Genomic DNA, 57,671 nt, shown 5'->3' with positions numbered 1-57,671 from the left:
CTCGAGGTTGAGCTTGCGCTGACGGATGCCGCGCCAGCCGATGGCGTCGAGGAAAACGCGATCGACAGCGCGGCCGATCGGGCCGAGACCGCGTGCCTCGTTCTCGTAGACATAGTCCAGCGTCGAACCGGAATCGAAGCCGGTGCCGACGCCGACCTTCATGCCTCGCGAGAACCAGCTGCCGATCCGGATGGAGGCCCGGCTCAACGCCCAATAGAGGCCTTTGGGCGACAGCCGGCCGAGCGGCGAGGCCAGCAGATCCGCCTCGTCGCGCGTGTAGCCGGCAATGTCCGCCTGCTTAAGGTCGACGGTGTCGACGGGCTTCGCGAACTGCCCTTCGAGGAATGGGCGGACCAGGTCGAGCGCCTTGGCCCGGTCGCGCTCGCCGAGCGTATCGTGGAAGAAGCCCGGCAGCACGTGGCGCTCCTTGGCGCGGCTGCCGAGGTTGACGAAGAATTCGTGCTGCGGGGCGTGGCGCACCACCCAGTCGCTGCCCGACAACAGCAGCTGTGTCGGCACGGTGATGGCGCGGGCATCGGCAACGATGCGCGCCGCATGTTGATAGAGCTCGACGAGGATGTTGGAGGCGATCGGCCGCGTGATCAGCGGGTCGCTGTCGAAGGAGGCGATGCGAACCGGATCGTGCGTGAGGTACTTCGCCTTGACGTAGGAATTGACGAAGAACCGCCCCTTGATCTGCTGCCAGAGCGCGATGCCCTCCTTCGCGAACGGCACGTATAGCTTGACCGAAAAGGCAGGCGAGGCGAGCACCATGGCGCGCAGTTTCGGGGCATAATCGTGCACCCAGGCGGCGGCCAGCACGGCACCGAAGGACTGCGCGATGAGCGCTGTGTCCTGCGTGGCAAAGCCGTCCCTGGCCGCGATCTCGCGCATCAGGCAGTCGATGTCGCGTACCAGCGCTGCGAAGGACGGCGCATAGCCGCGCTCGCCTTGGGAGCGGCCGTTGCCGCGGGCATCCCAGGCGTAGAAGGCATAATCCGGCATTCGCAATTCGTCGACGAGGTGCGCCATGCGTCCGCCATGCTCATGGCCGCGATGGAAGAGCACGATCGCGCCCTTGGCCTGGGCCGATACGGCCGGCCAGTAGCGATAGAAAATCTCGGTGCCGTCATGGCTGTGGAAGACGCGCTCCTGCGGTTGCCGCGGAAGGGTTTCCGCAGCCCCGGCGGCGATTTGTTCGTGCAACATTGTCTTCCCCTCGGGCGGCATGGCCGGCTTCAATGCTCAGCCAATGCGGCCAATAAGGCCGGCTCGTATCCGGTTTATGGCGGTCAGCAGCGAAAGCGTTGCCATGGCTGGAAACACGAAGGGCGTGATCACTGCCGGCCAAAGTCCGGCGCCAAACAGCACCGCGACGATGCCCAGCGCCAGCGCCCTGTCGCTCTTGCCGAGCGGCCCGGCATAATTACGCCCGATCCCGGCGGCGATGCCGAGCACCCCGGCGAACTCCGTCAGCATGGCCGTGATGGCGAAGGCCACGACAGCGCCGGCGCCAAATTGCCCGAAGGCGGCGAACGGCAGGATGAGCGCCAGGTCCGACGCGACATCGCAGATTTCATTGAGATACATCCCAAGCGTCGAGGCCTGGCCATGCTCTCGCGCCAGCATGCCGTCGATGGCGTTGAGCGCCATCCGTACGAAAAGCACGATGGGGATCAGAAAAAGCAGCGCGCCCCAGCCCGGGAAGGCCGCAATAATTGCGCCAGCCGATATGGAGAGGAGCGCGGCCAGCAGCGTTATGCCGTTGGCTGTCACCCCCATGACAGCCAGCCTGTCCGTCAACGGCCGCAGCCTGTCCTGGAAAGCCGGCTTCAGCGCATAGAGCGTCGGCATTGCATAGATCCCCCGATCCTTGTCATCAGCTGTATCATGAACATGCCGACCGGCGCTAGCGTGCGGCGAAAAACAGGGTGAAGTTTCAGACAGTTGAGGCCCTGTCATGAATGCATCGCCTCAAGGTGCGGCACCGCGGACCGCCAGTCTTCACCGGTCGCTAACCACGATGGTGATACATCGCCATCATGCCCATTTTCCGGCTTTTGGAGCGGCGCATCCCTCTTGAATAGTAAGCACGCTTATTATATATGCCGCTCATGGTTTCCGAACGCATTGAAAGATTGGGATTTCTGATCCACGACGTACAGCGCCTCATGCGCAAGCGCTTCGAGGCGCGCGCCAGTGGGCTCGGCCTGTCGTCGGCACAATGGCGGCTCCTGGTGCGCGTCGCCAAGGAAGCGGGCGTCGCCCAGGCGCGCCTCGCAGAGCTTCTCGAAATCGAGCCGATCAGCGTCTCGCGTCTGGTCGACCGAATGGAGGAGGGTGGCTGGATCGAGCGCCGCCCCGACGCCACCGACCGTCGGGTGCGCATGATCTTCCCGACGGAGAAGGCAAACGCGGCCTATGCCGAGGTGAAGAGCCTCGCCGGCGAAGTCTATGAGGAATCGCTGGCCGGCGTGTCGCCGGAAGATCGCCGGATTCTGATCCGGGTCCTGGATGCGATCGTGCAGAATTTGACGGACGGCGAAGCGTCGTCGTTGGAAAAGATGAAGAACACGGAAGGGCGAGCAGCATGAACGCGGCAGCCAAGATGGACGAGAACGTGACCAAGCTTGAACTGGAAGCGCCGGCAAGACCGGCGGCGCCTGCCTCCGTGGCGCCCGCGCCGCAGCCGGCGCCCGTGGCGCCGCAGAAGAAACGCACCGGCCGCTTCCTGCTGATGATCGCGCTGCCGCTGGCGCTGCTTGCCGGCGGCGTCTATGTCTGGGTGACGGGCGGCCGCTACCAGGAAACCGAGAACGCCAATTTGGAGCAGGCCAGGATTTCCGTCGCCTCCGATACGGCGGGACGCATCGTTCAGGTCGGCATCAGCGACAACCAGACGGTCAAGCAGGGCGACCTTCTCTTCGTCATCGATCCCGAGCCCTATCGGATCGCGCTGGCCGAGGCCGATGCGGCGGTCGCCGCCGCGCGGCTCAATGTCGAGCAGCTGCGCGCCGCCTACAGCCAGGCGATGGCGCAGGAAAAATCGGCCAGCAGCGAGGTCGACTACGCGCAGTCGCAATATGACCGCGCTGCCGATCTCGCCCAGAAGGGCATCAACGCCAAGTCTTCGCTCGACGAGGCCCGCAACGACCTCGACAAGGCCAAGCAGCAGCTGGCCGTGGCCCAGCAGGGCATCGTCAGCGCCAAGGCGGCGCTCGGCGGCAATCCGGATATCGAGACCGACAGGCATCCGACCGTGATGTCGGCGCTGGCCGCGCGCGACAAGGCCGCCTATGACCTTGCGCAGACCACGGTGAAGGCGCCGGCCGACGGCGTGGTGTATCAGGCGTCGTCCTTCAAGGTCGGCCAGTATGTCGGCGTCGGCACGCCGCTGTTTGCGCTGGTCGAGACCGGCGACACCTGGATCGACGCCAATTTCAAGGAGACCCAGCTCACCAACATGAAGCCGGGCCAGAAGGCCGAGATCGTGGTCGACACCTATCCGGGCAAGACCTTCGAGGCGACCGTCAAGGCGATCGGCGCCGGCACCGGTGCCGAGTTCTCGCTGCTGCCCGCCCAGAACGCCACCGGCAACTGGGTCAAGGTCACCCAGCGCATTCCGGTGCGCCTCGAACTGACCGACCCCGACGCCAAGATGGCGCTGCGCACCGGCATGAGCGCGACGGTTACTGTCGACACGGGCGTGGCGCGCGGGCTGCCTTGGATTTTCGGTCACGCCACCGCCAGCGAGCACGACCAGTAAGGACGGCGAAGCGCGCGGTGAACAGGGATCTGATTGTTTGAGTGGGAAGGATCGGCATTTGAGCCGAGCCGCCAAGCGGCTCGATCGAAGCTGAAGCGCTTCCGACACGGAAATTTCGCATCATGAGCACGCCGGAACCTTTCAAGGAAGTGCCCCACCGCGGCCTGATCACGGTCGCGCTCATGCTGGCCACGATCATGCAGGCGCTCGACACCACGATCGCCAATGTCGCGCTGCCGACCATGACCGGTGATCTCGGCGCCTCGCCCGACAACATCAACTGGGTGCTGACCTCCTACATCGTCGCGGCCGCGATCATGACGCCGGTCACCGGCTGGCTTGCCGACCGCCTCGGCCGCAAGCAGCTGTTTCTCACCGCCGTCGTCGGCTTCACCATCTTTTCCATGCTCTGCGGCCTCGCCTGGAGCCTCGAGACCATGGTGCTGTTCCGGCTGCTGCAGGGCGTGTTCGGCGCCGCGATCGTGCCGCTGTCGCAGACTTTCCTGCTCGACATCAACCCGAAGGAGCGCCATGGCCAGGCGATGGCCATCTGGGGCGCCGGCATCATGCTGGGGCCGATCCTCGGACCCACGCTCGGCGGCTGGCTGACCGAGAATTTCAACTGGCGCTGGGTGTTCTTCATCAACCTGCCGGTCGGCATCCTCGCCTTCCTTGGCATGGCCGCCTATCTGCCCGCCGTTGCCCGGCGCTTGCGCGGCTTCGATTTCTTCGGCTTCGCCATGATCTCGCTCGGCGTCGGTGCGCTGCAGCTCCTGCTCGACCGCGGCGGCGAGGTCGATTGGTTCTCCTCGGCCGAGATCTGGATCGAGCTTGGCCTGTCGCTCACCGGCTTCTGGGTGTTCATCATTCACACGGTGACGGCCGAGCATCCCTTCATCGATCCCAAGATCTTCCTTGACCGCAATTTCGTGACCGGACTGGCCTTCATTTTCGTCATGGGAGTGTTGATCCTGGCCTCGATGTCGCTGCTGCCGCCGATGCTGGCGACCATCTTCGGCTATCCGACCATGACCATCGGCGTCGTGTTGGGCCCCCGCGGTGTCGGCACGATGATTTCGATGCTGCTGGTCGGCCGCATCATGCACAGGATCGACGCGCGCATCCTCGTCGTCATCGGCTTTCTGCTCACCGCGCAATCGCTCTACACGATGGCGAGCTTCACGCCGCAGATGGACAACTGGCTGATCATCACGTCGGGCATCGTCCAGGGCCTGGGCATGGGCATGGTGTTCGTGCCGCTGTCGACGGTTGCCTTCGCCACGCTCGACGAGCGCTACCGCACCGACGCCACCTCGCTGTTCAGCCTGGTGCGCAATCTCGGCTCCTCGATCGGCGTGTCGGTTGTCGCGGCGCTCATGGTGCGCAACACGCAGATCAATCACGGCGAGCTCGCGGCCTTCATCAATCCCTATAATCCGAACCTCTGGGCCGCTTCCCCGGCGGCGGCCAGCGGCGATCCGATGGCGCTTTCACAAGTGGACAGGGCGGTGAACCTGCAGGCGATGATGATCTCCTACGTCAACGATTTCAAAATCCTGATGGTGATGACGCTGCTGGCGATCCCGTTCGTGTTCCTGCTGCGCAAGCCCAAGGCGGCGCCGGCCGGTGCCGCGCCGGCGGCCCATATGGACTGAGTGTGGAAAGTAGCCTCAGCCAAAGCATCCATATTTTGCGCGACTGCATTAGCAATAGTTGATCCGCCCGGTTCCTAACAATGGGCCGCCAGCCCAAAGAATTCGAGCAAGTCTCGCGCCTGCGCGGCGCCTAGCAGAGCCGGTCGTCTGCAATCCGCTGGCCATCCATGCAGGCTTGTTATCTTGAGAACCCAGACCACAGCCGGTCACGTTGTGCAGCTTCCAGCTGTCTCCCGCGTGCGTTCACCTACCATTAGTATGTAATGGGCAAGATATCGCAGCCTTTAGCTGCCGCGGACCGCCTTGTTGTTTTCCCGGCATTGGGACGAAGGAACTCTGCTTGGCCACCAAACCATCAAGAGGGGCCAACGAAGCGCCAGAGAGGGCCGAACTGGCCGCACTGGCAAAGTTGGCAACAGCTTCCTACGAAACGCTCGAGCGGGAGCTTCGCGCCAGGATCACTGCGCTCGAAAGCCAGGCGCTGCGGTTCGAGACGGCCATCGACAACATCTCGCTCGGCATTTGCTTCTTCGGCGTCGACGAACGGATCATTCTGTGCAACCGCCGATATGCGGAGATCTACGGCATTGCGCCAGGCGCATTGCAGCCGGGCATGACGCTGCGCGAAATCATTGAACTGCGCGTGGCTGCCGGCACCTCGGTCATGCCGACCGACGCCTATCTCGAGGCGGCCCGGTCGGTGAACAAAGCGGGTGAGCCCAGAACATGGAACGCCAGACTAAGCGATGGCCGCACGATCGAGGTCCGCCACCAGCCGATGCCCGACGGCGGCTGGGTGGCCACGCATGAGGACATCACGGAACTCATCGCCAGCCGGCAGTTCGCCGACGAGCGGATCTCGCTGCAGGCGCTGATCGACTGGGTGCCGGATTATCTATGGATCAAGAGCGCCGATGGCCGCTTCGTGGTCGCCAACAAGGCGCTTGCCACCGACAGCGGGCGGGAAAAGACCAGCGACATGATCGGCCTGTCCGATTTCGATCTCCATGCCCCGGAGATGGCGCGCAGTTTTCACGATAGCGAACAGAGAATACTGCGCAGCGGAGAACCGATGATCGACGAGGAGGAATTCGTTGTCGATGCCTCCGGCGCCGGCAAATGGGTGTCCTCGACAAAGGTTCCCCTTCGCAATTCGGACGGCGAGACTCTCGGCCTGCTCGGCATCGCCCACGATATCACCGCCCGCAAGCGGGCCGACGTCCTCCGCGACGGGCAGGCTCACATTCTGGAAATGATCGCGACGGGCGCGCCGCTGGAGGACGTTCTTGATAAGCTGATGCTGCTGGTCGAATCCCAGCTCCACGCGATATTTGGATCGGTGCTCCTGCTCGACAAGAGCGGCCGCCTGCGGCACGGCTCGGCGCCCAGCCTGGCGAAAGACTATACGAGCGCCATCGACGGCAGCGCCATCGGTCCGAAGGCGGGATCGTGCGGAACCGCCGCCTACCGCCGGGAGCCGGTGTTCGTCACCGACATCACGCAGGATCCGCTTTGGGAAGGCTATCGCCATCTGGTCGCGCCCTATGGCTATCGTTCGTGCTGGTCGACGCCGATCCTTTCCCATCAGGGCGCGGTGCTTGGCGTCTTCGCCATGTACTCGATGACCGCACGCGAACCGACGGCCGCCGAAAGGAAGCTCATCGAATTCACCACGCACATCGCCGGGATCGCCATCGAGCGCAAGCTTTCCGTGGAGCAGATCCATTTCATGGCCAACCACGATGCGCTGACCGGGCTTCCCAACCGCGCGCTGCTGGAGGATCGTCTATCGCAGTCGATCCTCTACGCCCAGCGTTACGGCCGGTGGATAACGATCCTGTTCATCGATCTGGACAACTTCAAGCTGGTCAACGACACGCTCGGTCACAACGCCGGAGACGAGCTGCTGAAGACCGTCGCCAGCCGGATGGTCCAGTGCGTCACGCCGTCGGACACCGTCGTGCGGCTCGGCGGCGACGAATTCGTCGTCGTGTTGTCCGACCAGCCGACGAACCTCGATCACGCCTCCGAGATGGTGCGCAGGATCCAGGTTGCGATCGCGGCTCCAATTCAATTGGGAGGGCACCGGCTGAGGACCACCGCCAGCATCGGCGTGGCAAACTACCCGAAGGACGGAACCAGCCTGGACGCGCTGCTGGCCAATGCCGATGCGGCCATGTACAGCGCGAAGGAGTTCGGCCGCGACAATTTCCAGTTCTATGCTCCCGAGTTCAACATCAGGGCGCATGAGAAATTCGTGCTCCGGGAGGAGTTGCGAAACGCCTTGGCGCGTTCGGAATTCATGCTTCTCTATCAGCCGCAACTCGATCTCCGGACGGGGCGCATCTTCGCGGTCGAGGCGCTGGTCCGCTGGAAGCATCCGACACGAGGCATGGTGTCGCCCAGGACGTTCATTCCGACCGCCGAGGAATCGGGCCTGATCGTGCAGATCGGCGACTGGGTGCTGCAGGAGGCGTGCCGGCAGAACAAGGCCTGGCAGAATGCCGGACTGCCGCCGATCGCCGTCTGCGTGAATGTGTCCGCGCGGCAATTCCGCGAGAAGAACCTTGTCGCTCGTGTCGTCAAAGCCTTGGCGGACAGCGGCCTCGAGGCCCGCTATCTCGAGCTCGAGGTCACCGAAAGCCTGATCATGCAGGATGTCGATCTGGCGGTCTCCACGATGAACGAACTCCAGGCCCTGGGCGTGCAGATATCGATCGACGACTTCGGCACCGGCTATTCCAGCCTGAGCTCGCTGAAGACTTTTCCCGTCGCACGCTTGAAGATCGACAAGTCGTTCATCAACGATCTCGCCGCGGACGAGAACGACCAGGCTGTTGCCAGCGCCGTTATCTCACTGGGGCAGAAGCTCAACCTGAGGGTCATCGCGGAAGGCGTCGAAACCGACGACCAGGTGGCCTTCCTGCGCAAGAACAATTGCGACGAGATGCAGGGTTATCATTTCAGCAAGCCGATCGGCGCGCTCGAGATCGAGAAGATGCTCGGCGGCGGGCGCAAGGAATGACCGCGCCCGCGTGACGGCTCCTACCTGCCGAGCACCAGCGCCCAGTAGCGCAGATTGGGATCACGGCCGTCGCGCACATAAGCGAGTCCGAAGCGGCTGAAGTCAGGATCGAGCATGTTGCGGCGATGGCCGTCCGAATGCATCCACCTGTCGAACAGTTCCCGCTGGTCGAAAGTTCCCTCGGCGATGTTCTCTCCCGCGGCGCCCCGGACGCCGTTGTCCTTCATGCGCGAGGCGAAATCCTTGCCCCAGCCGGTGGTATGGCTCATGCGTGCGCCCGACGCCATGTAACCGGCCTGTTGGAGCGCCGCCTGCTCGAGCTGCGTATCCGGAACCAGCGCCGGCAGACCGGCAGACGAACGGATGCTGGCCAGCGTGGTTGTGGCGGAGGACGAAACGCCGGCGCCTTCGCCGGTCGGCAGCGAGGTGGTGCTGCAGGCGGCGACAGCGCCGAGTGCTGCCAGCCCGGCGGCCCCGAGCAGCATGCGACGATTGAGGAGGGAAGATTCGGTGGTGGAGATGGTCATATCGCCTCTGATACCGGCGATCATGGCTTTTGCCGGGCAGATGACAAAAATCGCCTGAAGCGGCGACTCTTGGTCCAGTATCGGTTATGGTCGCAGCGTTTAGAAGTGGCAGCCTTGGGCGGCCACCCCCCAGGAGGTGACCGCCCCGACATCAACGGAGGACGGTTATGGCCGGTTTTCATGTCATGGCGGACGCGCAAGGGATGCATGTGCAGCCCACGGTGCGCCACATCACCACGTCGGATCTTTGGGATGCGCTGCGGCTCGGCGCCGAGGACTTCTGGGCCAAGCCGTCCCACTACGTGTTCCTGTGCCTGATCTATCCGATCGTCGGCCTGATCCTGACGCGATGGACCTCCGGCTCCAACGCCATCCAGCTTGTCTATCCGCTGATGTCGGGCTTCGCGCTGATCGGCCCCTTCGCGGCGATCGGCCTCTATGAGATCAGCCGCCGGCGCGAGCTGGGCATGAGCAGCCGCTGGCACCATGCGCTCGACGTACGCCATTCACCAGCGCTGCCCTCGATCGCGGTGATCGGCATCCTGCTCTTCGCCCTCTTCCTTCTGTGGCTGTTCACTGCGCAGTCGATCTACACCAGCCTGTTCGGCGCCGAGCCGCCGGCTTCCGTGGGCACCTTCCTGCGCGAGGTGCTGACGACCGGCAAGGGCTGGACGCTGATCCTGCTCGGCAACGCCGCCGGCTTCGTCTTCGCCGTCATCGTGCTGGCGACGACGGTCGTGGCCTTCCCGCTGCTGCTCGATCGCGATGTCGGCGCCGTCTCGGCCATCGAGACGTCGGCGCGCGCAGTGATGGCCAACCCGCTGCAGATGGCGCTCTGGGGCCTGACTGTGGCCGTGCTGCTGGTGATCGGCTCGATCCCGCTGTTTGCCGGCCTTGCCGTCGTGGTGCCGGTCCTCGGTCATGCGACCTGGCATCTTTACCGCAGGGTTGTGGAGCCGGAGAAGAGCCGGCCGGTGCGCCGGCCGATGTAGAGCAAAACCTGGGCGCGCTGAGATTCAGCTCGGGCCGGGCCTGAATATCGCCGGCCCGGCTGGAGCGGCTCACCGTTTCAAACGGCAAGCCGCTCTATCTCTTTGTTTTGACGCAAATTCCGGACGGAAGGCTACGGCGAAGTCGCCGAGCCCAACCGTTTCATACTCTTGCTGGAATTGCTCTACCGTTGCGCCTCGGTCGCCATCCTCAGCGCCAGCGCGGCCAGCACAGTGCCCATCATCCAGCGCTGGATGACCAGCCAGAACGGCCGTCCGGCAAGGAAGGTGGCGATCGAGCCGGCGGTCACCGCGATGATGGCGTTGACGGTGAGGCTGATCGAGATCTGCGTCACGCCCAGCACCAGAAGCTGTGACAGAACATGGCCCTTCGCCGGGTTGATGAACTGCGGCAGCAGCGAAAGATAAAGCACCGCTACCTTCGGGTTGAGCAGGTTGGTCATCAGCCCCATGACGAACAGCTTGCGCGGCCTGTCCTTCGGCAACTCGCGGACCTGGAATGGCGAGCGGCCGCCGGGCCTGAGCGCCTGCCAGGCCAGCCACAGCAGATAGAGCGCGCCGGCGAAGCGCAACGCGTCATAGGCAAAAGGCACGGCGAACAGCAGCGCCGTGATGCCGAACGCAGCCGACAGCACATAGAACAGGAACCCCAGCGCCACGCCGCCGAGCGAGATCAGCCCGGCCTTCGGCCCCTGCGACAGCGCGCGCGAGATCAGGTAGATCATGTTCGGTCCCGGCGTCAGCACCATGCCGAGGCAGATCAGCGCGAAGGTGAAATGGTTGGCGGCGTCGGGCATCGGGGTCTCCAGCGATGCCGGAACATTCCCCAACTGTGCCGCATCCGCAAGAGCTTCAGACGAGGAGTGTTTGCGCCACCGCTGACAATTGGCGAAAGCGGCGTAGCTGCCAATCTCCCCCCTTGCGGGGGAGATGCCTGGCAAGGCAGAGGGGGTGCTGTCCCGCCAGCCTTTCGCCCTACCCATGCACGCTGGTTGTAAAAATAGACCACGCCTAGGTCTGTGTTCCCGCACACCCCTCTCTGTCCTGCCGGACATCTCCCCCGCAAGGGCCAGGGCTATCGCATATGAGTAAGCGCCTGGATGAGGTAGTCGTCATTCCAGGCGCATTTCTTGATGCGGTGGCTAATGGGGACTTTGTCGACATCGGCGCCCTGAAGGATGTTTCTGGCGATGCGGTTGAGGAGCGCGGTGTTGGCGGGAGCATTGTCCTTGCGGGCGCGGGATTGATCCTCGTCCAGATGGACGTCGAGCATCCAATGCAGCCCATTCTCGATCTGCCAATGGGCTCTTGTGAGTTCGAGCGCCTGTTGCGGTGATAGCAATGTGGAAGCCATGAACAGGCGCGTCAGCGGCTTGGTCTGGTCGCGCCGGCTGGTGATGCGGATGAAGGCTTTGTGACCGGGCATCAGCGGTTCGGCCGCCGCCACGACCTCGGCCTGCCGCCATTCGCTGCGGCCATGGCTGGTTTCAGTCCGCTCCGCGACAGCGGGGGGTGATCTCGGTCAGTTGTTGCTTGGCGTGAGCAACCCAGTGCCGGCGGTTTCCTTTAAGCGCGAGCAGGTAGTCGCCGCCGCGTTCGGTGATGGCCTTTGCCATGCGCGTGTGACAGTGGAGCGCATCGGCGGTGACCATTCTGCCAGTAAGATCAATGAGTTCGACGACCCTGAGGGCTGCCTCGACCTCGTTCTCTCCGGCGCCGGGCGATACCGCCGCCAGACACAGCCGCGTCTCGGCGGCGAAGGCTGACACCGTCAGCGGCGGACTGGCCGCAAGGCCCTTCTCATAGGCTCGCCGCAGCGCCTTGCCGTCGAGCGAGACCACCTCCTCGCAGGCACGCGCGAAGCCCGCGGCAAAGGCGGCGAAAGCACGGCCGAACGCCTCTGGATCCAGCAGCCGCAACAGCCGCGAGAAGGTGTCGTGGCTGGGCGCCACCTCATATTCGATCAACCGCGACAGCGCCTGCTTGCGCTCTTGCGCGAACAACGAGAACTCCGTCGCATTGCTCGCCCCGCACAGGCTCGCCGCGATCATCATCACGATCAAATCGCCAAGCCGATGCGTGGCATTGCCGGCGCGCGGATCGGGCAGCGCGCCAAAATAGCTCTCAAGGCTGGAAATGGCAGTCTCTCCTTCGTTCGACTGCCTGCCCAAAGAATCCCTTCTCAGGCCAACTTCAAGTCCCAAAAAGCCATATGCGATTCCCCTGCCCGCAAGGGGGGAGATTGGCGACTTCCGCGCCAGCGCTGCTCCTCGAAGGCTCACCCCACCACGCGCAAATTCGACAATTCGTTGGCGATCTCCTTGAAATTGTCGGACAGCGTCGCGCCGGTCGCGTTCCAGAACAGCTTGGCCGGCTTGCTGGGGTCGGTGGGATCCTTGCGGAAGCGCGAGTCGGACGAGCAGGTCTTCAGCGCATCCATCGCCTTCACGTCGCCGGAATCTGCCGACGACATGTCGAGCGCCACCGTCATCACCATGATGTTGGCCGCCTTGGCGTTGTTGCACAGCGTCGCCATCTGTTCGTTGAGCGCGGCGGTGTAGTTGCTGGAGGAATAGTTGAACTGGCCGATGGCGTCCGACGTGCCGCCGAACAGGCGCGTGATCGAGGTGCCGTTGTAGCCCAGACCGGTGTAGCCATAGGCGGCGTAGGTCGACTTGTTGCCCGCCGGGTCGTGCCCCACGGTCGAATAGGTGTTCTCGCCGTCGGTCAGCACGATGACGACCTTGTCGTTGCCGCGCTCGCTTTCCGGCCGCCCTTCGGTGAAGGGCTCGGCGCTCGACACGGTGCGCCAGCCCCAGGCCATGCCTTCGGGCACGTTGGTGTTGCCGTTGGGCGTCATCAGGTCGATCGCCGCCTTGATTGCCGCAAGCCCATCCGCGTTGGTGACGTCGGTCAGCGGCGTGATCGGCGTCGTGGTGCAGCTGTAGTTCGGGCCGGCGCCCTTGGACAGCACAGGCGCATCGATCGGCCGCGGCTGGAAATATTTGGCCATGTTCGACTGCCGGCTCTTGCCGGTGGTGCTCGACGGATCGTCGTTCCACCAGCTGTTCGCCGCGCCATAGGTCACCGGATCCGGCTCGTCCGGATCCTGCGTCAGCTTCCAATGGTTCCCAGGCTCGTCCGGGGCAAACATCGGCACGAACATGGTGGCGGGGTCGCCAATGCCGATGCCCGTGTTGGTGGGGCCGCCGGAGGCCGGTGTGTCGTCGACATTGTAGGGGTAGGGACGCACTTCCACGCAGCCCTGCCAGCTGGCGAACGGGCCGTAGGTGTCGACATAGTCGTATTCGTTGTGGCTGCGCCTGCAGGTATGGTTGGAGCGGTATTCGTCGCAGACGACGCGCTTGCTGCCCGCCACCCGTTCGTGGCTGGTCACCACCTTCATGTCGCGATAGAGCGAGAAGCGGGTCAGCATCTGGCCTTCCTCTTCGCCCCAGCCCGTTCCTCTCTTGTACCAGATGCCGTTGAGCCTCTCGGCCGATTTGCCGGCCGCGTTGAGTGTCGACCAGTCGAAATTCTCGTTGTGGACCGGCGACAGCCCATAGGTATCCATCCACGAGGCATTGTCGTTCTGCGGCCCGACATTGACCGAGGCCGCGAAGGGCACCAGGCTGAACTGCACCGGCTTGTCGATTTGCTTGATCTGCGCCGCTTGCTGGGCCAGCGTGTCGACGAGCTGCTTGGCGGCTTGCTTGAGCAGGTCGATGCGCTTCTGGCCAGCGCCGGTGCCGAGGTTGCTCATCGAGCCCGAATTGTCGAGCACCATGGCTACTTCCAGCGTGTTCTTCAGCCGCACCTGCGATCTGAGGGCGATGTCGATCTGCTTTTTCGCGTCTGCGTCCGACGCGCCAGCGAGCAGTGCCGCCGCCGGATAGAAATACGGACGGTACTTCAGCGTGGCGCTGAGCGTCAGCAGCCCGCCGCCGGATGTGTTGGTGGGCAGGGTGATGTCGAGCGTCACATCGGCGGGATCGACATTGTTGAGATTGGCATTGAAGAAGTCGACCGCATAGGCCTTGATCTGATCGTCCGTGGCGCCCTCCGACAGCCGCCGCGCCGCGGCGAAGTTGGCGGCGTCGAGCGCATTGAGCACCATCTGCTTTTCGCGATTGAGCTCGGTAAAATCGACACCGATTGCCACCGCGCCCATCAGCGGCGCCATGGCGAGCGCCGTCACGAGTGCATAGTTGCCGCCCCGGTCGCGGCAGAACCGACGCAGGATTTCGCGCATCCGTGGCATGCGGCTCCCAGGCTCTATCACTGTCATTTGTTCACAATGCCGATCAGCCGACGATGCGCAGGTTCGACAGTTCGTTGGCGATTTCCTTGAAATTGTCGGAGAGCGTCGCGCCGGTCGCATTCCAGTAGAGCTTGGCCGGCTTGCTCGGATCCGAAGGATCCTTGCGGAAACGCGAATCCGAGGCGCAGGCCTTGAGCGCCGTCATCGCCTTCTTCTCGGCTGCCTTGCTCTCGACCAGGTCGAGCGAAACCGTCATCACCATGATCCCGGCCGCCTTGGCGTTGGTGCAGAGCGTTTGCATCTGTTCGTCGAGCGCGGCGGTGTAGTTGCTGTCGGTGTAGGTGGTCTTCGGCACCGAACTGGTCGTGTTCATGAACAGGCGCGTCACGCTGCCCGACCCAGGATAGGTCAGGCCGGTGTAGCCATACGCGGCATAGGTGGAGCGGTTGTTGGCATAGCTGGCGTCGCTGATCGCGCTGTAGGTGTTGGCGCCGTCGGTCAGCACGATGACCACCTTGTCGTTGCCCTTTTCCGAATTCGGTCTGCCTTCAGTGAACGGCTCGTTGCTGGAAACCGTTCGCCAGCCCCAGGCAAGGCCCTCCGGCACGTTGGTGTTGCCGGTCGGCGCCATGGCGTCGATGGCATCGTCCAGTTGCTGTTTCTGGGCCGTCACCGTGACGTCCTTGAGCGGCGTGATCGGGTTGGTTGTGCAGGCCGAGTTCGGGCCGTCGCCGGCACTTGCCGAGGCCGAACCGTAGGGTTTCACCAGGAAGTATTTCCGCATGTCCGACTGCCGCTGGCTGGCTGTCGGGTTGGACGAGTTGGGCCAATCAGCCCACCAGTTGTTGCCGTAGCCGTAACTCGCGCTGGTGACGTCGTTGGTGCCGTCGTGGTTGAAGTCGCGCCATAGCGTGCCGGCTTCGTCCGGCGCGAACATCGGCACGAACAGTGTGGCCGGGTTGGCGGTATCCGGCGTGGTATCGTCATTGTTGTAGGGGTAGGGTCTGGCCTCGACGCAGCCCTGCCAACTCGCATAGCGGCTTGTCGTGTAGACGTATTGTGGGTCGCTCCAGTGGCCCTCGTCGCACTTGCTGCTGTTCCTCTTATACTTGTCGCAGATGTATTGCTTCGAATTGGGAACCTCTTCACGGCCCGATTCGACTGTCATGTCGGCATAGAGGCTGAAGCGGGTCAGCGGCTGGCCCACTGTGTCGCCCCAGTCGGCCCCGCGCTTGTACCAGACGCCGTTGGTCTTCTCGGCATACTTGTTCGGATTGTTGGTGGCGTTCATCGTCGTCCAGTCGAAATCCTCGTGCTGGATCGGCGAGATGCCAAGCTGGTCCATCCAGTCGTCGCCGTCATGGGTCGGACCGACATTGACCGAGGCCGAGAACGGCACCAGCGAGAACTGCACCGGCTTGGAGATCTGCTTCATCTGCTGCGCCTGCAGCGCCAGAGTGTCGACCAACTGCTTGGCTGCTTCCTTGAGCAGGTCGATGCGCTTCTCGCCGGTTCCCGAGCCGAGGGTGGACATCGAGCCCGAATTGTCGAGCACCAGCGCCACTTCCAGCGTGTTCTTGAGCCGGACCTCGGACGTGGCGACGATGTTGACGTCCGTCGAACCGACGGTACTGCCGAGCAGCATGGCTGCCGCTGGCCTGAAATAGGGATGGTAGGTCAGCGTCGCCTGCATCTTCAGCGTGCCGCCCCCCGTATTGCTGTTGGGCAAGGTCACCGTCAAAGTCGTGTTGGCCGGAAGGACGTGCCGGAGATTGGCCTCGAAGAAGTCCTTGGCATAAGCCTTCACCGCATCGTCGCTCGCGCCGGACACGATCTGCTGCGCCGTTGCGATGCCGGCGGCGTCGAGCGCGTTCAGCGTCTCCTGCTTCTGCCGCACCAGCTCGGAGTAATCGATCGCAAGCGCCACGGCGCCCATCAGCGGCACCATGGAGATGGCCGTAATCAGGGCATAGTTGCCCCGCCTGTCGCGTAGGAATCTGCGGATCATTGCGCTCAGCCCCTGCCAAAAGATCCATGGTGTATAGGACCATGGTCGTAACTGGCTGCAACTATGGTCACAGACGCATAAATTTCAGATTTCGCCAATGCATCAACAACGCATCGTTGTGTTGACGGCGCATTAACCCGGCCTGCGCGATCGCGCGCCTGCGTGCTGGCCCGGGCGAAAGCTGGTGACAGGATCGAGCGGTTCGGCTATGCGAGACCGGCCGCGGCGGCCTCGGATTGAAGGATGGCGGCGGCCACGGCTTTGCCAAAGATCACGAACAGGACAACGGCATGCCGGATTCGCCTGACATCATCGCTTCACTGGACGGCCTGACCGGCGGCTATGCGGCCATACTGTGCGACGTCTGGGGCGTGGTGCATAACGGCGAGTGGCATTTCCCGGCCTCCGCCGAGGCATTGGCGAACGCGCGCGCCGCAAATGTCCCGGTGGTGCTGATCACCAATTCGCCGCGCCGCAGCGCCGACGTCATCGCGCAGATGGACGCCATCGGCGTTCCCGCCACCGCCTATGACCGCGTCGTTACCTCCGGCGACGTCACTCGCGACCTGATCGCCGAAGGCCCGAGGAAGATCTTCCACATCGGCCCCGATCGCGACTTCAACCTGTATGACGGACTGGACGTCGAGCTGGTCGAGGAATTCGAGGCCTCCGGGATCGTCTGTACCGGGCCGTTCGACGACGAGGTGGACAAGCCCGAGGATTATGCCGAGCTGCTTCTGCGGCTGCGCGCCCGCAACCTGCCGTTCATCTGCGCCAATCCCGACATATTGGTGGAGCGTGGCGAGCGCATCATCTGGTGCGCCGGCGCCATCGCCCGCGATTATGCGCAGCTTGGCGGCCGTACGCTGATTGCCGGCAAGCCCTTCGCGCCGATCTACAATCTGGCCATGAAAGAGGTCGCCGGACTGCTCGGCCGTAGCGTGGAGCGCTCAAGTGTTCTGGCCATCGGCGACGGCATGATGACCGATGTCAAGGGCGCGGCCGACAACGGCTTCGACGTGCTCTATGTCTCGGGCGGCATCCATGCCCGCGACTATGGCGATGCGCTGCGGCCCGATCCGGCAAGGCTGGCGGGCTTTCTCGAAAAGCACGGCTACCGGCCGGTCGCCGTCATCCCGCGCCTGCAATAGGCCTCTCCATGACTGAATCGTTCGAACGCATTTCCGCCGTCTCGCCGCTGCCGTCTCATCTGCGCGGCGGCGTCGTGGCGATCGGCAATTTCGATGGCGTTCATCGCGGTCATCAATCGGTGCTGGAGCGCGCCCTGGCCGAGGCCCGCCGCCGCGGCGTGCCCGCCCTGGTGCTCACATTCGAGCCGCATCCGCGCAAGGTGTTCAGGCCCGACCTGCCGCTCTTCGTGCTGACGCCGCCGCCGATGAAGGCCCGGCTGCTGTCGCGCCTGGGCTTCGCTGCGCTGGTCGAACAGCCGTTCACGCGTGATTTCGCCGCGCTCTCGGCCGAAGCCTTCGTGACCGACGTGCTGGAGAAGAACCTCGGCATCAGCCACGCCGTCACCGGCTTCGACTTCCACTTCGGCAAGGACCGGCAGGGCGGTCCGGCGTTCCTGATGGCCGCCGGCGAGCGCCACGGCTTTGGCGTGACGCTGGTCGACGCTTTCCGCGACGAGGGCGCCGAGGTCGTGTCGTCGAGCCGCATCCGGGCCTTGCTCTGCGAAGGTGACGTGGCTGAGGCCGCCAGTCTGCTCGGCTACCGCTTCACGGTCGAGAGCGAGGTGATCGGCGGCCAGCAGCTCGGCCGTACGCTGGGCTTCCCGACCGCGAACATGAAGCTGTCGCGGGAGGCCGCGCTGAGGGAAGGGGTCTATGCCGTTCGCTTCCGTCGCGCCAATGGCGCGCTCCATGACGGTGTCGCCAGCTTCGGCCGCCGCCCCACCGTCGACGACAATGGCGCGCCGCTGCTCGAGACCTTCGTGTTCGACTTCTCCGGCGATCTCTACGGTGAGGTCTGCCAGGTGTCGTTCTTTGGCTATTTGCGTCCCGAGTTGAAGTTCGACGGGCTCGAGGCGCTGGTGGCCCAGATGAAGCGCGACGAAGCCGAGGCGAGGGCGTTGCTCGCAGGCGTGCGGCCGCTGTCGGAGCTCGACGCCGCGATCGCATTCTGACCGCCGGTCCGGCAGGACGCTACCTTTTCAGCGCCAGACCGATGGCGATGAAGCTCCAGCCCTGGAAGATCAGGTCGATGGCCAGGAACATGCCGAGCACCCACAGGCTGTTGACCGGCCAGCCCATGGCGATGACAAGGCCGGCAAGGGCTGTGATGGCGCCGGCCGCGACCAGCCACCCCCAGCCTTGCTCCGGCCGGTGGTGCAAGCCGACCCAGGCCCTGAGCAGTCCCGAGGCGATGAGGGCGATCGCCAGCAGCAGGGTCAGCACTGCCGACGCGAGCGCCGGATTGTCGAAGGCGAAGAAGCCGGCAATGGCATAGAGCAGGCCGCTGAGCAGCCAATAGAAGAACCGGCTCCAGGTCTTGACCCCGAACGCGTGAACGATCTCGATGGCGCCGGCCATCAGCATGAGCCAGCCGACAACATAGACCGAGGCGACGGTGGCGATGAACAGATTGCCGAAGGCGATGCCGCCGAAGATGAGCAGCAGCACGCCGAGAGCCACGAACCATCCCCATTTGTCGCGCGTCCGGCCGATCGCGTCTTCCAGGGCATTGCCTTGCAAAGTCATGGCACATCTCCCTTCCGATTTCGCCGCATCCTGCGGTTGAAAGAAGGTAAACCCGATGTGATTGTCCGTCCAGCGGAGCGGCTATTGCAAAGGCGCAGCGAAGCTGGTGTCATCAGCCTTTGCACCGGAGAGGTATGGCGATGAAGCGATCCTATGGACTCGCCCTGTTTTCCTCAACTCTCGCCCTGTGTGCTGCCGCTTCGCCTCCCGCGCCGGCGGCGCAGCCCGGCGATCCGCCGGAGGGGATGGCAAAGATCGAGACGGTGGTCGTCATCTTCGCCGAGAACCGCGCCTTCGACAATCTCTATGGCCGTTTTCCGGGTGCCGACGGCATCGACAAGGCGAGCAAGGAGAGCCTTCAGCAGCGTGACCGTGACGGTTCGGTTCTGTCCCAACTGCCGCCGGTCTGGGACGGGCTGACCGCCAAGGGCGTCACGCCGCCGGTGACGCAGGCGATGACCGAGCACCTTCCGAACGAGCCGTTCACCGTCAACGACCCGAAGGGTTTCAACGTTCCGCTCAGCGTCGCCACGCACGATCTCTGGCACCGCTACTACCAGAATCAGATGCAGATCAACGGCGGCAAGAACGACATGTTCGTCGCCTGGGCCGATTCAGGCGCCATGCCGATGAGCAACTGGGACGCCTCCAAGACCGACATGTGGGCGCTCGCCCAGAAGTACGTGCTGGCCGACCATTTCTTCATGGGCGGCTTCGGCGGCTCTTTCTTCAATCACCAATGGCTGATCTGCGCCTGCGCGCCTTACTACGCCAACGCCGACAAGAGCCCGGCCAAGCCGTCGATCGCGGTGACGGACGACAGCGGCACGGCGCTGAAGCTCGCCGACAATTCGCCGAAATCAGCGCTGGACGGCATCCCGAAATTCGTCTCCGACGGCAATCTGACGCCGGATTTCCACGCAGTAAATACGATGCAGCCGCCCTACCAGCCGAGCGGCAACGATCCGGCGCCGGGCGGCGATCCGCGCCTGGCCGATCCGGCCAAGGCCACGACGCTGCCGCCGCAGACCGAGCCGACCATCGGCGACATGCTCAGCCTCAAGCATATCAGCTGGGCATGGTATTCAGGCGCCTGGCAGTACACGCTCGACCATGGCAACCACGAGCCGATCCCGAATTTCCAGTACCACCACCAGCCGTTCAACTATTACGCCAACTACGCGCCGGGCACCGAAGCCAGGCGCGAGCATATACGCGACGCCGGGCTGGCCGGCGTGAGCTTCATCCAGGCGATCGACGACGGCGTCCTGCCGCAGGTCTCCTTCTACAAGCCGCAGGGCAATCTCAACGAGCATTCCGGCTATGCCGACATCCAGGCCGGCGACCGCCATATCGCCGATGTCGTCGCCCATCTGGAGAAAAGCCCACAATGGCCGCATATGCTGGTCGTCGTCACCTATGACGAGAACGGCGGCATCTGGGATCACGTCGCTCCGCCCAAGGGCGATCGCTGGGGACCGGGCTCGCGCGTCCCCGCGATCATCGTTTCGCCCTTCGCCAAACACGGCTATGTCGACCATACGCCCTATGACACGACCTCGATTCTGCGCTTCATCACCGAGCGCTTCGAACTGCCGGTCCTGCATGGCATCGTGGTTCGCGACAAGGCGGTGGCCGCGCATGGCGAGCCGCCGCTCGGCGATCTTACCGGCGGGCTCGACCTGAATTGAAGGCCCGTGTGCGGAGGACGAGGATGGACGTCGACAGGGCCATCGCCCTGATCACCGCTGCCGGCATCGAACTCACCGATCGCCGGCGCAACGCCGAGGGCAATGGCTGGTCCCTTAGCTTCTCAAACGGTGCCACCGTGGAGGTGGGGGACGACGGATCCGCCCGGGCTGCCGGCAAGGGTGCGAGGGCCGTGGCCAGGCTGCTGGACCTGCCGCCTGCGCGGCGCAGCACCTGATCCGTGCGGCTGCCTCGCCGCCTCTGTTACCGACCTTAAGCCAAATTTTACCGAACTGGCGCCATGGCTGAAGCCGAGCCGGGTGTTGCCGCCGGCCTGTTTCGCGTAAGGGGTGACGATGCGTATTGTCGGGACGATTCCGCTGTTTGTCGCCTCTGGCCTGATGGCCATGTCGGCCGCCCAGGCGGGCGAGGGGAGCTGGATTTCCGGCGACTGGTACCTGACGCTCGGCGCCACCGGCCTGGTCGCGCCGAATTTCGAGGGCGGCAAGCGCTATATGCTGAGCGCCCAGCCCATCATCTCTCTCGGCAAGGCCGGTCCCGAGGCCCGCTTCACCTCGCGCAACGACAACATCTCGCTGGCGCTGATCGATGACGGCAGCGTGCGCGCCGGCCTGACCGGCAAGCTCCTGTTCGCGCGCGACAGCAAGGATGAACTGGCAGGCCTCGACCCGGTGCGCTGGGGCGGCGAGGTCGGCGGCTTCTTCGAATTCTATCCGCTGGACTGGGTACGGGCGCGCGCCGAACTGCGCCATGGCATCCGCGCCCACGATGGCTTCGTCGCCGACATCGCGGCGGATGCCTTCTACGACATCACGCCGACGGTGCGCATCTCCGGCGGTCCGCGCATCTCCTTCGCTTCGGCTGATTATTTCGACGCCTATTACGGCGTCAACGCTGCGGAAGCGGCCGCCTCCGGCTTGAGCGAGTACGATCCCGGCGGCGGCTTGAAGTCGACCGGTCTCGGCGGCGCGATCACCTGGAAGGTGAGCGACCCGGTGACGGCGAGCCTGTTCGGCGAATATTCGCGCCTGATGGGACCGGCGGCCGATTCCAGCCTGGTCCAGGAGCGCGGCGACCGCAACCAGTTCACCGTCGGTGTCTCGACCAGCTATCGCTTCGATTTCTCTATGTAGGGCAACGCCCCCGCTTTGGGGCCTGAAAATCCCCGCTTTATTCCTGTCGCGGCATCCGCTAAAAGCCACGCCATGACGAGCTTTTCGCGCCTTTTTGCGATTGCGATACGAATTACAGGCCCGGTGTTCCGGGTGGCCTGAGCGCCGCCGGAGCCGCCGGGGGTTTCGTGCGCGCGCCTCGCGCTTTTTCAAGAACATCAACGCATATCGCCCAAAAGTGGGCTCCGGTTTTGGGAAAACGATATGCGTCAGCTAAGACTTCAACGCCCGGGCTTTTCCGCCGCCGGGCAACGCAGATGGCAGATCAATGACCGACACTGTTGAAACGATCGACTATTCCAAGACGCTCTATCTGCCGCAGACGGATTTCCCGATGCGCGCCGGGCTGCCGGAGAAGGAGCCGGTGCTGGTCAAGCGCTGGCAGGACATGGACCTTTACTGCAAGCTGCGCGAGGAGGCCGCCGGCCGCGAGAAATTCGTGCTGCATGACGGCCCGCCCTATGCCAACGGCAACATCCATATCGGCCATGCGCTGAACAAGATCCTCAAGGACGTCATCAACCGTTCCTTCCAGATGCGCGGCTACGACGCCAACTATGTGCCCGGCTGGGACTGCCACGGCCTGCCGATCGAATGGAAGATCGAGGAGCAATACCGCGCCAAGGGCAAGAACAAGGACGAGGTGCCGGTCAACGAGTTCCGCAAGGAATGCCGCGATTTCGCCGCCCACTGGATCAAGGTGCAGGGCGACGAGTTCCAGCGTCTTGGCGTGATCGGCGATTTCGACAATCCCTACACCACCATGGCCTTTCACGCAGAGGCGCGCATCGCCGGCGAGCTTCTGAAGTTCGCCATGTCGGGCCAGCTCTATCGCGGCTCCAAGCCGGTGATGTGGAGCGTGGTCGAGCGCACGGCGCTTGCCGAAGCCGAGGTCGAATACCAGGATTATGAGAGCGACACGATCTGGGTGAAGTTCCCCGTCGCCAGCCTCGCGCGCGCGGTTGCCGGCGCCGAGGATGCGGCGCTCTCCCAATCCTCGCTCGATCTGCTCGAGGCGCATGTCGTCATCTGGACGACGACGCCCTGGACGCTGCCCGGCAACCGCGCCGTCAGCTATTCGCCGCGCGTCGCCTATGGCCTCTACGAGGTGACGGCGGCCGAGAACGCCTTCGGCCCGCAGCCCGGCGAGAAGCTGATCTTCGCCGACGCGCTGGCCGAGGACGCCGCGGCCAAGGCCAAGGTCACGTTGGACCGGCTTCACAATGTTTCGGCCGAACAGCTTGCGAGCCTGACGCTTTCGCATCCGTTCAGGGGTCTGGCGGACGGCTATCAGTTTCCAGTGCCCATGATTGCCGGCGAGCATGTCACCGACGATGCCGGCACAGGCTTCGTGCATACGGCGCCGAGCCACGGCCGTGAGGACTTCGACGCCTGGACGGACGCGGTGGCCGAATTGCTCAAGCGCGGCGTCGATACCGCGATCCCGTTCCCCGTCGACGATGCCGGCTTCTTCACCAAGGACGCGCCAGGCTTCGGCCCGGACCGCGAAGGCGGTGCGGCGCGCGTCATCGACGACAACGGCAAGAAGGGCAACGCCAACCAGACGGTGATCGAGGAATTGATCAAGCGCAACGCGCTGTTCGCGCGCGGCCGGCTGAAGCACAGCTATCCGCATTCCTGGCGCTCGAAGAAGCCGGTCATTTTCCGCAACACGCCGCAATGGTTCGTCTATATGGACAAGGACCTCGACGACGGCACCACTTTGCGCAGCCGTGCGCTGAAGGCCATCGACGACACCCGCTTCGTGCCGGGAGCCGGCCAGAACCGCATCCGCGCCATGATCGAGGAGCGCCCCGACTGGGTGCTGTCGCGCCAGCGCGCCTGGGGCGTGCCGATCGCCGTCTTCGCCGACGAGGACGGCAATGTGCTGAAGGACGAGGCGGTCAACCGGCGCATCATGGACGCCTTCGAGAAGGAGGGCGCCGACGCCTGGTTCGCCGAAGACGCCAAGGAGCGCTTCCTCGGCAATCACGACGCCTCGAGATGGCATCAGGTGACGGACATTCTCGACGTCTGGTTCGATTCCGGCTCCACGCATGTCTTCACGCTGGAAGATCGTCCCGACCTCAAATGGCCGGCCGACGTCTATCTCGAGGGCTCCGACCAGCACCGCGGCTGGTTCCATTCCTCGCTGCTCGAAAGCTGCGGCACCAGGGGCAGGGCGCCTTACGATACGGTCATCACCCATGGTTTCACCATGGACGAGGAAGGCCGCAAGATGTCGAAGTCGCTCGGCAACACCGTCGTGCCGCAGGACGTCATCAAGCAGTCGGGCGCCGATATCCTGCGGCTCTGGGTGGTGACGACCGATTATTGGGAAGATCAGCGGCTCGGCAAGAACGTGCTGCAGACCAATATCGACGCCTACCGCAAGCTGAGAAACACCATCCGCTGGATGCTGGGCACGCTGGCCCATGACGACGGCGAGGACGTCCCGCTGGAAAAGATGCCCGAGCTGGAGCGGCTGATGCTGCACCGGCTCGCCGAACTCGACGAGGTGGTGCGCCAGGGCTACGACGCCTTCGAGTTCAAGCGCATCACGCGCGCGCTGCTCGACTTCATGGTGGTCGAGCTGTCGGCCTTCTATTTCGACATCCGCAAGGACGCGCTCTACTGCGACGCGCCGTCCAGCTTGCGGCGCAAGGCCGCCGTGCAGGTGGTGCGCCATCTCTTCGACTGCCTGGTCAAGTGGCTGGCCCCGATGCTGCCCTTCACCATGGAAGAAGCCTGGCTCGATCGCCATCCGGATGCCGTCTCGCTGCATCTCGACCAGTTCCCGGTCATCCCGGAAAACTGGCGGAACGAGGCGCTGGCGGAAAAGTGGCGCAAGGTCCGGCAGGTGCGGCGCGTCGTCACCGGCGCGCTGGAGATCGCGCGCGCCGAAAAGCTGATCGGCTCGTCGCTGGAAGCCGTGCCGGTCGTCACCATCGATGACGCCGCGCTCGAAGCCGCGATCGCCGATGTCGACATGGCCGAGATGGCGATCACCAGCGATCTCGTCATCGTGCATGGCCAGGCGCCGCAAGGCGCATTCACCCTCGACGACGTCAAAAGCGTCGCGGTGGTGGTCGAGAAGGCGCAAGACCGCGGCCTCGCTAAATGCGCGCGGTCGTGGCGCTACACCGCCGATGTCGGCCAGGATGCGGCTTTCCCCGACGTTTCGGCCCGCGACGCCGCCGTGCTGCACGAGTTGAAGGCTCTGGGGCGTTTCTAGTGCATGTCGCCCGGAAGCACACCCTCGAGCTTGACCCGAGGGTGTGCAGCGGTTCTGGGACGACGACATGCGCAACAAGGACTGAAGCGCGGCGCCTGAATCCCGTTTCAACGCGACGCGCTTTGGACGCGATTGTTCATAAGCCGGTGCAAAAGTGCCACGCCGGGAAGTGCAAACCCGCCCGTGCGTTGCCCTTGACGGGTGCTTGAGGTAAACACGCGACATTCCGGCAGACAAATTCTCGCCGGATTTCCATCGCAAGTGCGGGGATTGACGGGGACCGCGCCGATGGCCGGTAGCGATCAGAGGCAGCTAGAGTGGGACTTTATGGCATGACCGAAAAGACTTTTGCGCGCGCCGCGCTGCTGGCGCCGCTCGTGGTGTCGGCCATCGCTCTGTCCGGCTGTGTCGGCTCTCCGACCTACGGAACGGATAAGACCGCCGCCGAACAGCTCGCCGACGACGTTTCTGGCGCCATTGCGATCACGCCGAAACATCGCGATCCGATCGACTACAAACCGCGCCCCGATCTGGTGAAGCCCGCGCCGGGCCAGAAGGAAACCCTGCCGCCGCCGCAGGAAAGCATCCAGACGGCGAGCGCCGATTGGCCGGAATCGCCCGAGCAGCGCCGCGCCCGCATCCGCGCCGACGCCACCGCCCATCAGAACGATCCGAATTACCAGCCCGAGGCGGTCGAAGACGTGCAGACCGATCCGGCAGCGGTGAAGAAGGCGATGGCCGATTCGGCTTCCAGCCACCCGCCGCGCTGGTCGCCGGAAGATTCCAGCAAGTCCCGCGCCGCCGAGATCCAGCGTCGCCTTGCCGAGGGCAAGCAGGGCAGCCCCACCCAGCGCAAGTATCTGAGCGAGCCGCCTCTCGCCTATCGCCAGGCCGCCGACACCGCGCCGCAGAACGAGCTCGGCGAGGACGAGTACAAGAAGGAGCGCCGCCTCAAGGCCGAGGCGCAGGGCAAGAAGGGCGGCGGCTGGTTCGACTGGCTCGGCCTGTGAATAGTGAATAGTGAATAGTGAATAGATATCCACTACTCACAAGCTGGTTTTCATCTACTCACTGTTTGCTTCAATTATTCACCATTCACCATTCATCATTCACCTTCCCCGCCATTCCGTCTCTCATGAAAGAACTCCCTCAGGATGAGGGCGGCTTCGCTTTCGCTCAAGCCCGAATAGATATCGGGGGTGTGATGGCAGGTGGGTGAGGCGAAGAAGCGCACGCCGTTGATCACAGCGCCGCCTTTGACGTCGCCGGCACCGAAATAGAGCCGCCGCAGCCTTGCGAACGAGATGGCCCCGGCGCACATCGCGCAGGGCTCCAGCGTCACATAAAGGTCGTGGCCGGTGAGCCGCTCGCTGGCGAGTTTCCGGCAGGCTTCGCGGATCGCCAGCATCTCGGCATGTGCGGTCGGGTCGGCAAGCTCGCGCGTGCGGTTGCCGGCTTTTGCCACCACGATGTTGCCGCTGGCGATCACCGCGCCGACCGGCACTTCGCCGCGGCTGGCCGCCGCCTCGGCCTCCTCGAGCGCCAAAGCCATGAAATCCGGCCGCTTCACGCAGTTTCCATTCCGATTACTCCTCGCCACCCGACGGTGATCCTGTTATCTACCGCGTGACCCTGAAAACCGGAATCGGTTTTTACCGCGCTGATCGACGCGCGAAAATCAAGACGACACTGCCAGCGTTGAGCGTCCGGGAGGGCGCATGGCGCTGCAGCAGCTTACGAAGAGCCAAGAGAAATGGACGACGACGACAAGAAATCTTCGCGCGGCCCGCGGAAGGGCGGATCGAAACCGGCGGGCCCGCGCGGCCGCGACGGCGCCGTAGGCAAGAGCGGCAAGAGCGGCAAGCCGTCTTTCGGCGCCAAGAAGCCGTTCGCCAAGCGCGACCGGCCGATGGCAGCGGAGGGCGAGCGTCCGGCGCGCGATTTCAAGCGCAGCTACAAACCGCGCGAGATGAGTGAGGGTGCGCAGCGCGGCGACAAGGCGTTCCGCAAGGGGCCCGAAGGCAGGCCGTTCGAGGAGCGCAAGGGGCCGCGCATGTCTTTTGGGTCGCGCGGCGACAGGCCGGCGGCTGCCGGGGGCGAGCGACGCGATTTTAAGCACAGCTATAAGCCGCGCGAGATCGGTGAGAGCGGCGAACATGGCGAAAAGCCGTTCCGCAAAGGGCCGCGCCCTGAGGGCAAGCCCTTCGAGAAGCGCGAGGGGCCGCGCAAACCCTACACACCGCGCGGCGATCGGCCGATGGCCGCCGAAGGCGAGCGCGGCGAGCGACGCTTCGACCGTCCGAAGCGAGACTTCGTTGACCGTCCGAAGCGCGACTTCAGCGATCGTCGGTCGCGTGACGGCGCCGACCGAAAATCGGAAGGCGGCTTCAAGCCGCGCCCGCGTCCCTCCGGGGCGGCGCCGGAGGCCGGCGAACGCATCGCCAAGCGGCTGGCACGTGCCGGCATTGCCTCGCGCCGCGACGCCGAGGAGTTGATCGCCGCAGGCCGCGTCAAGGTCAACGGCAAGGTGCTGACCTCGCCGGCCTTCAACGTCATGGCCGACGATGTCATCCATCTCGACGGCACCGAGATCCCGCCGATCGAGCGCACCCGGCTCTTCCTGTTTAACAAGCCGGCTGGCGTGGTCACCACAAACCGCGACCCCGAAGGCCGCAAGACCGTGTTCGACGTACTGCCGGCCGATCTGCCGCGGCTGATGACCATCGGCCGGCTCGACATCAACACGGAAGGGTTGCTTCTGCTCACCAACGATGGGGGGCTGTCGCGGGTGCTCGAATTGCCGGCCACCGGCTGGCTGAGGCGCTATCGCGTGCGCGTCCACGGCAAGGTCGAGGAAAGCGCGCTCAAGGGCCTGCGCGACGGCATTGCCGTCGACGGCGTCTTCTACGGCGCGGTCGAGGCCTCGCTCGACCGCGAGCAGGGCACCAATGCCTGGCTGACGATCGGCTTGCGCGAGGGCAAGAACCGCGAGGTGAAGAACATCCTCGGCGCGTTGGGCCTGGAGGTGACGCGGCTGATCCGCATCTCCTACGGCCCGTTCCAGCTCAACGATCTGCCGGAAGGCCATGTGCTGGAGATCAAGGGCCGCATGCTGCGCGACCAGCTCGGCGAGCGTCTGATCGAGGAGTCCGGCGCCAATTTCGACGCCGAGATCGCCACACCCTTCTCCAACAAGCCGGTGCGGCGCAGCGAGCCGCGCCGCGAAGAGGCCGAGCGGCCGAAAGTCGCGCGCGAGGGCGATCGCCGGCCGATCGGCGAAGGCGGCCTGATCAAGGCCCGCAAGCGCCGCGAAGGCAGTCGTGACGAGGCGCTGAGCAAGCTCTCGACCAGGCCCGAACGGACATTCGGCGAGCGCGGACCCCAGTCTGGCTTCGGCAAATCCGAGCGCGGCTTCGGCGGCAAGCCCGGCGGCAGGAAATCCGAGCGCGAGCAGCAGCCGATCGAGCCGCCCGGCCAGCGCAAGGCCAATGTCTGGATGGCGCCGGGCGCGCGGCCGATCGGCAAGGGCAGGGCGGAGGCAGATGCCGCCAAGGCCGCCGAGGCCAAGGCCCGCAAGGCCTCGTTCAAGCCTGGGGGAAAGCCGCAGGGCAAGCCTTTCGGCAAGCCGCGCGGCGAGCGTCCCGAAGGCAGCGGGGATCGGCCGCGTGGCGGCCCCAAGGGTCCGAGGGGTGGCAATGCGGATCGTCGGCGGTGAGTTTCGCGGGCGTCCGCTGGCGACGCCCCGTTCGAATGCAATTCGCCCAACCACCGACCGCACGCGCGAGGCGGTGTTCAACGTGCTGGCGCATCGCTACGCCGAAAAGCTCCAAGGCGGCCGCGTGCTCGATCTCTTCGCCGGCACCGGCGCGCTCGGGCTCGAGGCGCTGTCGCGCGGCGCTTCCTACTGCGTCTTCATCGAGGAATCGGCGGAAGGGCGCGGCCTGATCCGCGACAATGTCGAGGCGTTTGGCCTTACCGGCCGCACCAAGATCTTCCGTCGCGACGCCACCCAACTGGGCGAGGCCGGCACGCTTTCGTCCTTCGGCCTGGTGTTTGCCGATCCGCCCTATGGCAAGGGGCTTGGCGAGCGCGCCTTGCGCTCGGCCGAGGCCGGAGGCTGGCTTTCTCCCGGCGCGCTCTGCGTCATCGAGGAGGCGGCCTCGGCGCCGTTCGAGCCGGGGCCAGGCTTTTCCGTGGTGGACGAGCGCGGCTATGGCGACACGGTCATCCGGTTTGTCGAGGTTAGGTGAGGCTTCCCCTTCTCCCACAAGGGCCCCACGAGGGGGAAGGTAAGGCCAGCGCCTCGAAAATGACGAACAATTCACTTTGTCTCCCATCCAACCTTTTCTATCGTCGCGCACCGAAATCGGAGCATTTGATGAAATCAGGCACCAGACGGCTGCGCGCGGCCCTTCTCACCGGCGCTCTGGCGCTCGCGACAGTTCCGGCGATCGCCGCCGGGAACGAGGCCGCGGTCAAGGATTTCCTGCTCGACAACGGCATGGAAGTGGTCGTCATTCCTGACCACCGCGCCCCGATCGTCACCCATATGGTCTGGTACAAGATCGGCAGCGCCGACGAGCCGCCCGGCAAATCCGGTATCGCGCATTTCTTCGAGCATCTGATGTTCAAGGCGACGAGCAATCACGCCGCTGGCGAGTTCGACCGCGCCGTGTCCGAGATCGGCGGCTCGAACAACGCCTTCACCTCTTATGACTACACCGCCTTCCACGAGACGGTGCCGCCTTCGGCGCTCGAGCAGATGATGGGGTTCGAGGCCGACCGCATGCGCAACCTCATCCTCACCGACGACGTCATCAAGACCGAGCGCGACGTCATCCTGGAGGAGCGCCGTTCGCGCATCGACAGCAATCCGCAGGCGGTGCTCGACGAGGAGGTCGACGCCACGCTGTGGCAGAACCAACCCTATCGCATCCCGGTGATCGGCTGGATGCATGAGATGGAACAGCTCAACCGCGAGGATGGCAAGGCATTTTACGACACCTACTACCGGCCGAACAATGCCGTGCTGGTGGTGGCCGGCGACGTCGATCCGGACGCGGTGAAGGCAATGGCCGAGCGGACCTATGGCAAGGTGGCGCGCGGTCCGGACCTGCGACCCCGCATCCGCCCGGTCGAGCCTGAGCAGAACACCAAGCGCACCGTGACGCTGACCGATGCGCGCGTCTCGGTGCCGAGCTTTTCCACCCAATGGGTGGTGCCGTCCTATCATACAGCCAAGCCCGGCGAGGCCGAGGCGCTCGACCTGCTGGCCGAGATCCTGGGCGGCGACAACCGCAGCCGCCTCTACCAGCAATTGGTGGTCAAGCAGGGCATCGCCGCCGAGGCCGGCGCCTTCTTTCAGGGCACCATGCTCGACGCCACCAACTTCACCGTCTATGGCGCGCCGCGCGGTGACGCCAGGCTCAGCGATATCGAGGCTGCCGTGGATACGGAGATCGGCCGCATCGTCAAGGACGGCGTCAGCGAGGACGAACTGGAGCGGGCCAAGACCCGCTATGTCCGCTCGATGATCTTTGCCCGCGACAAACAGGAGGACATGGCCAACATGTATGGCTCGACGCTCGCCACCGGCGGCAATGTCAAGGACGTCGAGGAGTGGCCCGAGCGCATCCGCAAGGTGACGGCCGATCAGGTGAAGGCGGCGGCCGCACGCTATCTGGTGCTCGACCATTCGACCACCGGTTATCTCTTGCCGCAGCAGCAGGCGGGGAATTGATGATGAGCACCGTCCTGATGCGCATGTGCGAAACGGAACAATTGCCCGAAGATTGGCGCCGCCCCTCACCCTTGCCCTCTCCCCGCAAGAACGGGGAGAGGGGGACGCCAGCGCCGGAGCTTGTCCCTTCTCCCCGTCCTTCACGGGGAGAAGGTGCCGGTAGGCGGATGAGGGGCAGCGCCACCGTCGGAAGTCGGTCTTCCTTTGATGCCATCGGGCGCATCTTTGCCACACTCTGCTTCGCCCTGTTCTTCCTGCTGCTGCCGGCGCTGGGCGCACACGCCGAGATGAACATCCAGGAGGTCAAGTCGAAGAAGGGCGTCACCGCCTGGCTGGTGGAAGATCATTCGATCCCCTTGATTGCCATCCGCTTCGTCTTTGACGGCGGCACCGCTGAGGATCCCGCCGGCAAGGAAGGGCTGGTCAATCTGATGAGCGGCCTGTTCGACGAAGGCGCCGGCGACCTCGACAGCGAGGCCTTCCAGCAGAAGCTCGACGACGCCGGCGCCGAGATGAGCTTCACGGCGGCGCGCGACGGCACCTATGGCTCGATGCGCATGCTGTCGGAGGAGGAGAACGAGGCGTTCGAGCTGCTGAAGCTGGCTGTCAACAGCCCTCGCTTCGACCAGGCGCCGATCGATCGCATTCGCAGCCAGATCCTCTCCGGCATCCTGGCCAATGAGCGCGACCCCAACACGGTTGCGCAGCAGGGCTGGCTGCGCGCCATCTATGGCGAGCATCCTTATGCGCGGCCCGACGAGGGCACCAAGAAGAGCCTGGCCACCATCACCCCTGCGGATATCAAGTCGTTCCACAAGGCGAGTTTCGCCCGCGGCGGACTGCATATGGCGGTGGTCGGCGACATCGACGCCGCGACGCTGAGTGGCAAGCTGGACGACGTTTTCGGCGACCTGCCGCAGGCACAGGCGCTGGCCCCGGTGGCCGACGTCACGCCCAGGCTCGGACAGCAGTTGGAGGTGAATTACGACCTGCCGCAGACCTCGCTGCAGCTGGCCTGGCCTGGCGTCAAGCGCAGCTCGCCCGACTTTTACGCCGCGGTGCTGATGAACGAGATTCTCGGCGGCTCGACCTTCACCTCGCGCCTTTTCGAGGAGGTGCGCGAGAAGCGCGGTCTTGCCTATAGCGTCAGCTCCGATCTGGTCGACCACGAACATTCCCATGCGCTGCTGGTGACCACCGCGACGCGCTCCGATCGCGCCGCCGAGACGCTTTCGATCGTGCGCCAGGTGGTGAAGGACATGGCGCAGGACGGACCGACGGAGGAAGAGCTCGCGGCGACCAAAAAATACATGATCGGCGCCTACGCCATCAACAATCTGGATTCGTCCAGCTCCATTGCCGCGACGCTGGTCGAACTGCAGCTCGACGATCTCGGCATCGACTACATCAAGCGCCGCGCGGCACTGATCAATGCGGTGACGCTCGCCGACGTCAAGGCGGTGGCCAGGAAGCTTCTCTCGGCCGAACCGGCGGTGATGGTGATCGGCCCGTCGCTGGTGAAGACAGCCGGAGGCGGCAAGGGATGAGTCCGACCTTCGGGGTTGCCTTCGGCGGCGGCGGAGCGCGGGGGCTTGCGCATATCCATGCCATCGAGGCGCTGGACGAGCTCGGCATAAGGCCGGTGGCGATCGCCGGCTCCTCGATCGGGGCTATCATGGGCGCCGGCATGGCCGCCGGCATGACGGGCGCTCAGATCCACGATCATGCCCGCTCGATCCTCGGCAGCCGTGCCGAGGTGGCGGCGCGCATGTGGCGCTCGCGCCCGGGCACCATCGCGGAAGCCATGCAGGGCGGCATCCGTGTCGGCCAGTTCAACGTCGAGCGCATCCTGAAGGCCTTCCTGCCCGAAGCCATCCCGGCTAGCTTCGAAGAGCTGAGGATCCCACTCAAGGTGACGGCGACCGACTATTTCGGCCACAAGCTCGCCGTCTTCGCCGAGGGCGACCTGCAGTCGGCGCTGGCGGCTTCCGCCGCCATCCCGGCGGTGTTCCGCCCGGTGACGCGCGACGGCCGCCTGCTGATCGACGGGGGCATCTACAACCCCGTGCCCTTCGACCTCGTCGAGAAGGACGCCGACATCATCATCGCTATCGACGTGGTCGGGGCGCCGAGCGATGCCGAGCGCAAGCACCCGACCACCGTCGACCTGATGTATGGCGCCACGCAGCTGATGATGCAGTCGATCATCGCCAACAAGCTGAGACAGCACCGGCCCGACATCCTGATTCGCCCCGCCGTCTCGAAATACAGGGTCCTCGATTTCATGAAGATCGAGACGCTGATGGCCGACACCGTCGAGATCAAGGATGAACTGAAACGCGCCGTCGAGAAGGCGCTTGCCGAGCGCGACGGCAAGCGCGGCAAGAAGGTCGTCTGATACACGGCGCCCAAATCGGCGCAGCGGTTTTGTAAGAACGGCACGGACGAGACGAAGATTTAAAGCGCCTCGCCTGAAGCTGTTTCAGCGCCACGCGCTTGGGCGCGCAATTCCGCCCGATTCGTTTTGCCTGGCGCCAGCCTCCAATTGGCAAGCATCTTCATCGTGCACAGCCATCCAGCTGATCAAGTTTATCCACAATCGCGTGCAAGTACGCCTTTTGTCGTTAACTCTTCATCGAATTGGCGGTTGACGCAGCTGAGGGTAGGTTAATAATATCCTAATATATGGGGTAGCGTGAACAAGCTCTCGATCGGCAACAACGAGTCACGGCGCTACAGGGGCAGGGAAAACGCAGGGCGGCATTCAATGCCGTCGCAGCCATGACCATGAGCCGCCGTCGTCTGTGAACCGCCATTGTGGGGTGGCCGTTCGCCGGCCATTCACTTCGGTTGCGCTTGGTCCCATGGCATTCTGATCATTTTCCTCTCCCCGCGAGACTGGGCGCCGAATCGTTCGGCATGGGGTGGTGCGTCGTCGGTTCGACGGCATTGAGCGGCGCTGAGCGTCCGCCAAAGGGGTGAATGAGATGGCTACTACGACAATTTCCGGCGCGGGCGGCACCACGACGTCATTCTCCAACACACCGCAGGCGCAGGGTGATGTCTTCAATTACACTGAAGACAATGTCGTCATCGTCAACGCCGCCCAGTCCATCATCCTGCTCGACGTGATGGCGAACGATCTTGGGGGCAATGCGAAGACCCTCTTTTCGGTCGATGACGGAATTTCCGCCTCAACGGCCACCAAGCAATACGCGCCGATCGACCTGACCACCCAGGACGTCCAGGCAACCGGCATCTCCAACTGGGAAAGCATCGGCGGCGGGGTTTCTATCCGCATCAACAATGGCAAGGTCGAGATGGACCTCAGCCAATATCTGCTATCGCATGGTTTCACCAGCCTGCAGGCGCTAGGCGCTGGTGACAACATCAACGAGACCTTCACCTATGCCATCAAGCTCGGCAATGGAACGCTGAGCTGGGCAAGCGTTTCGGTCAACATCCAGGGTAAAAATGATGGCGCGACGATCACAGCCGCCGCCGCCGTCGACAACACCGTAGTGGAAGCGGGCGGCGTCGCCAACGGCACGCCCGGCGACCCCAGCGCGCACGGACAGCTCATTATTTCGGACGTCGATCTCAATGAGAACCATTTCCAGACGCCGCCCAGTCTTCAAGGCACCTACGGTACCTTCACCTTCGACGCGACATCCGGAGCGTGGACATACGCCCTCAATCAGACGCTGGCCGACCCGCTGACGCAAGGCCAGCAAGTAACCGATATGCTGCAGGTGAAGTCGGCCGATGGCACGGCCACCTACAACATCGTGGTCAACATTACTGGGACGAACGATGCTGCCGTCGTTTCACACGACGTGCGCAATCTCACGGAAGGCAACGCGGCCGCCGACATCTCGACCTCGGGCACGCTGACCATCTCGGACGTCGACAGTGATCCGCACTTCGTCGCCCAGGCCGGCACCGCCGGCCTCTACGGCACCTTCGCCATCGATGCCGATGGCGCCTGGACCTACACGGCGTCCTCGGCGCATGACGAGTTCGTCGCCGGCACCACCTACACCGACACCTTCAATGTGGTCAGCGCCGACGGCACCCCGACCACGGTGACGATCAACATCCTCGGCACCAACGACGCCGCGGTGCTGTCGTCCGACGTGAAGAACCTGACCGAGACCAATGCGGCCGCCGACATCTCGACCTCGGGCACGCTGACCATCTCGGACGTCGACAGTGATGCGCACTTCGTCGCCCAGGCCGGCACCGCCGGCCTCTACGGCACCTTCGCCATCGATGCCGATGGCGCCTGGACCTATACGGCGTCCTCGGCGCATGACGAGTTCGTCGCCGGCACCACCTACACCGACACCTTCAATGTGGTCAGCGCCGACGGCACCCCGACCACGGTGACGATCAACATCCTCGGCACCAACGATGCCGCGGTGCTGTCGTCCGACGTGAAGAACCTGACCGAGACCAACGCGGCCGCCGACATCTCGACCTCGGGCACGCTGACCATCTCGGACGTCGACAGTGATCCGCACTTCGTCGCCCAGGCCGGCACCGCCGGCCTCTACGGCACCTTCGCCATCGATGCCGATGGCGCCTGGACCTGCACGGCGTCCTCGGCGCATGACGAGTTCGTCGCCGGCACCACCTACACCGACACCTTCAATGTGGTCAGCGCCGACGGCACCCCGACCACGGTGACGATCAACATCCTCGGCACCAACGACGCCGCGGTGCTGTCGTCCGACGTGAAGAACCTGACCGAGACCAACGCGGCCGCCGACATCTCGACCTCGGGCACGCTGACCATCTCGGACGTCGACAGTGATCCGCACTTCGTCGCCCAGGCCGGCACCGCCGGCCTCTACGGCACCTTCGCCATCGATGCCGATGGCGCCTGGACCTACACGGCGTCCTCGGCGCATGACGAGTTCGTCGCCGGCACCACCTACACCGACACCTTCAATGTGGTCAGCGCCGACGGCACTCCGACCACGGTGACGATCAACATCCTCGGCACCAACGACGCCGCGGTGCTGTCGTCCGACGTGAAGAACCTGACCGAGACCAACGCGGCCGCCGACATCTCGACCTCGGGCACGCTGACCATCTCGGACGTCGACAGTGATCCGCACTTCGTCGCCCAGGCCGGCACCGCCGGCCTCTACGGCACCTTCGCCATCGATGCCGATGGCGCCTGGACCTACACGGCGTCCTCGGCGCATGACGAGTTCGTCGCCGGCACCACCTACACCGACACCTTCAATGTGGTCAGCGCCGACGGCACCCCGACCACGGTGACGATCAACATCCTCGGCACCAACGATGCCGCGGTGCTGTCGTCCGACGTGAAGAACCTGACCGAGACCAACGCGGCCGCCGACATCTCGACCTCGGGCACGCTGACCATCTCGGACGTCGACAGTGATCCGCACTTCGTCGCCCAGGCCGGCACCGCCGGCCTCTACGGCACCTTCGCCATCGATGCCGATGGCGCCTGGACCTAACGGCGTCCTCGGCGCATGACGAGTTCGTCGCCGGCACCACCTACACCGACACCTTCAATGTGGTCAGCGCCGACGGCACCCCGACCACGGTGACGATCAACATCCTCGGCACCAACGACGCCGCGGTGCTGTCGTCCGACGTGAAGAACCTGACCGAGACCAATGCGGCCGCCGACATCTCGACCTCGGGCACGCTGACCATCTCGGACGTCGACAGTGATCCGCACTTCGTCGCCCAGGCCGGCACCGCCGGCCTCTACGGCACCTTCGCCATCGATGCCGATGGCGCCTGGACCTACACGGCGTCCTCGGCGCATGACGAGTTCGTCGCCGGCACCACCTACACCGACACCTTCAATGTGGTCAGCGCCGACGGCACCCCGACCACGGTGACGATCAACATCCTCGGCACCAACGATGCCGCGGTGCTGTCGTCCGACGTGAAGAACCTGACCGAGACCAATGCGGCCGCCGACATCTCGACCTCGGGCACGCTGACCATCTCGGACGTCGACAGTGATGCGCACTTCGTCGCCCAGGCCGGCACCGCCGGCCTCTACGGCACCTTCGCCATCGATGCCGATGGCGCCTGGACCTACACGGCGTCCTCGGCGCATGACGAGTTCGTCGCCGGCACCACCTACACCGACACCTTCAATGTGGTCAGCGCCGACGGCACCCCGACCACGGTGACGATCAACATCCTCGGCACCAACGATGCCGCGGTGCTGTCGTCCGACGTGAAGAACCTGACCGAGACCAATGCGGCCGCCGACATCTCGACCTCGGGCACGCTGACCATCTCGGACGTCGACAGTGATCCGCACTTCGTCGCCCAGGCCGGCACCGCCGGCCTCTACGGCACCTTCGCCATCGATGCCGATGGCGCCTGGACCTACACGGCGTCCTCGGCGCATGACGAGTTCGTCGCCGGCACCACCTACACCGACACCTTCAATGTGGTCAGCGCCGACGGCACCCCGACCACGGTGACGATCAACATCCTCGGCACCAACGATGCCGCGGTGCTGTCGTCCGACGTGAAGAACCTGACCGAGACCAATGCGGCCGCCGACATCTCGACCTCGGGCACGCTGACCATCTCGGACGTCGACAGTGATCCGCACTTCGTCGCCCAGGCCGGCACCGCCGGCCTCTACGGCACCTTCGCCATCGATGCCGATGGCGCCTGGACCTACACGGCGTCCTCGGCGCATGACGAGTTCGTCGCCGGCACCACCTACACCGACACCTTCAATGTGGTCAGCGCCGACGGCACCCCGACCACGGTGACGATCAACATCCTCGGCACCAACGACGCCGCGGTGCTGTCGTCCGACGTGAAGAACCTGACCGAGACCAACGCGGCCGCCGACATCTCGACCTCGGGCACGCTGACCATCTCGGACGTCGACAGTGATCCGCACTTCGTCGCCCAGGCCGGCACCGCCGGCCTCTACGGCACCTTCGCCATCGATGCCGATGGCGCCTGGACCTACACGGCGTCCTCGGCGCATGACGAGTTCGTCGCCGGCACCACCTACACCGACACCTTCAATGTGGTCAGCGCCGACGGCACCCCGACCACGGTGACGATCAACATCCTCGGCACCAACGACGCCGCGGTGATAACGCTCAACGGCGCCCAAGACACGTCCGTTACGGAAAAGAGCGGCGTCGCCAACGGCACGCCAGGCGACGCCACTGCTTCCGGCGATCTTAATGCGACCGATGTCGACAATGCGGCGACCTTCACCGCACAGGTCGCCGTCGCCAAGAGCTACGGCACCTTCTCGATCGATGCCAACGGCACCTGGAGCTACACGCTCGACGACAACAATGCCACCGTTCAGGCGCTGAACAGCAGCGGAGCGAACACCACGCTGTATGAGCTGGTGACGGTCACCACTGTCGACGGCACGCAACAGGTCATCGATATCACCATCAACGGCGCCAACGACGCGGCGGTGATCACCGTCAACGGGGTGCAAGACACCTCGGTCACCGAAAAGAGCGGCGTCGCCAACGGCACGCCCGGCGACGCCACTGCCTCCGGCGATCTCAACGCGAGCGATGTCGACAATGCGGCGACCTTCAACACGCAAGTCGCCGTCGCCAAGAGCTATGGCACCTTCTCGATCGATGCCAACGGCACCTGGAGCTACACGCTCGACGACAACAACGCCACCGTTCAGGCGCTGAACAGCACCGGAGCGAACACCACGCTGCACGAGTTGGTGACGGTCACCACTGTCGACGGCACGCAACAGGTCATCGACATCACCATCAACGGCGCCAACGATGCGGCGGTGCTATCGTCCGCGTCGGTCAACCTGACAGAAGGCAACGCGGCCGCCGACATCTCGACGTCGGGCACGCTCACCATCTCGGATGTGGACAGTTCGGCGACATTCGTCGTTCAGGCTGCGACCGCCGGCCTCTACGGCACCTTCGCCATCAACGCAGCCGGCGCCTGGACTTACACCGCGTCCTCGGCGCATGACGAGTTCATCGCCGGCCAGCATTATACGGAAAACTTCGACGTGGTCAGCGCCGACGGAACCCACACCTCGATAGCCATCGATATCCTTGGGACGGATGACGGCCCGCCGCGTTTTGCGCCGACGGATATCCAATTGACGCCGAGCACCACGACCGCTGACGTCAGCTTCAGTTCCTTCCAGTTCACGGGAACGCTGAGCGCCACCGATCCAGATCCGGGCGGCAGCTTCGTCTACAGCATCACTTCGCAGTCGGACCCTGGGCTTTTCTCAATCTCGGGCAACACACTCAGCTCAAGCCTGTCCGGCTTGTCACCCAGCAAAGCTTACTCAATCACAGTGCAGGCAACTCAGGTCGGCGACCCCGCGGGGCCAACGTATCAATACAGCGAGACGTTCCAGGTCATCACCGGAAGCAATGGCAATTCGAGCGATGGCCTCAACGGAGCCAACGGGGGCGACGATGTCCTCTATGGCAACGGCGGGGCCGACATCATTCTCGGCATGGCCGGCAATGACACGCTGTTCGGACAGGATGGCAACGACACGCTGAATGGCGGTGATGGCAATGACAGGCTCGTCGGCGGTGTTGGAGCCGATACGCTCACCGGCGGTTTGGGAGCCGATACCTTCTACTACGGATCGGCCATCTCAGACTCACCGGTAAGTGTCGCAAACGACACCATCACCGACTTCGTGCACGGCGTCGACAAGATCGACCTCTCGTCGATCGATGCCAATACGGTGAGCGGCGGAGACCAGGCTTTCCTGTTCGGCGGGTTCAACGCGGCCACCGTCGCCAACAGCATCACCTGGTCGGAAGTCGGCGGCAACACGATTGTGCGTGTCGATGTCAATGGCAATGCAACGGCCGATTTCCAGATCACGCTGACCGGCACCGGGCTTGGCCTGACCGCCAGCGACTTCGTGCTGTAACGAACAAGGTGAGCCGCGGCCACGCACGGCTCACCTCGTTTCCCGCCGGGCGAGGGTTACGAATTAAGGTTTACGGCAGGTTTACGAGTGGATCGCGTGGCCGGGTGGAAGATCGGGAGTAGTATTGGTTCTGGGCATGCAGTTTGGACAGGGGGCGGTTCTGCCGCTGGGTGTTTTGGGTCTCGACAACAAATCCAGGATCGTCAGGCAAGCGCTTCTCGCATGCCGCCGCTATTTCCTCTTTGCGGCGGTATTCAGCCTGGCGATCAACCTGCTTTATCTCGCATCGCCGCTCTACATGCTGCAGATCTATGACCGGGTGGTCACCAGCGGCAGCGAGACGACGCTGGTGATGCTGACCCTGGTGCTGCTTGCGGCCTTCCTGGCGCTCGCCGGGCTCGACCTTGTGCGCGCCGCGATCCTGACGCGTGCCAGCGCCCGGCTCGACCGGCTGCTGTCGGCCAAGATCCTGGCGGCTTCCGTCGAGACCCCGTCGCAAGGGGCCTCGCAAAGCCAGCCGATCCGCGATTTCGATACGTTCCGGCAAGTGATCACCGGCAGCGGCATCCATGCGCTGTTCGATCTGCCGTGGTCGCCGATCTATATCGGCATCATCTTCCTGCTGCACCCGTGGCTCGGCTTCTTCGCGCTCGGCTCCTCGCTGCTGTTGATCGCCATGGCGGTGCTCAACGAATACATGGTGCGGGCGCCGCTCAAGCAGGCCAATGACCTTGCCACGGCCAGCTACAATTTCACCGAAATGAGCCTCAGGAACGCGGAAGTCGTCCGCGCCATGGGCATGATCGACGGGCTGGTGCGCCGCTGGGGGCGCGATCGCGGCCAGGCGCTGCGGCGACAGGGGCAGGCCAGCGACCGGGCGGCGCTGATGTCCGGGATGATCCGCTTTCTGCGCCTCGCCATGCAGTCGCTGATCCTCGGCCTCGGCGCCTATCTGGTCATCGAGCGGCAGATCACCGGCGGCTCGATGTTCGCGGCGAGCCTGTTGCTGGGCAGGGGGCTGCAGCCCATCGAGCAGATCGTCGGCCTCTGGCGCAGCCTGATCCTTGCCCGTGCCGCGCTCGGCCGGGTCGAGAAGCTCCTGGACGGCAGCGCTCAGGGCGAACGTGCGTTCAACCTGCCGAAGCCCACCGGCAAGATCGCCGTCGAGCAGCTCAGCTTCGCCATCCCCAGCCTGCAGAAGGTGCTGCTGCGCGATGTCTCGTTCCGGCTGGAGGCCGGCGAGGCGCTCGGCATCGTCGGGCCGTCCGGCGCCGGCAAGTCGACGCTCGCCCGCCATCTCGCCGGCATCATGCAGCCGAGCCGCGGCACGGTGCGGCTGGACGGCGCCGATCTGACGCAATGGGGCCGGGAGGCGCTCGGCGACCATATCGGCTATCTGCCGCAGGACATCGAGCTGTTTTCCGACACGGTGGCCGCCAACATCGGCCGCTTCAAGACCGATGTCGATCGCGACGTGATCGAGGCCGCCCGGCTCGCCGGCGTGCATGAGATGATCATCCGGCTGCCGCAAGGCTATGAAACGCAGATCGGCGAGGGCGGGGCGGTGCTGTCGGGCGGCTACCGCCAGCGCATCGCGCTTGCCCGCGCGGTGTTCGGCACTCCGAACCTCATCGTGCTCGATGAGCCGAGCTCCAATCTCGACGCCGATGGCGACCGCGCGCTCGCCGAATGCGCGCTGGAGCTCAAGCGTCGCGGCAGCACGGTGATCATCGTCTCGCACCGGCCTTCCACGCTTGCCAATGTCGACAAGATCCTGCTCTTGAGGGACGGCGGCGTCGAGGCCTTCGGCATGAAGAACGAGATCGTGGCGCTGCTCAACCAGCGCGCGGCGCCGATGGCGGTGGCCACCCAATGACCGACGTCGCCGCCACCTACCACAGCCTCTCCGTTGGCGACAAAGCCGGCGCCAACCCGGATTCGATCCGTGGACCGGTCTGGGTCGGCGTGCTCATCATTGCCGCGTTCTTCGGCGTGTTCGGCGGCTGGGCGGCGGTCGCGCCGCTCAACGGCGCGGTGCTGGCCGACGCGGTGGTCAAGGTCGAGGGCAACCGCAAGAGCGTCCAGCATTTCGATGGCGGCACGGTGAAGCAGATCCGGGTCAAGGACGGCGATGTCGTCAAGTCGGGCGACGTGCTGGTCCTGCTCGACGACACCCGCGCCCGCGCGGAGTTCAATCTCTATTCGCAGCAATACGCGCTGCTGCGCGCCACCGATTCTCGCATCCGGGCCGAGCTCGACGGCAGCGAGGCGGTCGCCTTTCCGAAGGACATCACCGCCGAGCATCAGGCCTATCTGCAGGACGCGATGGCGAGCCAGATCGCCGACCTCGAGAGCCAGCGGGCGCAGATGGCCGGCGCCAGGCAGATCCTGCAGAAGCGGATCGCCGAGCTCGAGGAGCAGATCGAGGGCAAGCAGGCGCGCGTCGAGTCCTTCCGCGCGCAGCTGAAATCCACCGTGGACGAGAAGGCCGGGCTTAACAAGCTGCTGAAAGCCGGGCTGACGACGAAGCCACGCATCCTGGAGCTCGACCGGTCGGCCTCCGACCTGCAGGGCCTGATCGACCAGGCGCTCGGCGAGATCGCGGGCAACCGCCAGAGCAAGGCCGAGCTCGAGAGCCAGATCGCGCAGCTCACCAACGAGCGCCGGGCAAAGCTGTCAGCCATGCTGATCGAGACGCAGGCGAACCTTGCCGACCTGGTGCCGAAGATGTTTGCCGCACAGGCCATGATGAACCGCGCCGAGGTGCGCGCGCCCTATGACGGCCAGGTGATGGACCTCACCGTCTTCTCCACCGGCGCCATCGTCGCCCCCGGCCAGACGATCCTCGACATCGTGCCGACCAGGAATTCGCTGATCGTCCAGGCCCAGGTGCGCGTGGAGGATATCTCCAGCCTGCGCGCCGACATGACCGCCGAGATCCGCTTCACCTCCTACAAGCAGCGCACGACGCCAGTCATTCACGGCCAGGTCACTCATATCTCGGCCGACCGCGTCACCGACGCCAAGACCGGCTTTCCCTACTATGTGGCCGATGTCGCGGTGGACGCCGACGAACTCGCCGCCGCGCCGCAGATCCAGCTCTACCCCGGCATGCCGGCCTCGGTGATGATCGTCACCGAGGAGCGCACCGCACTGGATTACATTCTCGGTCCGCTGACGGCGTCGCTGCACACGGCGTTCCGGCAGAAATAGCGGCCGCCCTCATCGCCTCTCAAGCGCCGCCGCAAGCCCGGGCAGGGGGCCGGCCTGATGCGCGCCGAGGTGCTGCAACCAGTTCCGACATCCGCCGTTTCAGCTTGCCGTCTGCCGCTCCATCTCCATTTCGGCCTTCAGGCTTTCGATGTCGCGGAAAATCGAGGCGACTGCCAGCGTGCGTCCCTCGCGCTTGAACCGCAGCAGGCAATCCTTGGCGGCAATGTCGCCTTCGACCGCTATCTCGTCCCATCGCTCCGCATGTCCGACGTAGTTGATCGGCACGTCATAATGCTGGCTCCAGAAGAACGGGACTGCGGTGTACTTCTCCCGATGCCCGAGCATGTTCAGCGCTGCGGTCTGCCCTTGCCTTTCTGCGACCACCCAGTGCTCGACCCTGATGTTTTCGCCACTGTGGGGATCGGGCCACCGCGCAATGTCGCCGGCCGCGAAGATGCCGGGCGCGCTCGTTTCCAGAAAGGCGTCCACCACGATCCCGCGGTCGAGGCTGAGACCGGCCTTTTCGGCCAATCCGAGCCGCGGCCGCACGCCGATGCCGGCGACAACGAAATCCGCGCTCAGCGCAAGACCACTGCTCAGTTGTATGGTCCGGCCGTCGATCGCGCTCGCGGTCTCCTTGAGATGAAACACGACGCCATTCCGCTCGTGGAGGTTGCGGATGAAGTCGCCCATTTGCGGCCCGAGGACCCGCTCCATCGGGCGTTCTTCGGGCGCGACGACGTGAACTTCGATGTCCCGCGCGCGCAAGGACGCGGCAACTTCCAGGCCGATGAAACTGGCGCCCAGCACGATGGCGCTGCGAGCAGTCTTGGCTCGCTCGATGATTGCGCCGCAGTCTGCTAACGAACGCAGTGTGTGCACGTGTGGCTGATCTGCGCCGGGGATGGTGAGGCGGACCGGTTCGGCTCCCATTGCAAGCAGCAGCCGGTCGTAGGCAATCCGGTCTCCGTTTGCGAGCACGACCTGGTGGGAGCGGACATCGATGTCGGCGGCGTTGGTTTTCAGACGCAGATCGATGTCGTTCTTTGCGTAGAAGCCTGCCCCACGCAGCGGAATCCACTCCGACGGCGCTTTGCCGGCGAGGTAGTCCTTGGAGAGGTTGGGACGATCGACCGGCGGCGCCTCGTCCTCGCTGAGCATGACGATGCTGTCCCGATGGCCTTCGCGACGCAGTCTTTCGGCGGCTGCGAAACCAGCCGCGCCGCCGCCGACGACGACGATCTTGCCGGCCGACTGGCCAGCGCCTGCGCCGGCAGGCTTTTCAGCCGCCCGTTTGCGCTTCTCGCCGACGACTATCCGCTCGCCACGCTGCTCTACCGACCAGCAGGCCAGTCGATTGAAGGCAGGCGCGCGCAAAGCTTCGCCCGTGCGCAAATCGAAGCATGCGTGATGCCACGGGCACCGCACGGTATCCTCCACGAGAAGGCCGTCGACCAGCGGCCCGCCGTAATGCGTGCACGTCGCTCCGACTGCGAAGATCTCTGCCCCGCGGCGCACCAACAGCACCTGTTCGTCGCCACAGTGACCGACAAGCTTTCCGCCGTCGGGAAGATCCGATAGCGCAATGCCCTGGGCCAAATCCGGTCCGCTCGATTTGGAATGGTCGTGAGCCATCTTCTTCTCCCTTGCGCCATTGATGTCAGAACCTGCGCTCGACAGACTGAACCCGGGCGACGTTTTGGGCAATCACATGATCGCTTGGCCGCTCCGGTTGGTGAGTTCGAGGCGTTGTCGGCATCGCCCACCATCTGACGGCAGGCGTCGCCATGGTTTGATGAGATTTCGTCTGATCGGTTTCCAACCAGGCGAAAAATTTTGTGGCTCTGACCGCACCGCGGATCAGGTCCTGGTCCTCCGTCGGTAATGACGGGTCGGGTCAAACCGGCTATGCTCAAGGATCGATCGGGGGTTGAGATGGTCGCTGAGCCATTTGCGGAAGTTGCGCTCCAAATGAGGGGCTTCCAGGTCTCGCAGATGGTGTTTGTCGCGGCAAAGCTGCGCCTGGCCGATCGGGTCGGGGATTCGGGCCGAACCGTTTCCGACCTGGCGGCGGACAGCGGCGCCCGGCCCGAGATGTTGCTGCGTCTGTGCCGGGCTCTCGCGGCCTTCGGGATCTTTGCCGTCGACGACGCGGGCATGGTGAGCCAGACACAGAAATCGGCCTGCCTGAGAAGCGACGCATCGCCGACCCTCCACTACGCAGCGCTCTACTGGGGGCTGCCGAGCACCTGGGCCGCATGGGGCAATTTCCATCATGCGATCATGACCGGCGGGCCTGCCTTCGAGGCCACGTTCGGCATGCCGAATTTCGAGTATCTCAAAGCCAATCCCGAGCAGAGCGCGGTTTTCGACGAATTCATGCAGCACAGCCCCGATGATCGACATGCTGCGGTGGCGGCAGCCTACGATTTCTCCGGTGCCGGCGTCGTCGTCGACATCGGCGGCGGCAATGGCGGCCTGTTGCGCGCCATCTTGGATGCCCACACCGACGTGCGAGGCATTCTCGCCGACCAGGCGGGAGTGGTGGCTGCAGCCAGCAAGGCTCTTGGGCATCAGGCTGGCCGCTGCGAAGTCATGGCCATCGATTTCTTCGCAAGCGTACCCAAGGGCGGAGATATCTACACCCTGGCCCAGATCCTCCACGACTGGAACGACGAGAGTTGTCTCAGACTGCTGGCGAATTGCCGTGCAGCGATGAAGCCGGAAGCGCGGTTGCTCGTGATTGAACGCCTTCTCGAAACCACGGCGGGATGCAGCCTGCCGATGAATTTCCTCAGCGACATGCATATGATGACGCTGTTTCCGGGAGCCAGGGAGCGTACGCCCGAAGAGTTCAGCCGCCTGTTCCGCGAAAGTGGCCTGAGGGAACCGAAAATTATCCCCACCCGCTCTCCATTCGGCATCTTGGAGACTGGCCTCGCCTGACCTTGCGTGCCTTCCGCAACTCCATGACGCATATGTGCGAGCTAGCTTCTGCCTCCAGCGTTGCCTCGTTGCCGGTGTGACGTCAGGAAGGAAGATCACCTCAGATTGCTCTTCGGAAACAGCACGCGATCGGGTTTTGCATTCATCCGCGCCAGCATTTCCTTGATCAGCCGGGTTTTGGTCCGCCCGGCCTCCTTCGGCGGCACGAGGTAGCGCACGATGGCCTCGAGCCAGGTGTTCTCACTGACGCGAAAATGAACCACCGGATGCTCCTTCACTTCGAGCTCGTCCACCGGCGTTTTCGACAGGATGTGCTTATAGACCTTCACCTTCTGGCTCATGATGTCGCCGATCTGCTCGTCGACGACCTCTCTCATGGTTGCAGCCACGAATTCCAGGTCGCTCTCATAGGCGAGCTGAAACTTGATTTCGTTCCAGACATAGGGAAACAGCGGCCAGGAATAGTTGAAGACCGGCGTGTCAAACACGGTGGAGTTCGGGAATTTGATGACCCGCCCGCTCGGATGATCGGTCCAAAGATGCTCGCCGCCGAATTCCCATAACGTCGTGTCGAGATAGCTGACATCGATGACATCGCCATGGGCATCGCCGATGCGGATGCGGTCGCCGACGCGATAAGGCGCCCTGGCCAGGATATAGATCCAGGCGATGAAACTGGAGATCGGCATCTGCAGCGCGAAGCCGAGGATCAGCGAAATCAGGCCGAGCGAAACGACGGCCGCGTACCAGTTCACGAACAGAACCGAAATGGCGACGAAGACGATAGCGACGACGACGATCAGTCGAAAGATGCGCTTCAGGTTGAAACGCGAGACGCGATTGGGAATGCGGCCGATGAGAAACACCTCGACGACATTCGCCACGGTCAGCATGCCGAAGATGACAAGGCCGCCCCAGACGTAATTCAGCACGCGAACGCGCAGAGGCGGGTCAAACCAGTCCAGGTGCCAATTGATGAGGAGTTGGAGGGCAAAGAGCAGCAGGGCGCCGGCAGCGAAACCAGCCGTCCACCAGAGGTCTTGCTTGCGCAGGCTGAAGCGGAATTTTTCGTCGGGCTTCTTCGCCTTCCGCTGAATGGTTTTCGGATCGGCAGTCTGCTGTGCGGCCCGTTCGAGCCGGGAAAGGTTCTCCTGTTCTTTGTCGCGCGGTTCCATGGGTTCACCTCGCCATCAACCCCCAGCAGCGCCATCTCGTTCCTTCGTGCCGGCCCGCTGCGCGGCTGGATGAGGGCAATCGTATATGGCAGGCCACCCCACCCCTCTCCGACCACTACGCGGCCACTTCTCCCCCTTTCATGCCTTTCATGGGGGCGACCAACGCCAATCGCTGACGTCGCAGCCTGGTTCGCCCCGGAACGGTGGCTCGGCGAAGCCGAGACGGAGAGGGGGAGCGCCATATGCAATTTGCATGATGGCTGGAGAGCGAGTGTGTTCATGAAGAATGCGCGGCGCGGGATGCTCTTCGCCAGCGAGTGAGCTTGCTCGATGCTAGCGGCGCGCCGGTCCGGCCGGTTACGCTGCGTTCAGCTCCGCCATGTAAGGATTTCGCAATCTGGAGGGCAGCGGGCCAATGTTGGACAACTACGAGGTGGACCGGTTTGGCGTGATCCACCAGATCGACTTCACGCCGATCAAGTACGACAAGCAATATATCTCCTATTACGAGGACCTGAGCGACCGGACCATCAAGCTCGGCTATCAGCGGCTTGGCTGGGTGCTGGGGGTAACCGGCGAGATTCCGCGCTCGGTGCTGGAGATTGGATATGGCACAGGCACATTCATCGAAGCCGCGAAGATAACCGGGGTCGCCGATTGCGCCGGCTGCGACATCGCCGAGTTTCCGCTGCCCAAGGGTGTCCGCTTCGTCGATTGGAATGAAGCGCTGGCCAGCTCGTGGGATCTCGTCGCCATGTTCGACGTGCTCGAGCACATCCCGGATCTAAGTTTCCTCGGCCGGCTTCAGACCCGGAACCTTGCCGTCGCCGTCCCCTATTGCCGCTGGCGCGAGCTCGGCGCCGACGGCGACGCCTGGTTCAAAACCTGGCGCATGCGTCTTCCCAACGAGCACCTGCACCACTTCGATCGCGAGTCGCTGGTGGCACTGCTCGCCCACAACGGCTTCGACTGCGTGACGCTGAACTCATTCGAGGACGGCATCAGGCTGCGACGCGGTGAGGTGGGCCCGAACATTCTGTCCGGGTTTTTCAGGAGGCTATAGCGGAGATTCTGTCACTGCTGGCCGACGGCAAAGGCCTTTCAACATAGGTGCGGACGACGGAGGACTCCGCGGTTCTACATTCTCTCCATGATAATTTTTCCTGAACACCCGGTGCCAACGCCGGTCCCTTTAAATTTGCCGGTTCCGTTGTCACCCTTTATGACGCCAGTCAGGGTGTTCCCGCCTGTTCTTCCCTTATAAACAAAGGTGTGTCTTATATTGACAGCGCCGCTGCTGGAAATACTTCCAGTAAAGCCGCTGCTAGACGATATCTTACCGTCACTTATGACGACCGATGTTGAGAGTTCTCGCCAATCGCCACAGTCCGTTATGGCTCGTCTGACCAATTTCCAAGTGCCATTAAAGGCGCTTAGCCCGCTCGTCTGAGGCACACAATGATCGTCCTGCACCCTCGTTCCGTCTTCACAAGTAAGCCGGCAGATGCGAGCTCTGACTGCCCTTAGTCGTGCCAGAAGTTCCGCTGTCGGTTCCAACGATGCAAGCTTGACCCCTTGCCGATCAGCATAGTCCCGAAGCGCTTTGCGGCTGCCAGCCCCCCATTTTCCGTCAGCCTGGCCTTCAAGGCATCCTATGCGGAAGAGTTCCGTTTGCGTGGCGCGCGCAAGTCTGCTGGGGTCTGTGGCAGCTGCCGATGGCTGCGCCAGCGGCTCGGAGTGCTCAAGGCTTGCGACTTCTGTCCCCTTGGCGTCGTCGGTTGCCTTAGCGGCGCGCTCCGTCTCCGGCAGGTGCGCCACCTGCCGTTCCATTTCGATGCGCTTGTCGATCGCGTCGATCTTCAACCTCGCAAGCGGTGCAAAAGCGCCGCCCGGAAACTGCTGCAAATACGCCTCGAAAAAGCTCTTGTCAGTCGAGTCCTTGATAGTCGCCCAATATGCAAGTTCGACTGCATTGTCCGGCGACGTCGACTGTGGAGTGACGGTAGCTACCTTCGGTTCCGTTGCGAGGGGCCTCAACACAACCTCGCCGGTGAGCGAAGAGTTCTCCCACGGCACTTGCTTGCCCTGCGTCGCAGCCAGGACATCGCGGCGCACCTCGACGAGGTCCCGCATGATGTCCTGCCCCGGCGTGCCGAGGTGAGCAACCAGCGCAGTGGTGAATGGTGAATTCCGTCCTGCTCCGTCGACAGCGACATTACCCGGTTGCGTTGCGAACGCTATGAGCGAGCCGACTCCGCTGCCGAGCCTGGCTAGCCCCCGACTCACGGAACCGGAGCGCGTCCCCATCGAGCGGGAAAGCTTCTCGGCGAACGGATTGTCCCGGCAGGCGTCCAGGAAGATGAGGTTGACCTTGGTGCTGCGCTCCATCGCTGAAAGCACGAGGTCCATCGGAAGTGTCTCGAAATCGAGGTCATTGTAGCCGGACAACTCGGCATCGACCGGCACCATGTAATTGCTGCCATTCACCTGCAGGCCGTGCCCGGCATAGAAAAACAGCGCCATATCGGCACCGTCGAGCTTTTCCAAGAACTCACGCACCGTGCGACGCATTCCCGCGAGATCGAGGTCCTGGCCGCTGACGACCTCGAAGCCAAGGGTTTCAAGCTTGGCATTCATGTCGGACGAATCGTTCTTCGGGTTGGCGAGTTGGACGGTATGCTGATAGGCCGAATTGCCAATAACCAGCGCCACGCGTTTCTCGGCTGCTGCCTGACCCGAAACAGCGACAAACAATAAAGCCAAGAGAATGAAAGCGCTGCGCATGGCAGAAACGGCTCCCCCGAGGAATTGTAGCAGAGGCTAATACAGTCGAAAAGAGCTATGCCCCCGGGCTGCGGACGAACGGCCTGCGATCCCGGAGATGGTTCTTGGCGACTGCCGTTTCGGCGCGGGCCGGGATTTCCATACTAACGGGCGACAATTTGCTTGATACACCCGAACGGGTATGCTGGCGGCGAGCAACGCTTCCACTGGCTTGGGGTCTATTGGGCGTGCGAACACTTGGCCGAGTCGTCAGCCTGCACCGAGGTGGCATCGCCGCATCATTCGCCTATCTGGTTCTGCTGGGCGTCTCGACTGCTCTCGTGTCACCGCCGTTGGAGAATATAGTGCGCGACGTGATGACGGTGTCGATCTCGCCGTTCACCCAGCCCCCATCCAACATCGTTGTGGTCTCGATAACAGAACAGACCCTGGCGAATTTTCCATATCGCTCACCACTGGACCGCGGCTTCTTGGCCGACATCGTGGCCCGGATCGAGTCGGCCCACCCTCTTGTCATCGGTATCGACCTGTTATTCGACCAGGCGACAGAGCCGCAAAAGGACGCCCGGCTCGAAACGGTCATTGAAAACGCCAGTGTGCCTGTGGTGATCGCCTCGGCGTCGCGCATTGATGGTCTCACCCGGAGGCAGTCCGACTATCTCGACGCGTTCGCTCCGTCGGCAAAGCGGGGCCTTGCCGCATTATCGCATGACAATCTCGACGGCGTGGTTCGTGGAGCTTTTTCAGGTCGGGAAACGGAAGGAGGTTGGACGCCAAGCTTTGCTGCTGCGATCGCGGCAGCGACCGGCATTGGTCGCGGCCGCTGGCCGGAGGAAATGGTCTACTACCGCACCGCGAACAGCTTGCCCTTCAACTTTCCAACCTATCCGGCACAGGCCGTCAGGCTGGCGCCACTCAGCTGGTTCAAGGGGAAATATGTTCTTATCGGCATGGACCTGCAGCAAATAGACCATCATCCGACACCGTTTGCGTTGTTGAGCGGCGCAAAGATCGGTGTTCTCCCTGGCGTCGCAATCCACGCCCACGCGTTGGCCGGAATGTTGTCCGGGAACAGAATAACGATCCCCCGGGCTGCAGCGGGGTACGCGCCAATGCTTCTTGTCGGGCTGTTCTGCTTGTGGATCGTTTCGCGGCCGAATCCGGTGGTCTTCAAACCAATCGCGGTCGCCGGAGCGGTGCTGCTGGTGTGGATCGGCCAAGCCTGGGTCTTCGCGAAGTTCGCAATCCTGTTTCCGATGGTCGCACCTGCATTGCTTGTGCTCGGTCTGTCGGCATTCGTTGGCTTCCTGGCTTGGAGACGGGACGCGAAAGCTCGCCACTTCATTCAAGACGCGTTCTCGAAATATGTCAGTCCGGCGGTCGTTGCAGCGGTCGTCGAGCAGCCCGCTGCCCTGCATCTCGGTGGCGAACGGCGTGAGATCACCTGTGTATTCACGGATGTCGAGGGATTTACGTCACTCAGCGAAAAACTTGCGCCAGAGGTGCTGGCAGACCTATTGAATGAATATCTGGACGGGCTCTGCGAGTTGTTCATCGAGCATGGTGCAACCATCGACAAGGTCATCGGAGATGCGGTGGTCGGCTTCTTCGGAGCTCCAGCGGCGCAAAATGACCAGGCGGAGCGGGCAGTGTCCCTGGCACTGGCTGTGCAGGACCTGGCTCAGCGGCTGCGAGAAAGATCCGCAGGACGAGGCCATTCATTCGGCGCCACCCGCATAGGTATTCACGGCGGGCCGGCAATCGTCGGCAACTTCGGGGGAAATCGGTTCTTCAACTACACAGCTATTGGAGACACGGTAAACACCGCAGCCCGGCTGGAGGGCGCAAACAAGTACATCGGCACGAAAAATTGCATAAGCGCGGAAGTGGCGAAACAAGCGACACGCTTTTTGTTGCGCCCTGCGGGAGTTCTGCACCTAAAGGGCAAGAGCCAAGGTATCGAGGCTTTCGAGGCAATGAGCCCCACGCCAGAGAACACGATGCTGTGCGAGGCTTATGCAAAGGCATACGCCCTGCTCGCCACCGACGATAAGCTCGCGACAGGGGCATTTGAGCTGCTGGTCAAAAGCTATCCCGAAGATGCATTGATAGCCTTTCACCACAGTCGTCTTGCAAGCGGACGCTTTCAAGCAGACATTCATCTCGCCGACAAATAGGGCCATCCTTGCCATGAGCCTCAGGCGTGCGATCTCGCAGTTCGCCTTTCTGGCCCTCGCCGCGGCCGTTGTTGTGACGGCGCAACGCGCGGTGGCAGGCAGTCAATATGTGGTCCTGTCAGCTGAGCCGGCCGTGGATGAACTGCCGCCAGGCAAGCTCTTCATGCCAAGTGACGTCATCAATGTGCCAGCCGGTACAGTCGTCACCTTGCTCGGCGAGGACGGCAGCGTGAACCCCATTTCCGGTCCTGGAGCCTTCGTGGTCACCGAGGACCGGTTGGTGCCTGACGGTTCAGAGCGGGCCGCCGACGGGCAGGCAGGACCTTCAAGCCTGGCCCTGATAGCCGGCCTTTTGACGAATGAGCGCAAAAGAAGCGAGTCCATCGGTAGCGCACGCGCCATCCCCAACCATTCCCAACCGAGGGGACTTGACGATCCCTGGGCGATTTCCATCGAAGAATCTGCTCCTGGCTGCATCCGCAATGGCGAGGTGGTTTTGACGCGCCAGGCGGTCGGCGACAGCGCGGTGTTGTCGGTTCGCGTCGGACATGGAGAGCCATTGAACGGCTTGGTCTGGAACGCCGACAGGCTCACTTTCTCTCTTCCGGATCCAATTCCGGCCGAGGTAAAATCGATTGTCGTCGAGACCAACAAGACATCGGCGTTGATCGAAATTAAGATGTTTCCGGAGAACGCTGTTCTCGAAAATCCGCTGGAAGTTCTTGGATGGATGGTGAGCAGCGGTTGCAAACGGCAAGCGTTGGCCTTTGTGCGTCAACTTGTGACGAAACAACGCTAGATGATCAGGTAGGAGCCGCGCCGCGAATGACGGAGCGGCTGGCCGACGGTACAGCGGTGCCGTTCTCAGACTCGCATCGCCGGGCATCACGCAAGCAAGGCATTGAGTGCTGATGGTCTGTCGATCCACTGGTCCGAGCTTGTCGAATTCCGCGCAAGAGCACAGTATCAGGCGAGAGACAGGCATCATCGGCCGATATCTAGTTGAATGATGAAGTCCGGACGCGCTGGAAAATCCAGAGGAGGGTGCGATGCTCCACCCGCGTTTCAACGTTATTGCAGCCTTGCTTGTGGCTGCGGTTTTGTTTTGTGCCAGGGGCCCGGTGGAGGCCGCCGAAGAAACCGGTTTCGATCCTTTCGTAATTGATGAGTTGAGTGCTCCCAACTCCGTTGCGATCATCGAAGACCCGACCGGCGAGGCACCGACCCCCAAGGTGTATTCATTTCGGATTCCCTCAGGTTATTGCAATCCACGCCGGTATGAGCCGCATGCTCCAGCCAACGACTGCGATGAGCAGTCGGTACGGTCGCAAATTCGTGAAAACGTCTTTGCGACCAAAAAAAACGGCAATGGGCAACCGAAACAGAGTTGGTATGGATTCGCTCTCTACTTGCCAGAGGACTTCCCGTATGGCGTAAAACAAGCTGACGGTTACATGCAATTATTCTATTTTCACAACAAACAATGCCAGCACGTGTCACTCGCAAATTTCGCTGGAAAAGACGACTCCCTCTACATTGCATTCAGTAGCGCGCTCGGAAATTACAGCTGCACGCCAGGTCCGCGCCTAAAAGTAACTGATTTCAAGAATCTCATTGGAAAGTGGAGCCGCTTCGAACTGTTCATCAAATGGGCGAAGGACAGCTCCGGCCAGGTTAAGGTATACCTCGATGGTAAACTTGTCACGGAGTGGCGTGGACCTACCTTCACTCCCGGATTCGAGCGCACAAATTACGCGAAGTTCGGCATCTACCTTTGTTGCACCCAATCGGTCGCTCGGGTCAGAGGCGCGTCGCTGTACTTCGCGGCGGTGAGCCGGGCTGAAACTCGCGACGGTCTCTATACTCAAGGCGACGCCCTCGCGCTCAAATCGCTGCAGGTGACTCTCAATGCTTTGGGCTGTGATGTCGGCAAGCCGGACGGGCGTCCCAACGAGCGCACCCGCGAAATGGCGCTGAGTTGCCGCACGTTGCCGGCGGGCGCCGCACCTCGGGATTTAAGCGTCGCGACTGTGAGGTCCTTCCTCGCGCTCTACTCGGACCCTGCAACCGCTGCTTTGCCCAAGGGAAGATTCATCGAGCCGCCACTGGAAGTGGGGTCCGTCTCGAACGTGCCGAAGGATGTTGCGTCACCGTCCGGTCTACTGATGCCCGTGTTCAAGGTACATGCGTATGAGGGGCAGGCGCAAATGGGAGGCAACGACTCGACCTATGTCACGGATCTAGACATCAAGATCGACAAATCCGGCGGAACGCCGAATTTCTCCCTGGCTGTCGTAGTTCATTCCGCTGTCCCTGGGGACATCGGTACACTTGAGATGTTCCTGAACGCTCCTACGAAATCAGCCCGCAAGGTCGCTTCTTGCGCCCTGGGCACTATAAAATATCCCGACGGCACCGACCACGTCGCCTTCAGGTTTGCCAAGTCCGGGGACACATGGATCGTCGGCAACGCTTCATGCCTGATCGCGGCGCTACCAAAGAAGGAAGCTGCGGTTGCGCGCTTTGTCGCCGATCATTTTTCGGACGTGGCGGTAGGCATGGTTGCAGATGGCAGCGTGAACCTACTGACGTTCGACGTGATGCGCAGTTTTGTCGGCAAGGTTGCCACCGGCGAACTGAAGGTCGCAGGACAGTAGCCTTCACAGAAACTCCGCATCGCAGGACAAGATCATTCCGAAGGCTCTTCCCTGAGCCGCCATCCCCCTTGCCAACCCCGCCACTTTCCCCTAATCTCTCTTTTGAGAAAACCTTTTCCCAAACCGCTCCACGCTAGCTGACCTCACCCGTCGTCTTCGCGCAGGGCGATAAGAGAAAACCTTTTTCCAACTTGGGATGCGCCTCGAAAAATGTCGTCCGACGCCGAGCAAGCGCCTGTCTTTGCCAAGCCGCCGGTCACCCTGCGCGAGGTGGCGGCTGCCGCCGGTGTCAGCGTCGCCACGGCGTCCAAGGCGCTGAACGGGCAGGGGCGCATGACGGTCGAGACGCGCGAGCGCATCCGCGAGACGGCGCGGCGTCTGGGCTTTCGCCCGAACAGCCTGGCGCAGAGCCTGCTGCGGCGCCGCTCCTTCACCGTCGGCCTGCTCACCAACGATACCTATGGCCGCTTCTCCCTGCCGCTGATGGCCGGCGTTTCGGATGCGCTGGTCGACAATGGCGTGTCGGTCTTCCTGTGCAATGTCGAGGACGACCAGCGGCTCGGCCAGTTGCATGTCGAGGCCATGCTCGACAAGCGCGTCGACGGCATCATCGCCACGGGAAAACGCGTGGACCGCCATCTGCCGGTCGACCTTTCCCATCTGCGCGTTCCGGTCGTCTACGCCTTCACCCAGCCCGATCCCGGCGCGATCGGCCTCGTCTCCGACGATGCCGGCGGCGCGCGGCTGGCCGTCGAGCACTTTGTGCGGCTCGGACGGCGCCGCATCGCCCATGTCAGCGGCCCGGAGAGCTTCGCGGTGGTGCCCGTGCGCGCCCAGGCTTACCGGGACGTGCTTCAGGAGAACAATCTGGTCGTCGGCGAGCCGCTGCTCGGTGCCTGGTCGGAGGCCTGGGGCCACGAGGCGGTGGCAAAGCTGTTCGCGGGCAGGGGCGAGAAGCCGGACGCAATCTTCTGCGGCAACGACCAGATCGCCCGCGGCGTCATCGATGCGCTACGCGAGCGCGGCATCCGTGTGCCCGACGATGTCGGCATCATCGGCTTCGACAATTGGGAGATCGTGGCCGAGGCGACGCGGCCGCCGCTCACCTCGGTCGATATGAATCTGGCAGCACTGGGCCGCGAGGCCGGGCTTGCCCTGCTTTCGCTCGTCGACGGCCAGCCGGCCGCGCCGGGCATCAGGAAACTGCCGTGCCGGCTGGTGGTGCGTCAGTCATGCGGCCGCCCAGCGGGCGGCTGAGGCAACGAAGCAAATGGCCGAGCTCTGCCCGAACCCGCGGGCAGCATGGCCGAACAGGGAGGAGAACCATGAGGAGGAATACCATGAACAGCATGATCGCGAAGCTGGCGATCGCCGCGGCGGTGATCGGCTGCGGCCTGCAGGCGGCGTCGGCCGAAACCGCCAACATCTGGGTGCGCGCCGACGGCTCGAACTTCATGCCGCGCATCGTCGACGCCTTCAACAAGGCGCACAAGGACCAGATCAAGCTCGACATCATTCCCAATGCCGAGATCATCCCGAAATATGGCGCGGCGGCCGCCGGCGGAACCGCCCCCGACGCGCTCTCGCTCGACCTGATCTACACGCCGTCCTTCGCCGCCGCCGGCCAGCTCGAGGACATCACCGATTGGGCCAAGTCCTTGCCCTATTTTTCCAGCCTGTCGCCGGCGCATGTGAAGACCGGCACCTATAAGGGCCGCATCTATGGGCTGCCGTTCTCGGCCGATTCCTCGGTGCTGATCTGGAACAAGAAGCTGTTCAAGCAGGCCGGGCTCGATCCTGAGAAGGGCCCGACCAACTGGGCCGAGATCGAGGCCGACGCCGAGAAGGTCAACGCGCTCGGCGGCGACATCAAGGGCTTCTACTTCTCCGGCAATTGCGGCGGCTGCAACATCTTCACCTTCACGCCGCTGATCTGGGCCTCGGGCGGCGACATCCTGTCCGAGGACGGCTCCAAGGCCACGCTCGACAGCCCGCAACTGCGCGGCGCCATCGACCTCTACCGCTCGATGGTCAAGAAGGGCCTGGTGCCTGCAGGCGCGGAGACAGATGTCGGCCACGATTTCTTTGCCGCGTTCGCGACCGGCAAGATCGGTCTCTCGCCCTCCGGCGCCTTCGCCATCGGCGCGCTCAACACCCAGTATCCCGACATCGACTACGGCATCACCTTCCTGCCGGGCAAGGATGGCGGCTGGTCGTCCTTCGCCGGCGGCGACAATTTCGTCGTCACCAAGGGCACCAAGAAGATCGAGGTGGTGAAGGAGTTTCTGGACTTCGCTTATTCGCTGGAGGGCCAGACCATCCTGGCGAAATATGGTAGCCTGCCGGTGCGCGGCGACATCGCCAAGGAAGCGCTGAAGGATCTCGATCCGCGCTACCAGGTGGCGGCCGAGGCGATGGCCAAGGGCAAGACTCCCTATTCGGTGGTCTTCAACGACCTGATCAACTCCGCCAACGGGCCGTGGACGCAGATGATCAACGAGGTGTTCTTCGGCGACGATGTCGACGGCGCCATCGCCAATGCCCAGGAGACCATGCAGTCGATCATCGACCAGGCGCCGCAGAAGTAAAGTGCGGCAAACCTCCCCCTCGGGGGAGGTCGGACCGCAGGTCCGGGTGGGGTCGCCCGCGAAGTACGCCGACGCTCTCTCCCCGTCGGCGCACGTCATAGAGGACCCCACCCCCGGCCTTCGGCCGGACCCTCGCCTCAAGGAGGAGGGGGACGCCGCGCCCTATCGGAAGAAGCATTCATGACGTCCATCGCAGCAACAGCCTCTTCCGCCCGCGCCCGCAAACTGGTTGGCGTCAGCCGCCGGCAATGGGTGGGCTTGCTCTATGTCCTGCCTGCCGTCGCCCTAGTCACCGTCTTCTTCGTCATCCCGCTCGGCATGACCGCCTGGATGTCGCTCAACAACTGGCCGCTGATGGGCGAGCATGCCTTTA

The 57,671-nt window shown here is 63.7% G+C and carries 42 protein-coding genes (2 of these 42 only partly in view); 29 read left to right on the top strand and 13 right to left on the bottom strand.

The window, feature by feature from the left end; translation table 11 throughout:
* Together EJ074_RS04725 and EJ074_RS04720 are read right to left on the bottom strand one after the other, a co-directional pair.
* Positions 1-1,209: the 5' portion of a bifunctional alpha/beta hydrolase/class I SAM-dependent methyltransferase gene (locus tag EJ074_RS04725; RefSeq protein ID WP_165349852.1), read on the bottom strand. Its footprint begins 579 nt before the window's first position; only the first 1,209 of its 1,788 coding nucleotides appear in the window; it begins with the start codon at positions 1,207-1,209; the stop codon falls past the left edge of the window.
* Between the two features lie 36 nt (positions 1,210-1,245).
* On the bottom strand, positions 1,246-1,854 hold the full coding sequence (locus tag EJ074_RS04720) for a CDP-alcohol phosphatidyltransferase family protein (protein ID WP_095807516.1): 609 nt from the start codon (positions 1,852-1,854) through the stop codon (positions 1,246-1,248).
* A gap of 260 nt (positions 1,855-2,114) precedes the next feature.
* On the opposite strand from EJ074_RS04720, the gene EJ074_RS04715 reads away from it, so the two are divergent.
* The 4 genes from EJ074_RS04715 to EJ074_RS04700 all read left to right on the top strand — a co-directional run bounded on the left by EJ074_RS04715 (position 2,115) and on the right by EJ074_RS04700 (position 8,446).
* A complete protein-coding gene (locus tag EJ074_RS04715) occupies positions 2,115-2,594 on the top strand; it encodes a MarR family transcriptional regulator (RefSeq protein ID WP_095807710.1) in 480 nt (159 codons plus the stop codon).
* Positions 2,591-3,766 carry an HlyD family secretion protein gene (locus tag EJ074_RS04710; protein ID WP_095807515.1) on the top strand — a complete coding sequence of 392 codons (1,176 nt, stop codon included), beginning with the start codon at positions 2,591-2,593 and terminating at the stop codon, positions 3,764-3,766. The genes EJ074_RS04715 and EJ074_RS04710 overlap by 4 nt, the downstream gene beginning before the upstream one ends.
* Positions 3,767-3,888: 122 nt before the next feature.
* Positions 3,889-5,421, top strand: a complete 1,533-nt coding sequence (locus EJ074_RS04705; RefSeq protein WP_095807514.1) for a DHA2 family efflux MFS transporter permease subunit — start codon at positions 3,889-3,891, stop codon at positions 5,419-5,421.
* Between the two features lie 211 nt (positions 5,422-5,632).
* The gene (locus EJ074_RS04700; RefSeq protein ID WP_245454794.1) at positions 5,633-8,446 is read left to right on the top strand and encodes an EAL domain-containing protein; all 2,814 of its coding nucleotides are present in this window, start codon (positions 5,633-5,635) and stop codon (positions 8,444-8,446) included.
* Between the two features lie 20 nt (positions 8,447-8,466).
* On the opposite strand, the gene EJ074_RS04695 is transcribed toward EJ074_RS04700, so the two are convergent.
* Complete coding sequence (locus EJ074_RS04695) at positions 8,467-8,973, bottom strand: CAP domain-containing protein (protein ID WP_095807709.1); 507 nt, start codon at positions 8,971-8,973, stop codon at positions 8,467-8,469.
* Positions 8,974-9,140: 167 nt separating this feature from the next.
* Here EJ074_RS04695 and EJ074_RS04690 point away from each other — a divergent pair, with 167 nt between their 5' ends.
* On the top strand, positions 9,141-9,965 hold the full coding sequence (locus EJ074_RS04690) for a DUF2189 domain-containing protein (protein WP_095807512.1): 825 nt from the start codon (positions 9,141-9,143) through the stop codon (positions 9,963-9,965).
* A gap of 182 nt (positions 9,966-10,147) precedes the next feature.
* On the opposite strand, the gene EJ074_RS04685 is transcribed toward EJ074_RS04690, so the two are convergent.
* The 5 genes from EJ074_RS04685 to EJ074_RS04670 all read right to left on the bottom strand — a co-directional run bounded on the left by EJ074_RS04685 (position 10,148) and on the right by EJ074_RS04670 (position 16,252).
* Positions 10,148-10,780 (bottom strand): LysE family translocator, encoded by a 633-nt coding sequence (locus tag EJ074_RS04685; RefSeq protein WP_095807511.1) that lies wholly within the window; start codon positions 10,778-10,780, stop codon positions 10,148-10,150.
* 278 nt (positions 10,781-11,058) lie between these two features.
* The gene (locus tag EJ074_RS30550; protein ID WP_281033652.1) at positions 11,059-11,430 is read right to left on the bottom strand and encodes an ISAs1 family transposase; all 372 of its coding nucleotides are present in this window, start codon (positions 11,428-11,430) and stop codon (positions 11,059-11,061) included.
* Between the two features lie 40 nt (positions 11,431-11,470).
* On the bottom strand, positions 11,471-12,154 hold the full coding sequence (locus EJ074_RS30545) for an ISAs1 family transposase (protein ID WP_281033651.1): 684 nt from the start codon (positions 12,152-12,154) through the stop codon (positions 11,471-11,473).
* A gap of 107 nt (positions 12,155-12,261) precedes the next feature.
* Complete coding sequence (locus EJ074_RS04675; protein ID WP_165350046.1) at positions 12,262-14,235, bottom strand: pilus assembly protein; 1,974 nt, start codon at positions 14,233-14,235, stop codon at positions 12,262-12,264.
* 52 nt (positions 14,236-14,287) lie between these two features.
* On the bottom strand, positions 14,288-16,252 hold the full coding sequence (locus tag EJ074_RS04670; RefSeq protein WP_095809501.1) for a pilus assembly protein TadG-related protein: 1,965 nt from the start codon (positions 16,250-16,252) through the stop codon (positions 14,288-14,290).
* A 290-nt stretch (positions 16,253-16,542) separates the two neighbouring features.
* On the opposite strand from EJ074_RS04670, the gene EJ074_RS04665 reads away from it, so the two are divergent.
* Together EJ074_RS04665 and EJ074_RS04660 are read left to right on the top strand one after the other, a co-directional pair.
* Positions 16,543-17,403 (top strand): TIGR01459 family HAD-type hydrolase, encoded by an 861-nt coding sequence (locus tag EJ074_RS04665; protein WP_095809515.1) that lies wholly within the window; start codon positions 16,543-16,545, stop codon positions 17,401-17,403.
* An 8-nt stretch (positions 17,404-17,411) separates the two neighbouring features.
* Positions 17,412-18,395: a bifunctional riboflavin kinase/FAD synthetase gene (locus EJ074_RS04660; protein ID WP_095809502.1), complete on the top strand. Its 984-nt coding sequence runs from the start codon at positions 17,412-17,414 to the stop codon at positions 18,393-18,395.
* A 19-nt stretch (positions 18,396-18,414) separates the two neighbouring features.
* On the opposite strand, the gene EJ074_RS04655 is transcribed toward EJ074_RS04660, so the two are convergent.
* The gene (locus tag EJ074_RS04655; protein WP_095809503.1) at positions 18,415-18,969 is read right to left on the bottom strand and encodes an HdeD family acid-resistance protein; all 555 of its coding nucleotides are present in this window, start codon (positions 18,967-18,969) and stop codon (positions 18,415-18,417) included.
* 140 nt (positions 18,970-19,109) lie between these two features.
* On the opposite strand from EJ074_RS04655, the gene EJ074_RS04650 reads away from it, so the two are divergent.
* The 5 genes from EJ074_RS04650 to EJ074_RS04630 all read left to right on the top strand — a co-directional run bounded on the left by EJ074_RS04650 (position 19,110) and on the right by EJ074_RS04630 (position 26,096).
* Positions 19,110-20,660, top strand: coding sequence for an acid phosphatase (locus tag EJ074_RS04650; RefSeq protein WP_245420756.1), 1,551 nt, complete (start codon positions 19,110-19,112; stop codon positions 20,658-20,660).
* Positions 20,661-20,683: 23 nt separating this feature from the next.
* Positions 20,684-20,896: a hypothetical protein gene (locus EJ074_RS04645; protein ID WP_095809505.1), complete on the top strand. Its 213-nt coding sequence runs from the start codon at positions 20,684-20,686 to the stop codon at positions 20,894-20,896.
* A gap of 118 nt (positions 20,897-21,014) precedes the next feature.
* Positions 21,015-21,812, top strand: a complete 798-nt coding sequence (locus tag EJ074_RS04640; RefSeq protein WP_129552801.1) for a MipA/OmpV family protein — start codon at positions 21,015-21,017, stop codon at positions 21,810-21,812.
* Positions 21,813-22,119: 307 nt separating this feature from the next.
* Positions 22,120-25,086, top strand: coding sequence for an isoleucine--tRNA ligase (gene ileS / locus EJ074_RS04635; RefSeq protein ID WP_095809507.1), 2,967 nt, complete (start codon positions 22,120-22,122; stop codon positions 25,084-25,086).
* 332 nt (positions 25,087-25,418) lie between these two features.
* Positions 25,419-26,096 carry a hypothetical protein gene (locus EJ074_RS04630; protein ID WP_095809508.1) on the top strand — a complete coding sequence of 226 codons (678 nt, stop codon included), beginning with the start codon at positions 25,419-25,421 and terminating at the stop codon, positions 26,094-26,096.
* A gap of 95 nt (positions 26,097-26,191) precedes the next feature.
* Here EJ074_RS04630 and EJ074_RS04625 read toward each other — a convergent pair whose 3' ends face one another.
* Positions 26,192-26,656 (bottom strand): nucleoside deaminase, encoded by a 465-nt coding sequence (locus EJ074_RS04625; protein WP_095809509.1) that lies wholly within the window; start codon positions 26,654-26,656, stop codon positions 26,192-26,194.
* 183 nt (positions 26,657-26,839) lie between these two features.
* Between EJ074_RS04625 and EJ074_RS04620 the strand changes: the two genes are divergently transcribed.
* From EJ074_RS04620 to EJ074_RS04580, 9 genes are all read left to right on the top strand, one after another.
* A complete protein-coding gene (locus EJ074_RS04620; RefSeq protein WP_095809510.1) occupies positions 26,840-28,801 on the top strand; it encodes a pseudouridine synthase in 1,962 nt (653 codons plus the stop codon).
* A complete protein-coding gene (gene rsmD, locus EJ074_RS04615; RefSeq protein WP_129552800.1) occupies positions 28,782-29,336 on the top strand; it encodes a 16S rRNA (guanine(966)-N(2))-methyltransferase RsmD in 555 nt (184 codons plus the stop codon). The genes EJ074_RS04620 and rsmD overlap by 20 nt, the downstream gene beginning before the upstream one ends.
* 128 nt (positions 29,337-29,464) lie before the next feature.
* Positions 29,465-30,826, top strand: coding sequence for a pitrilysin family protein (locus EJ074_RS04610; RefSeq protein ID WP_095809512.1), 1,362 nt, complete (start codon positions 29,465-29,467; stop codon positions 30,824-30,826).
* 167 nt (positions 30,827-30,993) lie between these two features.
* The gene (locus EJ074_RS04605) at positions 30,994-32,373 is read left to right on the top strand and encodes a pitrilysin family protein (RefSeq protein WP_095809513.1); all 1,380 of its coding nucleotides are present in this window, start codon (positions 30,994-30,996) and stop codon (positions 32,371-32,373) included.
* Positions 32,370-33,224, top strand: a complete 855-nt coding sequence (locus EJ074_RS04600; RefSeq protein WP_095809514.1) for a patatin-like phospholipase family protein — start codon at positions 32,370-32,372, stop codon at positions 33,222-33,224. The genes EJ074_RS04605 and EJ074_RS04600 overlap by 4 nt, the downstream gene beginning before the upstream one ends.
* A 589-nt stretch (positions 33,225-33,813) precedes the next feature.
* On the top strand, positions 33,814-36,321 hold the full coding sequence (locus tag EJ074_RS04595) for a VCBS domain-containing protein (protein WP_129553990.1): 2,508 nt from the start codon (positions 33,814-33,816) through the stop codon (positions 36,319-36,321).
* Complete coding sequence (locus EJ074_RS04590; protein WP_245454858.1) at positions 36,312-39,758, top strand: VCBS domain-containing protein; 3,447 nt, start codon at positions 36,312-36,314, stop codon at positions 39,756-39,758. Before EJ074_RS04595 ends, EJ074_RS04590 begins: the two co-directional genes overlap by 10 nt.
* Before the next feature lie 136 nt (positions 39,759-39,894).
* Complete coding sequence (locus EJ074_RS04585; RefSeq protein ID WP_095809131.1) at positions 39,895-41,634, top strand: type I secretion system permease/ATPase; 1,740 nt, start codon at positions 39,895-39,897, stop codon at positions 41,632-41,634.
* Positions 41,631-42,971: an HlyD family type I secretion periplasmic adaptor subunit gene (locus tag EJ074_RS04580; RefSeq protein ID WP_095809130.1), complete on the top strand. Its 1,341-nt coding sequence runs from the start codon at positions 41,631-41,633 to the stop codon at positions 42,969-42,971. The genes EJ074_RS04585 and EJ074_RS04580 overlap by 4 nt, the downstream gene beginning before the upstream one ends.
* Positions 42,972-43,070: 99 nt before the next feature.
* On the opposite strand, the gene EJ074_RS04575 is transcribed toward EJ074_RS04580, so the two are convergent.
* The gene (locus EJ074_RS04575) at positions 43,071-44,606 is read right to left on the bottom strand and encodes an FAD-dependent oxidoreductase (RefSeq protein ID WP_095809129.1); all 1,536 of its coding nucleotides are present in this window, start codon (positions 44,604-44,606) and stop codon (positions 43,071-43,073) included.
* A gap of 360 nt (positions 44,607-44,966) precedes the next feature.
* Here EJ074_RS04575 and EJ074_RS04570 point away from each other — a divergent pair, with 360 nt between their 5' ends.
* Positions 44,967-45,917 carry a methyltransferase gene (locus EJ074_RS04570; protein WP_165349850.1) on the top strand — a complete coding sequence of 317 codons (951 nt, stop codon included), beginning with the start codon at positions 44,967-44,969 and terminating at the stop codon, positions 45,915-45,917.
* 95 nt (positions 45,918-46,012) lie between these two features.
* Here EJ074_RS04570 and EJ074_RS04565 read toward each other — a convergent pair whose 3' ends face one another.
* Positions 46,013-47,092: a mechanosensitive ion channel family protein gene (locus EJ074_RS04565; protein ID WP_095809127.1), complete on the bottom strand. Its 1,080-nt coding sequence runs from the start codon at positions 47,090-47,092 to the stop codon at positions 46,013-46,015.
* A gap of 433 nt (positions 47,093-47,525) precedes the next feature.
* Here EJ074_RS04565 and EJ074_RS04560 point away from each other — a divergent pair, with 433 nt between their 5' ends.
* Positions 47,526-48,155: a class I SAM-dependent methyltransferase gene (locus EJ074_RS04560; RefSeq protein WP_245454793.1), complete on the top strand. Its 630-nt coding sequence runs from the start codon at positions 47,526-47,528 to the stop codon at positions 48,153-48,155.
* Positions 48,156-48,229: 74 nt separating this feature from the next.
* Here the strand turns inward: EJ074_RS04560 and EJ074_RS04555 are convergent, their stop codons facing one another.
* Positions 48,230-49,876: a caspase domain-containing protein gene (locus tag EJ074_RS04555; protein ID WP_095809125.1), complete on the bottom strand. Its 1,647-nt coding sequence runs from the start codon at positions 49,874-49,876 to the stop codon at positions 48,230-48,232.
* A gap of 227 nt (positions 49,877-50,103) precedes the next feature.
* On the opposite strand from EJ074_RS04555, the gene EJ074_RS04550 reads away from it, so the two are divergent.
* The 6 genes from EJ074_RS04550 to EJ074_RS04525 form a co-directional block, all read left to right on the top strand.
* Entirely contained in the window at positions 50,104-52,053 is a 1,950-nt protein-coding gene (locus EJ074_RS04550; RefSeq protein ID WP_348627018.1) for an adenylate/guanylate cyclase domain-containing protein, read from the top strand.
* Between the two features lie 13 nt (positions 52,054-52,066).
* Complete coding sequence (locus EJ074_RS04545) at positions 52,067-52,852, top strand: hypothetical protein (protein ID WP_095809123.1); 786 nt, start codon at positions 52,067-52,069, stop codon at positions 52,850-52,852.
* 250 nt (positions 52,853-53,102) lie between these two features.
* A complete protein-coding gene (locus EJ074_RS04540) occupies positions 53,103-54,710 on the top strand; it encodes a heparin lyase I family protein (protein ID WP_095809122.1) in 1,608 nt (535 codons plus the stop codon).
* Between the two features lie 210 nt (positions 54,711-54,920).
* Positions 54,921-55,967 (top strand): LacI family DNA-binding transcriptional regulator, encoded by a 1,047-nt coding sequence (locus EJ074_RS04535; protein WP_095809121.1) that lies wholly within the window; start codon positions 54,921-54,923, stop codon positions 55,965-55,967.
* An 83-nt stretch (positions 55,968-56,050) separates the two neighbouring features.
* Positions 56,051-57,298, top strand: a complete 1,248-nt coding sequence (locus tag EJ074_RS04530) for a sugar ABC transporter substrate-binding protein (protein WP_095809120.1) — start codon at positions 56,051-56,053, stop codon at positions 57,296-57,298.
* Between the two features lie 180 nt (positions 57,299-57,478).
* Positions 57,479-57,671: the start of a sugar ABC transporter permease gene (locus EJ074_RS04525; protein WP_095809118.1), read on the top strand. Its footprint extends 734 nt past the window's final position; 193 of the gene's 927 nt are visible here — the first part of the coding sequence; its start codon is at positions 57,479-57,481; its stop codon lies off the right edge, out of view.

Origin of the sequence: Mesorhizobium sp. M3A.F.Ca.ET.080.04.2.1 (assembly GCF_003952525.1) — a bacterium.
Taxonomy (GTDB): Bacteria; Pseudomonadota; Alphaproteobacteria; order Rhizobiales; family Rhizobiaceae; genus Mesorhizobium.
This window is presented reverse-complemented; position numbering and strand designations above follow the sequence as displayed.

Coding starts and splice junctions, on each gene's coding strand:
- EJ074_RS04610 (WP_095809512.1), top strand. CDS start 29,465: ATGAAATCAGGCACCAGACGGCTGCGCGCGGCCCTTCTCACCGGCGCT.
- EJ074_RS04710 (WP_095807515.1), top strand. CDS start 2,591: ATGAACGCGGCAGCCAAGATGGACGAGAACGTGACCAAGCTTGAACTG.
- EJ074_RS04565 (WP_095809127.1), bottom strand. CDS start 47,092: ATGGAACCGCGCGACAAAGAACAGGAGAACCTTTCCCGGCTCGAACGG.
- EJ074_RS04605 (WP_095809513.1), top strand. CDS start 30,994: ATGAGGGGCAGCGCCACCGTCGGAAGTCGGTCTTCCTTTGATGCCATC.
- EJ074_RS04600 (WP_095809514.1), top strand. CDS start 32,370: ATGAGTCCGACCTTCGGGGTTGCCTTCGGCGGCGGCGGAGCGCGGGGG.
- EJ074_RS04675 (WP_165350046.1), bottom strand. CDS start 14,235: ATGCGCGAAATCCTGCGTCGGTTCTGCCGCGACCGGGGCGGCAACTAT.
- EJ074_RS04530 (WP_095809120.1), top strand. CDS start 56,051: ATGAACAGCATGATCGCGAAGCTGGCGATCGCCGCGGCGGTGATCGGC.
- EJ074_RS04690 (WP_095807512.1), top strand. CDS start 9,141: ATGGCCGGTTTTCATGTCATGGCGGACGCGCAAGGGATGCATGTGCAG.
- EJ074_RS04595 (WP_129553990.1), top strand. CDS start 33,814: ATGGCTACTACGACAATTTCCGGCGCGGGCGGCACCACGACGTCATTC.
- EJ074_RS04555 (WP_095809125.1), bottom strand. CDS start 49,876: ATGCGCAGCGCTTTCATTCTCTTGGCTTTATTGTTTGTCGCTGTTTCG.
- EJ074_RS04645 (WP_095809505.1), top strand. CDS start 20,684: ATGGACGTCGACAGGGCCATCGCCCTGATCACCGCTGCCGGCATCGAA.
- EJ074_RS04720 (WP_095807516.1), bottom strand. CDS start 1,854: ATGCCGACGCTCTATGCGCTGAAGCCGGCTTTCCAGGACAGGCTGCGG.
- EJ074_RS04580 (WP_095809130.1), top strand. CDS start 41,631: ATGACCGACGTCGCCGCCACCTACCACAGCCTCTCCGTTGGCGACAAA.
- EJ074_RS04545 (WP_095809123.1), top strand. CDS start 52,067: ATGAGCCTCAGGCGTGCGATCTCGCAGTTCGCCTTTCTGGCCCTCGCC.
- EJ074_RS04650 (WP_245420756.1), top strand. CDS start 19,110: ATGAAGCGATCCTATGGACTCGCCCTGTTTTCCTCAACTCTCGCCCTG.
- EJ074_RS04695 (WP_095807709.1), bottom strand. CDS start 8,973: ATGACCATCTCCACCACCGAATCTTCCCTCCTCAATCGTCGCATGCTG.
- EJ074_RS04575 (WP_095809129.1), bottom strand. CDS start 44,606: ATGGCTCACGACCATTCCAAATCGAGCGGACCGGATTTGGCCCAGGGC.
- EJ074_RS04665 (WP_095809515.1), top strand. CDS start 16,543: ATGCCGGATTCGCCTGACATCATCGCTTCACTGGACGGCCTGACCGGC.
- EJ074_RS04620 (WP_095809510.1), top strand. CDS start 26,840: ATGGACGACGACGACAAGAAATCTTCGCGCGGCCCGCGGAAGGGCGGA.
- EJ074_RS04670 (WP_095809501.1), bottom strand. CDS start 16,252: ATGATCCGCAGATTCCTACGCGACAGGCGGGGCAACTATGCCCTGATT.
- EJ074_RS04705 (WP_095807514.1), top strand. CDS start 3,889: ATGAGCACGCCGGAACCTTTCAAGGAAGTGCCCCACCGCGGCCTGATC.
- EJ074_RS04570 (WP_165349850.1), top strand. CDS start 44,967: ATGGTGTTTGTCGCGGCAAAGCTGCGCCTGGCCGATCGGGTCGGGGAT.
- EJ074_RS04640 (WP_129552801.1), top strand. CDS start 21,015: ATGCGTATTGTCGGGACGATTCCGCTGTTTGTCGCCTCTGGCCTGATG.
- EJ074_RS04540 (WP_095809122.1), top strand. CDS start 53,103: ATGCTCCACCCGCGTTTCAACGTTATTGCAGCCTTGCTTGTGGCTGCG.
- EJ074_RS04535 (WP_095809121.1), top strand. CDS start 54,921: ATGTCGTCCGACGCCGAGCAAGCGCCTGTCTTTGCCAAGCCGCCGGTC.
- EJ074_RS04660 (WP_095809502.1), top strand. CDS start 17,412: ATGACTGAATCGTTCGAACGCATTTCCGCCGTCTCGCCGCTGCCGTCT.
- EJ074_RS04630 (WP_095809508.1), top strand. CDS start 25,419: ATGACCGAAAAGACTTTTGCGCGCGCCGCGCTGCTGGCGCCGCTCGTG.
- EJ074_RS04655 (WP_095809503.1), bottom strand. CDS start 18,969: ATGACTTTGCAAGGCAATGCCCTGGAAGACGCGATCGGCCGGACGCGC.
- ileS (WP_095809507.1), top strand. CDS start 22,120: ATGACCGACACTGTTGAAACGATCGACTATTCCAAGACGCTCTATCTG.
- rsmD (WP_129552800.1), top strand. CDS start 28,782: ATGCGGATCGTCGGCGGTGAGTTTCGCGGGCGTCCGCTGGCGACGCCC.
- EJ074_RS04685 (WP_095807511.1), bottom strand. CDS start 10,780: ATGCCCGACGCCGCCAACCATTTCACCTTCGCGCTGATCTGCCTCGGC.
- EJ074_RS04715 (WP_095807710.1), top strand. CDS start 2,115: ATGGTTTCCGAACGCATTGAAAGATTGGGATTTCTGATCCACGACGTA.
- EJ074_RS04585 (WP_095809131.1), top strand. CDS start 39,895: ATGCAGTTTGGACAGGGGGCGGTTCTGCCGCTGGGTGTTTTGGGTCTC.